We start from the raw sequence: 57,671 nt of genomic DNA, 5'->3' as shown, positions 1-57,671 counted from the left end.
GAACACTTTCTCAGCCAGGCCATCCAGGAAGTCGCGGTCGTGCGATACGAGGATCAGGGTACCGTCGAAAGCCTTAAGGGCATCTTTCAGGATGTCTTTGGTTTTCAGGTCGAGGTGGTTCGTAGGTTCGTCCAGGATGAGAAGATTCACAGGCTGCAGGAGCAGTTTTATCATGGCCAAGCGCGTTTTCTCGCCACCCGACAGCACCTTCACTTTCTTGTCGATTGTATCGCCGCTGAACATGAAAGCGCCCAGCAAATCTTTGATGCGCGTGCGCATATCGCCTACCGCTATTTCGTCGATGGTCTGGAAAACCGTCAGGTCTTCGTCGAGCAAGGAGGCCTGGTTTTGGGCGAAGTAACCGATGAGGCAGTTATGCCCTAACTGCAGTTTTCCTTCGTAATCAATCTCGCCCATAATCGCTTTCACCAGCGTCGATTTACCTTCGCCGTTCTTGCCCACAAAGGCTACTTTCTGGCCGCGCTCAATCGTAAGCGACGCATCTTTAAACACCACATGGTCGCCGTAGCGCTTGGTGAGTCCATCCACAATAACCGGGTAGTTACCTGAACGCGGGGCCGGCGGGAACTTCAGGTTCAGGGCCGATGTATCTACCTCGTCTACCTCCACCAGCTCCATTTTCTCCAACATCTTTACCCGCGACTGTACCTGCAGGGTTTTGGAGTAGGTGCCTTTAAAGCGATCGATAAAGCCTTGGATCTCGGCAATTTCCTTTTGCTGGTCGTCGTACTGTTTCTGTTGCTGCTCGCGGCGCTCTTTGCGCAGCTGCAGGTACTGGCTGTAGTTTACTTTGTAGTCGTAAATGCGCCCCATCGTTACCTCGATGGTGCGGTTGGTGATGTTGTCGACAAAGGCACGGTCGTGGGAAATCACGATTACGGCTTTGGCATTGTTCACCAAAAACTCCTCGAGCCACTGAATTGATTCGATGTCGAGGTGGTTGGTGGGCTCATCGAGCAGGATGAGGTCGGGCTGCTGCAGCAGGATTTTGGCCAGTTCGATGCGCATGCGCCAGCCCCCGCTGAACTCGTTTGTGGGGCGGGTAAAGTCTTCGCGGGAGAAGCCGAGGCCCTTCAGCGTTTTTTCCACCTCCGCATCGTAGTTAATTTCTTCGATTGAATAGTATTTCTCGCTCAGTTCCGATACCTGTTCGATGATGGCGTAATATTCTTCCGACTCGTAATCGGTGCGCGTTTCCAGCTGCGCGTTCAGCTCGTCCATCTGCTTTTTCATGTCGAGCACCTTGCCAAAGGCTTTGGAAGCTTCTTCGAACACGGTGCAGTCGTCGTCGGTGAGCAGGTGCTGCGGCAGGTAGGCAATTACGGCCTCTTTGGGAGCCGACACTTTACCGCGGGTGGGCTTGCTGACGCCTGCAATTATCTTGAGTAGCGTCGATTTGCCGGCACCGTTTTTCCCCATAAGGGCAATGCGGTCGTTCTCGTTAATGTTAAAGGAAATATTGCTAAAAAGGGCCGCGCCATTAAATTCGACCGTTACGCCGTCAACAGATATCATAGTCAAAAATTTAAAGCTGCAAAGATACGAATTTATCGCTGCACCTCCATAAAAAAACAGCCGCTTCATCACAAGGATAAAGCGGCTGTTTTTGGATAAGTGTCAGGATAAAATTATAGCACTCCATCCTTTAGACTGTCATCCCGCAGGCAGGGCCGTTTCATTCTACGATTCTAGCGCGAGCGTCCTCGCTCGTGTTTACTATTCCGCGGCCTCTGGCCGCAGTAAATAGCCTGTAGTGTGGTTCCCGGCGGCCAGAGGCCGCAGAATAAACGTCACGAGCGAGGACGCTCGCGCCAGGGTCATTATTTTTTTATAATAAAACGGCCCTGCCTGCGGGATTCCTATTCTCCTTTTTCAGTAGCAGCCGCCTGTTCTTTTGATTTGCTGATAAGGTCGAAGAACTGCTCGAACAGGTAAACCGAGTCGTTTGGCCCTGGTGATGCTTCCGGGTGGTATTGCACCGAAAACACCGGTTTGTTTTTAAGCCGGATGCCTGCCACCGTGTTATCGTTCAGGTGAACATGCGTTACCTCTACCTCCTTGTTCCTTTCGGCAGACTCTTTTGTAACTGCAAAACCGTGGTTCTGGCTTGTAACTTCACACTTCCCGGTTATCAGGTTTTTAACCGGGTGGTTAATGCCCCGGTGGCCGTTAAACATTTTAAATGTCTCCAGCCCCTGCGACAGGGATATCACCTGGTGGCCCAGGCAGATGCCGAAAGCAGGCACGTTTTGGTCTATCACCGCCTTAATCATCTCAGCCTGCTCTACAAGCGGTTCCGGGTCGCCGGGTCCGTTGGATACAAGCAGGCCATCCGGTTTCCATTCTGTTATTTTTTCCAGGCTTGTGTCGTGCGGGAATACCCCTACCAGTGCTCCTTTATTCAGCAGGTGGTTCAGGATGCTTTTCTTTACCCCCAGGTCCAGCACAGCCACCCGGACCTCGCTGTTTTTGTCGCCCAGTTCGTACATTTCCCGCGTCGATACTTTGGAAGCCAGTTCCATCCCCTTCATGGCAGGCGCTGCTTTCAGGATTGCCTGCAGCTCCTCCAGGGTTTTGTCTTCTGAGGTAATAACGGCATTCATCGCGCCCTGCTCCCGGATGTGGCGTACCAGTTTCCGGGTATCTATCCCTGATACAGCCAGGATGCCTTCCCGGTCGAAATAGGTTTTAAGCGATTCCGATTCCCGTTCGCGGGAGTGTATCTCGTTAAAATTTTTGCAGATGAAACCAGCAATTTTAACCGAACCCGACTGCGATTCGTCTTTGCTGATGCCGTAGTTGCCGATGTGCGTGTTGGTAGCTACCACAATCTGCTGGTAATACGACGGGTCCGTGAACACTTCCTGGTACCCGGTCATGCCTGTATTAAAGCATATCTCCCCAACGCGCGTCATTGCCGCTCCTTCTGATTTACCATAGAAGACAGGACCGTCTTCCAACATTACTATTGCTTTATTCATGATGCTGTTAATTCTTTTGTTGCTGATACGCGAGCTGCGCTGCCTTTTAAAACATGGTCTTAAGCCGAGGCCAGGGCTTTTCTTATTCAGAAAAGCCCTGTACCACTTAGCGGCTCAAATAGAGGTTTCGTTCGCTGTACACCTTGTGGAAGTACGGGTCTTTCAGGTTCTTGATGAAGTGAATCGCTTCCCCCGTCGACTTCATTTCAGGGCCCAGTTCCTTACTTACTTCCGGGAATTTGTTGAACGAGAAGACAGGTTCTTTTATCGCGTATCCGTTGCGCACCGGGTTGAAATCAAAATCCTTCACCTTCTTGTGCCCTAGCATCACCTTGGTAGCATAATTTACATAAGGCTCCTGGTAAGCTTTCGCGATGAAAGGCACAGTACGGGATGCACGCGGGTTTGCCTCTATCACATACACCACGTCATTTTTGATGGCAAACTGGATGTTTATCAACCCGACGGTATTCAGGGCCAGGGCAACCTTTTTGGTAATTTCCTCAATCTGGGTAATAATCAGGTCTCCGAGGTTAAAAGGAGGCAGCACGGCATTGGAGTCCCCGGAGTGAATACCGGCAGGCTCTATGTGCTCCATAATCCCGATGATGTACACATCCTCCCCGTCGCAGATAGCGTCTGATTCTGCTTCGATGGCGCCTGACAGGAAATGGTCAATCAGAATTTTGTTGTTGGGCATCTGGTGCAGGATGTTTAACACATGGTTTTCCAGTTCTTCCTCGTTGATTACGATTTTCATGCTCTGCCCTCCTAACACGTACGAAGGTCTTACCAGCAGCGGGAAACCCAGCTCCTTGCTCATCTCTACCGCTTTTTCCGCAGTGCTTACAGAACTGAATTTTGGATATGGAATCTCCAGTTCGCTTAGCAACTTCGAGAAACGGCCCCGGTCTTCTGCCAGGTCCAGTGCCTCATAAGAAGTACCCAGAATTCTGATGCCGTACTTATCCAGCTTTTCTGCCAGCTTAAGGGCCGTTTGTCCGCCTAACTGCACAATGACGCCCACCGGGTTTTCATGCAGGATAATATCGTAAATGTGCTCCCAGAACACCGGCTCAAAGTAGAGTTTATCGGCCGTCGTAAAATCGGTCGACACGGTTTCGGGATTGCAGTTTATCATGATGGCTTCGTACCCGCACTCTTTTGCAGCCAGCACACCGTGCACGCAGGAGTAGTCAAATTCAATCCCCTGCCCGATGCGGTTAGGTCCTGAACCCAGAATAATCACCTTTTCCTTCTCCGAAACAACCGATTCATTTTCGTCGTCGAAAGTGGAATAATAATAAGGCGTTTGTGCCTCGAATTCTGCGGCACAGGTATCTACCTGCTTAAATACTCTCCTGATGTCTAACGCAATCCGCTTGTTATATACTTCACTCTCCAGGCACTGCAGGATGTGCGCAAGCTGCCGGTCGGCATAGCCTTTGCGCTTGGCATCCACGAGCAGGTCTCTCGGAATGGTTTCGAGGGTGTATTGTGCTATTTCGCTTTCGAGCGTCACCAAATCCTGTATCTGGCGCAGGAACCAGGGGTCGATCAGCGTGGCTTTGTGGATGGTGTTGAACGACATCCCCAGCTTAAAAGCATCGTAGATGTGGAACACCCTGTCCCAGCTCGGGTTCTTCAGGCTTTCGAGAATTACATTCTGGTCCTGCTGCTCCCGGCCGTCAGCACCCAGGCCGTTTCTGCCAATCTCCAGCGACTGACACGCCTTTTGCAGCGCCTCCTGGAAAGAACGCCCGATGGCCATCACTTCCCCGACAGATTTCATCTGGAAGCCCAGGCGTTTGTGGGCGCCTTTAAATTTATCGAAGTTCCAGCGGGGTATTTTCACAATCACATAATCGAGCGAAGGCTCAAACATAGCGGAGGTGTTGCCGGTAACCGGGTTTGTCAGCTCGTCCAGCGTATAGCCAATGGCCAGTTTAGAGGCGATTTTGGCAATAGGATAACCGGTGGCTTTACTGGCCAGTGCCGAAGAACGTGACACGCGTGGGTTTATCTCGATGGCGATGATGTCTTCTTTCTCGTCGTTGCTTACCGAAAACTGCACATTACAACCGCCTGCAAAATTCCCGATAGAGCGAATCATCCGGATAGCCATGTCGCGCATCTTCTGGAAAGTGGTATCAGAGAGTGTCATGGCTGGTGCTACCGTAATGGAATCGCCGGTATGGATGCCCATCGGGTCGAAGTTTTCGATCGAGCAGATAATCACCACGTTGTCGTTATGATCCCGGAGCAGTTCCAGTTCGTACTCTTTCCAGCCTATCACCGCTTTATCAATCATCACCTCGTGTATAGGCGATGCTTCCAGGCCGCGCTGCAGGGCATGCTCAAAGTCTTCCTGCTTGTAGATAACAGAGCCACCTGTTCCGCCTAAGGTAAACGAAGGACGGATTACGAGCGGGAGCCCGAGCTCCTGTGCAATTTCGGTACCTGCCAGGAAAGAAGTGGCTGTTCTGGCAGGAGCCATCGGCACTCCTATCTCTTCCATTTTCTGGCGGAACAGCTCGCGGTCTTCGGTAATGGCAATGGCTTTGGTATCAACGCCAATCATCCGGACGCCATACTCCTCCCATATCCCCTGCTCTTCGCACTGGATAGCCAGGTTCAAAGCGGTTTGCCCGCCCATAGACGGTAGTACGGCATCAATTTTCTGTTCCTGTAAAATCTGAATTATCGAAGCCGGTTCGAGGGGAAGGAGGTAAATATGATCAGCCGTTACCTTATCGGTCATGATAGTAGCCGGGTTTGAGTTGATCAGGGAAACTTCTATTCCTTCTTCTTTTAACGAACGGGCTGCCTGTGAGCCGGAATAATCGAATTCGGCGGCCTGCCCGATAATGATAGGGCCGCTTCCAATAATTAATACAGATTTTATAGAATTATCTTTTGGCATTTAGGTGGTTTTTATTTGTTAAGCGATGGTTTCTGGTGTAAGCACAGGCTCCTTTTCGGATGTTGTCATCCGGAAAGTCTCCATGAATTTAGTTGTATAATTTCCTTTCCGGAATTCTTCGTTCTGCATCAGCTGCAGGTGAAAAGGAATGGTGGTTTTAATTCCCTGCACAAAAAACTCCTTCAGGGCCCGGTGCATGCGGGTAATGGCTTCTTCCCGTGTACGGCCGGTGGTAATGAGTTTGGCAATCATTGAATCGTAGTACGGCGGTATGGTATAGCCGGAATAGATATGTGAATCTACCCGAACACCGTAGCCACCCGGGCGGTGCAGCGCTGTAATTTTACCGGGCGAAGGCCGGAAGCCCTGCTCAGGGTCCTCGGCATTGATGCGGCATTCGATGGCATGCAACTCGGGATAATAATTTTTGCCGGAAATAGGTACTCCTGCTGCTACTTTTATTTGTTCCGCTATTAAATCGTAGTTCACCACCTGCTCTGTTACTGGGTGCTCCACCTGTATACGGGTATTCATTTCCATGAAATAGAAATCGCGGTTCTTGTCCACCAGGAACTCAACGGTACCCGCACCTTCATAGTTCACGGCTTTGGCAGCTTTTACGGCAGCCTCGCCCATCTTCTCCCGCAGTTCAGGCGTCATAAACGGCGAAGGCGATTCCTCCACCAGCTTCTGATGCCTTCGCTGAACAGAACAATCACGCTCCGACAGGTGGACAACATTCCCGTACTGGTCGCCCATTACCTGGATTTCGATATGGCGGGGCTCTTCGATGTATTTTTCCATGTACATTCCGTCGTTCCCGAAGGCGGCCTGGGCTTCCTGCATGGTTTTACGCAGCGTTGCTTCCAGTTTCTCCTCTTCCCATACAATCTGCATGCCCTTTCCACCACCACCGGCAGTTGCCTTCAGCATAACCGGATACCCGATACGCTTCGCGGTTTTCCTGGCATCGTCAAGCGACTGGAGTAATCCTTCGGAGCCCGGCACAGTGGGCACACCGGCTTTTATCATGGTAGCCTTGGCATTGGCCTTGTCTCCCATGGCGTTAATCTGCTCGGGCGTTGCGCCGATAAATTTGATGTTGTGGTCCCGGCAGGCGGCCGAAAAGCGGGCATTTTCCGATAAAAAGCCATACCCGGGATGAATGGCATCTGCATTGGTTATTTCGGCAGCGGCCATGATACTATGTATCTGCAGGTAGGAGTCTTTGCTCTGCGGACCGCCTATGCACACGGCTTCGTCGGCAAACCGCACATGCAGGCTGTCTTTATCGGCAGTTGAGTAAACAGCTACCGTTTTTATCCCCATCTCGTTGCAGGTGCGGATTACCCGCAGCGCGATTTCGCCTCTGTTGGCTATCAGAATCTTTTTAAACATGTTTTGTTATCGTAAACAGGGGTTGATCAAACTCGACAGACTCACCTTCTTTCACCAGGATCTCTTCCACGGTTCCTGCTAAATCGGAGGTAACGTCATGGAAAAGCTGCAGGGCTTTGATAGTACCTACGGTATCGCCGACCGCAATCTGTTTTCCAGGTTGAATAAAAGCCGGTTTACCCGGCGAGGCAGCGGCATAAAAAGTACCCACCATCGTGGACTTCACTACCGCAAGGTCCTGCTGCGGCGCTTCGGCCTTAACCTGTTCCGGCTGCCCCACTACGGCATCTGAGGCTGTGGTGGCAGGTGCAGTAAGTTTTTCAGGTTGGCTTTCAGCTGCCAATGCTCCTTCCACTTTCATTTTAAAACCTTTCAGGTTGATGTTGACGCGGTGGAGGTTGGCGCCAGCTATTAACTGTAAAGTTTCTTTAATTTCGTCGGCATTCATATGGGGTCAGTTAAATTTTGTAAACCAATTACTTATTACCAGTATCAGCTGCTTCAGTTCCTCTTCCTGGATGATATAAGGCGGCATGAGGTAGACATAGTTACCAAAAGGACGCAGCCATGCCCCGTGCTGTACGGCATAGTCCGTGAAGCCTTCCAGGTACTTTGCGTCCGTTACTTCCACCACCCCGATAGCGCCGAGTACACGTACTTCCCGGATGCTCCCGTGCCGGATGGTGCCCAGGTGCTCCTGCAGGGTAGCTTCTATGCGGCTTACTTTTTCGGGGTAATCTTCCTGCTCAAACAGTTCGATACTTTTGAGCGCTACGGCACAGGCCAGTGCGTTGCCCATGAAAGTGGGGCCATGCATAAACGCTTTGTCGTAGTCCGCGCCCAGGAAGCCTTCGAATACCCTGGTGGTGGTCAGGGTGGCGGCATGGCCCAGGTAGCCAGCTGTCAGGGCTTTGCCCAGGATCATGATATCAGGTGTAACCCCGGCATGGTCGGCAGCAAAACGTTTCCCGGTTCTCCCGAAACCGGTAGCTACCTCATCAAAAATAAGCAGGACATTGTATTTCGTGCACAACTCTTTTGCCGCCTGCAGGTACAGCGGGGAGTACATTCTGAAGCCGCCGGCGCATTGCACCAAGGGTTCAAGAATAAAGGCTGCGATGGTATGATGATTCGTTTGGAGCAGGTTCTCCAGCTTGTCGATGTCGGGTTGTAAGGCAGCGGCTGCGGCATGAAATCCGCCGGCGGGGGTCTCCAGGAAATATCCTTTCTGCAGCACATGCCCGAATGCCTGCTGGAAATCGGAATCGTCGCCTACTTCCATAGCCTTAAAGGTATCGCCGTGGTAGGCGTGGCGCAGGGAGAGGAAGTTGGTTTTAGCCAGGTTGCCCTGGTTGCGCCAGAACTGAATGGCCATTTTCAGGGCCACCTCCACTCCTACCGAACCGCTATCCGAAAAAAAGACATGATTTAAACCTGATGGTGTTATCTCTACGAGCTTTGTGGCTAATTCCTGCGCCGGTTGATGCTCCAGCCCCCCCAGCATGACGTGGGAAAAGTTTGCTGCCTGCTCCTGCAGGGCCTGGTTGAGGGCGGGATGGTTATACCCGTGAATGGCTGCCCACCAGGAGGAAACGCCATCAATCACTTTTTTATGTTCGCTCAGGTACAGGTAAACTCCTTCTGCTTTTACCACAGAAAAACGTGTGGTTTTGTTTGCCATCTGGGAGTAAGGAAACCATAGCTTCATAGGCCTGTTTATTGGGAGCAGTTCCGGTACAAAGGTAAATTAATTTTTCAGAAATAACAGTATTACTTTCAAATTTTAAATTACTACATTTACACCCGAATCGCTTACTTTTAAGCGTACGATTTGCAGTACCTTTTATTGCATTACAAAATATGAACTGGCAGCTTCAGATTAAATTAAACGATGAGCTTTTCCTCCGTGATCCCGAATCATCGGACCTTGGCAAACGCATTATCAAGCACGGGATAGAACTTATTCAGGAATTAGGATTTGAAGATTTTACGTTTAAAAAGCTGGCGCAGCGGATGAGTACAAACGAATCGAGCGTTTACCGTTATTTTGAGAACAAGCACCGGTTGCTGCTTTACCTGATCGACTGGTACTGGCGCTGGATTGAATATCAACTGTTCATCAGAACACAAAATATGACGGATCCTGTGCTCAAATTAGACCTCGTTATCAGGTTACTGCTTTTGCAGGTAAAAGATGAATTTACAACCTACGAACATATTGACAAAGCGCTGCTGCACCAGGTGGTGCTAAAGGAGGCTTCCAAAGTTTACCTTACCCATCATGTAACAGATGATAACAAGAAGATGCTGTTTAAGCCTTACAAAGACTTATGCGCCAGAATTGCCCAGATAATCCTGGAGTTTAACCCGACTTATAAATATCCGCGGTCACTATCCAGTACGCTGATCGAAATGGCCCATTACCAGCATTTTTTCATGCTTCACCTGCCGTCCCTGACTGATTTTGAGGAGAAAGACGAGCAGCAAGTTTTTGCTTACTTAAGACATATGGTGTATTCCTGTATCCAGAACAACTCAACGCTACCTCCTGCCAACGAAGCATAGCGATCTCTAGCGCTCCTGTTGTAGTATTACCTAGGAGTTAAAACTCAAAAAGCCGCTCCGGACGTAACCGGAGCGGCTTTTTGAGTTTTATTATGTTAAAGTTTTATACCCAGCTTTTCTTTTCGCTGAAGTGGTTGCAGCCAAACTGGGCGCCTGTTATCATTTCAAACTGACGGGGTTTCTCTTCCATTTTGCCTTCGTGCACCAGCGGCAGCACGTAAGACGGCTCCATGGCATGCTTTCCGGTAAGTTCGTCGCACACGCCAAAATCGTTGCTTTGCATGTGCATTTTGTTCTGATCCTGCTCCCAGTGGGTGCAGTGATTGCAGGTTGCTTCCATAACTTATTTGTATTTAATTCAACAATTAGATTCTACCTACTCTATACTGCCGGTTGCAGCTTCCGGGTTACGAATAACTGCTGATTAATAGCAATTTATAATCAGACTAATTTACCGGCTCAACCCTTTTCGAGGGCAGCAGCGGGTGTGGTGGCGGGTGCAGAACATAATTACAGGCGCTGCCGGCCTTTTTCGGCACATACCGCCATATTTCTGAAACCCATGTGCAAACAAAGGCGTGTTTAAAAGAAAAAAATTAAAATATTTATTTTTTATATTGTTAGTTTAATATAATTTCGGCTGTAATTGAAATTAATCCGGAACTCTTAGTGCTTCCTTAACAATATAGCGTATGCGTAATTCTATCTTTTTTTTCCTGCTCCTGCTGGGACTCTTTTCTGGTTGTGCGGCATCTGAACAGGTTCCGGCCCGGCAGGCAGAGGCGCCTGTCCGTGTACAGAGCGAGGCGGTACTACAGCAGGAAACAACTATCGGCTACAAGGGAATTGCTGAAACGGAATACGCAGAGGCAGGCTCGCTGGAAAGGAAAGTACTTTATTCGGCGGTGCTGCACATGCTGGTGAAGAGCCCCGATTCCACCAATTTGCTGATTGGCCGCATTGCCGAAACGTACAACGGCTACCTGCACGAAGCCGGCACTTACAAAACGGTTATCCGGGTAGAAAGCAAGTTCCTGAACAGCGCCATCGCCGACATTGCCGCTCTGGGGGAACTTGAGTCGAAGACCCTGCACGGGCAGGATGTAACAGATCAGTTTTTAGATTTCCAGCTCAGGCTGGAGAATGCCGAAAAAGCAAGGGAAACTTACCTGCTGCTGCTGGAGGAGGCTGAAACCGTAGCAGAAGCAGTGCTGGTGGAGAAGGAACTCGAACGGCTGAACGGCGTTATCGAAACGTTGAAAGGCAAAATGAACAGGATCAGCCACCTGTCGCAGTTTTCCACCATCACCATTCACCTGAAGGAAAAGAAAAAGCCCGGCATACTGGGGTATGCGGGCCTGGGCATTTACCACTCCGTAAAATGGCTTTTTGTCCGGAATTAAGGTTACTGCACCTGCCACCATTCCCGCTGCCGCACCTGCAGGCAGGCGCGGCAGCGGGAACGCGTGTTTCTATTTCTTTTTGCCACCTTTCTTTTTATGGCCGGAATCTTTCCCGTTCACAATAACAATGGTGGAGCCTTTTTTCTTTTGCTGTCCTGGCGCAAACGCTTTGGCAGACTGATGACCGTACAGTTTTTTAGCCTGCCCCGGCGGAAGTCCTTTTGCCGCTGCAGACGAAGAAGAGGTCGGCCGTGCGATAATCACTCTTTTCTGGCAGCTCGAAACGGCAAGCAGTAGCGCCATGCCCGCCAATAGGTTGATAAACAATCGATTTTGCATGTAGACGTCGTTTAAAATTAATTTCGGTAGAAGGTTCTGCTTATGAAGCACTAATACTTCTTCAACCGGTAACATTCCCCTTCTATCTTTCAACTCCCGAAAGCGGCAAATTATTTTATCCGGGTAAAAGTATTTTCCCGGAATGTTTCCCGGCCCAACAGGGCTACCTGCCGCACACACTATTGCCATAGTAATATCAAACAGGTAAAACCTGCGCAATTTACATCCGAAAATCCAAATTCAAAAAAAACTTTCTTCTGACAGGAAATATAACTCTTTGTGTGGCAAACCGGAGAGTGTTGTAATGACTTTCCGCCAGTAACTGCACCGGCTACCGCCACCAGGGAACAGACGGAATGGCCTGATGCAGCACAAAAGGAGCACCGATAACAGGTGTGGCAATGGGTACGCCTACGGCCCTGGCACTTGCCCTGGCGCGTTCGATGGGTTCTGTCCAGGGGTGGAGGGCCAGCCGGAAAGCGCCCCAGTGGATGGGCATCAGCAGCTTCCCGCGCAGGTCGAGGTGGGCCTGTACGGTTTGCTCGGGCATCATGTGTATGTCGGACCACATCTCGTTGTACTGCCCACACTCCACCATCGTCAGGTCAAAAGGACCGTACTTCTCCCCTATTTCTTTAAAGCCATCGAAATAACCGGTGTCGCCGCTGAAGAACAGCTTGTCGTTCCGGCCCCGGATCACCCACGAGGTCCAGAGCGTTTCCATGCGGTCGGTGAGGCCGCGACCGGAGAAATGCCGCGCCGGTGTGGAGACAAACGTCAGCCCCTGGTAGGATGCTTCCTGCCACCAGTCGAGTTCGGTAATGTTTTTTGCCGGCACGCCCCAGGCCTCCAGGTGCGCTCCCAGCCCGAGCGGTACAAAAAAGTGCGCCACCTTTTCTTTCAGCCCCATGATGGAGCCGTAATCCAGGTGGTCGTAATGGTCGTGCGAGAGCAGCACGGCATCTATCGCCGGCAAATCTTCAATAGAAATGGGCAATTTCTCATTAAACCGTTCCGGGCCGATAAAGGAAACAGGCGAAGCGACATTGCCCAGCATCGGGTCGAGCAGCAGGCGCTTCCCGTCCAGCTCGACAAGGAAAGCCGAATGGCCGAACCAGGTAATAACCGTGGCGGTATCCTGCCGCTGGCGGAAGCGTTGCGGGTTTATTTCCTGCACCGGTATCACCCAGTCCGGCTCCAGGTTTTCGCCTTTGTTCAGGTAGTTGCCGAACAGTTTAAAGTATTCTTTCACGCTCAGGTCCATGCTGGTTTCCACGGGGTTCTGAAAAACGCCGTCGCTGTAGTTCGGGGATTGCTGTACCCTTTCCAGCCGCTCGCCTTTTATTTTGCCGCCAAACTGCGGCGCCAGGTTCAGAAAGCCGCTGCCCGTCAGGGTAAGCAGGAGTAACGTTACGGAAACAATGTAAACGGCCATGCGGATAACTTTTGTTCTGGTTTCCAATATCGAATATAGGTTGTTGCGAAGGATGTAAGTTTTAACGAGGATGTCCAGACAATAAGCGAAGCAGCTATTACAACTCAATCATTTTTCTTACTGAAGTTCAGATTATGCTGCAGGCTGATTCTTCCCAGTAAAGCATCCAGTACGATAGTATCCTCATCACCCCAGGCATCATATTTGTTGTCGACTTTTGGTCCAAACAAAAAGATAGCCCCTCCTAACTGTCCATCCAGTTTAATACCTTTGTACTTAAAGCCTAAGCTAAAAACCGGTTCTGCTGTTACACCCCATAAGTTGTTGTAATTACCACTAATAATACCAGGAGAATAAGGATGGGGGCCATAAAAGCTAAAATCTGAATAGTGGGAATAGGCAATTCTGGTACCAATGGCAAAATCGATCCACTTCGCTTGGTTAATCCCCACATTCGCCTGCAAATATACCGTCTGATAACGGGCCTGGGTCACATCACGGTTGTCGGGATTTTCAAAGTATACATAATTGTTGATTTTACTGGTTCCGGCACCGGCGTAAATCTCTAACACAGGCAGGTGCTTCATGTCGATACTGGTAAAGTAGCCCAGGCCTCCCCGCACGACATAGTCATTCCTTTGTACATAATAATTGTCGCTCCAAAAAAGAGCAGGTTTTCTGTTCGTGAAATTATCGAAGGTGGCGGTAGTGAAAATTGCCAGCTTTTCGGTGAAGGCATAAGAGGCATTAACGTCATAGCCACCTCCTTTTCCTACCGATAGATGCAACTGGTTTTTCTGGTCGTGCAGCGGAATGATAAGGGACTTTGGCCTGTAAAAACTAATCTGTGCCTGGACAACACAAGGGGCCACAGCAAGAAGGGATACAACCAGCCACCACACGGGCAGCATCAGCAAAGGCTTTCTCTTTTGGTTCATTGGGTATTGCTTAAAGGTTGAACTAAACTTACTTCAATGGCCCTGTATTCTCTTTGCCAAAGCCTGTCCGGGTAAGCCAGCAGGCCAACCCCGATTTACTTAGCATGCCTTGTTGTACGGCAAATTAAGAAGATATTTCCCCGAGGCTTTACTATTACTCCAAGGAATCATAACTTGCTCTTTTAACGAAAGACGGTGGCGGCAATTTTTAATTAAAATAATCAAATTTTCATTCTCATGCAAGGTAACAGAAACAGATCGCTTTTTACCAGCTTTTCTTTTGGCATTCTTACCTTACTGGCAGCCTGCGTAAAGCAACCGGCCCAGCAGTCCGCTGAAACAGAAACGTTCACGCTCATCCCCAAGCCTGCCGAAAAGCGTGTCGATGTACTGGTGGACGGGGAGCTGTTTACTTCCTACATTTACCCCGATGAACTGAAGAAGCCGGTGCTGTACCCGGTGCTTTCGCCTGCAGGCAACCCCATTACCCGGGGCTGGCCCTTTGCGCCACGCGAGGCAGAACGCATCGACCATCCGCACCAGGTGGGCATGTGGCTGAACTACGGCAACGTGAACGGGCTCGACTTCTGGAACAACTCCGAGGCTATTCCGCAGGAGCGCAGGCAGCATTATGGCACCATCCGCCACCAGGCCGTCACGCTCCTGCAAAACGGCAACGACAAAGCTGAACTGCAGGTGCGTGCGCACTGGCTTAAACCCGACAGCAGCATACTGCTCCGCGAGGAGACAACCTTCATTTTCAGCGGCACCGCCAACAGCCGCACCATCGACCGCATCACCACCCTGACCGCTACAAACGAAGATGTGCTGTTCCAGGATAGCAAAGAGGGCATGTATGCCATCCGGGTAGCCCGCGAGCTGGAGCACCTGACCGCCAAACCGTCCAAATACATCGATGCGGCGGGCCAGGAACAGGACTTGTCGAAAGGCAGCCACCCCACCATCACCGGCAACTACCACAGCAGCGAAGGCATTTCGGGAGAGGAAGTGTGGGGCACGCGGGCAAAGTGGGTAGAGCTGATCGGCACCATCCGCGAAGAACCTGTATCGCTTATCCTCCTGGACCACCCTCAGAACATTGGCTATCCCACTTACTGGATGGCCCGCGGCTACGGCCTTTTCAGCGCCAACCCGCTGGGGCAAAAGGAAATGAGCGGCGGCAAAGAAGAACTTAATTTCAAACTGCCTGCCGGCAAGTCTGTTACCTTCCGGTACCGGTTTATCGTGCAGTCCGGCACCCGCCCCACGCAGGAGCAGCTACAAGCGGCTTTTGAACGGTTCTCAGCATCTGAATAAAAGCAGCAGCGGCTGTGGTGGCAGGAGCAGCTAAATAAAACAGGCCTAATTTTTCTGCTGCTCCTGTCACCACAGCCGCTGCTGCTTTTCCGCTGCCGCTCCACCTCGTGCCGGGCACTTGCCGGTAGCCGGATAAATATTTTTGAGCTGGTGTAAACTAAAAGTGCACTTTCCGTACTACCTCATAACTAAAGGTAACTTATGAAGAGTGTTTCTTTGTACCGTGTAAACGCCGTTATTCTGCTTGCAATACTTGCTGTTGTTGTCTTATACTACTTCCAGCCTTTTTTAATTCCGCTGTTTTTTTCCATTATCCTCTCCATGCTGCTGCTGCCTGTGGCAGACAAACTCGAAAGCTGGGGCATAGGCCGGGTGTGGTCTACCCTGGTCTGTATCCTGCTGTTCCTGCTGGTGGTGGCAGCCGTGATCTGGGTACTCGCCGCACAGGGGGCCAGCCTGTCGGAAGACCTGCCCCAGATCGAGGCAAAACTGATGGGGTATGTAAGCTCCATACAGCAATGGATCGAACAGAATTTCGGCGTGGCCCCGCAGCAGCAACTGGAGTTTGTACAGAAACAAATTTCCGGGCTCTCGCAGTCTGCCAACCAGTTTTTGACCTCCTTCCTGGGCGGTACCTTCGGACTGCTGGCTGATTTTGTGCTGGTCGTGCTTTACACGTTCTTCCTGATGTGGCGGCGTGAAAGGTATGTCAATTTCCTGCTGAAACTGGTATCGGACGAGAGCAGGCCCGAGGCAAAGGAAACGCTGCACCAGATCACCAAAGTATCGGCTCAATACCTGGCAGGCAGGTTTATCTCCATGGTTTTCCTGATTGTTTTCTACAGCATCGGCTTGTCTGTTCTTGGCCTGAAAAACGCCATCCTGGTGAGCATAATTGCCGTGCTGCCTACGCTTATTCCCTACATAGGAGCTTATATCGGGGCCATTTTTCCGTTGATGATGACCATAATCAGCGGCGACAGCGGCACGCTCCTCCCAACCATCATTATCCTGATTGCCGCACAGGTAATCGACAACAACCTGATAGAGCCTTTCGCCATGGGTACCAGCCTGAACCTGAACCCGCTGTTCACGATTGTGGCAATTGTACTGGGAGAATTGCTGTGGGGAATACCGGGCATGATCCTCTTCGAGCCCATGTTTGCGATTATGCGCATTGTATCGCAGCACATTCCTGCCCTGGACCCGTACGCGTACCTGCTGGAAGGCGGCGGAAAGGGCACGAAATGGGCTGGAAAAATTTCAAACACGCTCAAGCAGTTCTTCCGGAAAAACTAACCTGAACAGCAGAAACTCCGTTTGTTGGGAGGCAAAGAAATTATAAAAGTAGCAGCCCGCAGGCTTGATAATAAGAATTAGATCGGATGAGCAGACAAACTAAAAAATCGAAGGACCAGCAGTTGTGGTGGCAAAAAGGGATTGTATATGAAGTGTATATCCGCTCGTTCCAGGACAGCAACGGCGATGGCATCGGCGACCTGCGGGGCGTTATCAACCGCCTCGACTACCTGCAAGCGCTTGGCGTGAACATCATCTGGGTTACGCCGTTCTACAAGTCGCCGATGCTCGATTTTGGCTACGATATCTCCGACTTCAAAAGCGTCGATCCGATGTTTGGCACCATGTCAGACTTTGACGAGCTGCTCGAAGAAACCCACAAGCGGGGCATGAAACTCGTCCTGGACCAGGTGCCCAACCACACCTCCGACCAGCACGAATGGTTTCAGGAATCCAGATCTTCCAAAGATAACCCGAAGCGCGACTGGTTTTGCTGGGAAGATGCCGGCGAGAATGGCACACCGCCCAATAACTGGATGGCCATGTTTGGCGGCAGCGCCTGGGAGTGGGACGAAAAAACAAAGCAGTACTATTACCACGCCTTCCTGAAAGAACAGCCCGACCTGAACTGGCGCAACCCCGAAGTGCACCAGGCGGTGCTGAAAGAAATGCAGTTCTGGCTCGACAAAGGCGTGGACGGTTTCCGGGTAGATGTGATGTGGCACCTCATCAAAGACGAGTACCTGCGCGACAACCCCGAAAATGCCGACTACAAACCGGAACAGCCCACCTACAACCAGCTGCTGCCCGTTTACTCCACCGACCAGCCCGAAGTGCACGATATTGTAGCGCTGATGCGGGACATGCTCGATAAATACGAGGAACGGGTGCTGATCGGCGAAATTTACCTGCCCATCCACCAGCTGGTGAATTACTATGGCGACGACAACGAAGGCGCCCACCTGCCTTTCAACTTCATGCTGCTGACCATGCCCTGGGACCCGAAAAAAATTGCGACATCCATAGACGAGTACGAGGGCGCGCTGCCGAACAACAGCTGGCCCAACTGGGTGATCGGCAACCACGACCAGTCGCGCATGGCCACCAAAGTAGGCGAAGCACAGGCGCGCGTGGCGGCCATGCTGCTGCTCACCCTCCGGGGCACCCCCACCCTGTACTACGGCGACGAAATAGGCATGCAGGACGTGTCCATCCCCAAAGACGAAGTACAGGACCCGCAGGGGCTCCACATGCCCGATAAGGACCTCAGCCGCGACCCCTACCGCACCCCCATGCAGTGGGACGAGAGCGAACATGCCGGTTTTACAAGCGGCATGCCCTGGCTCCGGATGGCCGAAAATGCCAGGCAACATAACGTAAAAGCCCAGGAGGAGGATGAAAACAGCCTGTTGTCGCTTTATAAAAAACTCATCAGGCTGCGCCAGCAGGAACAGGCGCTGCATGCAGGACGCTACCGGCCGGTTTACTCCGACAAGCAACTGCTTTCCTACATCCGCGAAACCGACGAACAGCGCTACCTGGTGGTGCTGAACCTGAGCGACAAACCCTGCAGCTTCTCAAAGGAAAACTTTTCCTTTTCAGGCGAGATCAAACTGGCCACCACACCCGGCAGGGCGGGCACAACCGTCCGAAACAGCATCGAGGTTAAAAAAGATGAGGGACTTGTAATAAAACTGGAAGCATAGACAGAAGTGTGTTTCAGCTGAACACCTTCTAATCCGTCAACAACCGGGAGCTGCGCATCAAGACAGGAGGCGTATGGTAGCCATCTACTGCTTGCTCCCGCACGCCCGCTTCCGGAAAAATTTATCTGATGTATTTTTGAAATTGGAATTGCTCATCCGTAAGGCAAAGGCTGCCTGAGCAACTGAAGATTTACCTGACTACGATTTGTACACCACCAGATACGACATGGCCGAAAGAATCAGGGAATGTTCCTTCTCCATTTTATCCAGCAGGTATTCCATGATAAAGTAATCGCAAACGTCATTATCCATGTAATCATTTAACAGGGAATACTTTAACCGCAACAGGTTTATATAGGCTTTTTCGTCTTTCTCTACCAGGAATCTACAGATTTTATGGTATAGCTCCTGCGATTGCTCCTCGCTTAGTCTGATATGCAATATATCCCGAATAGCTTTTTTAGCGCTTCTACTCTCCATTTTACACGTAACTAAAATTAATAAATGTGCTCAACCAAAAAAGTGCTCAAACCAAACATACGGGAAAACCCGGATGATATTTTCTGAATCAGAAAAAAATACGTATTTACCGAAGATTCTGTAGAAGACAGACCAGTGCACAGCCTGCCTGTAAAAACCTAACTTACAAAACTTTGAGCAGAATGACTACTAGTTGCGTTATAAGTATTTTCCTGTTTGATTTTTTTCTTCAGCACCTGCCACCACAACCACTGCTCCCCGCAAACTGATGCGAGGTTGGTAACAAATCAGCTCCTGCCGCACACCCTAACAAACAGCCAATCAGCAGGTTTGTTTGCAAAGGCAGTTGCAGGCATCCGTTGAAGAAACGCAGCAGCAGATCAAACATTGTTTTTATTTCCGTTACAATGTCCGATATTGCGGCATTTTCCGAAATTCACATGTAGCCATCTCCTTCATTCACGCTGTTTCCGATTTTTTCGACAGGGCGTTTCCATCCCCTGTAGCTGGGGGGCAAAATGGCGCGGCTTCTGTACTGCTACACCGCCAGCTCATCATCATCACCTAAACTTTCAATCATACTTTTCCTGTTACCAACTTCATGCTTGCTTTTATTTCCCCGACTACTATTCCTTCCAGGAGAGCGCACAGGCTGGCTGTAGGAAGCTTTTTCTTTCTGCAGGGACTTTGTTTTGCCAGCTGGGGCTCCCGGATTCCTACCATACAGCAACAACTGGGGCTCACCGAAACCGAACTGGGCATGGTGCTGTTCGCGCTGCCCCTGGGGCAGATCCTGTCGCTTCCTTTTGCCGGCTGGCTGATTGCGCGGGCCGGCAGCCACCGGGTTGTTGTGCCGGCAGCGCTGGTATACCCCGTTTCGCTCCTGTTCATAAGCCTGGCCTGGAACGTACTCCAGTTGCTTGCGGCGCTGTTCATTTTCGGTATCGCCAGCAACCTGATCAACATAGCAGTTAATACACAGGCGGTGGGTGTCGAAAAGCTATACCGCAAACCCATTATGGCCTCGCTGCACGGCCTCTGGAGCCTGGCCGGGTTTGTGGGCGCCGCCATTGGTACCTTCATGATCGGCAAAGCCATTCTCCCGCAGTGGCACTTCCTCGTTATCATGGGGTTTGTTTTTGTAGGCGTAGCCTTATGCGCCCGCTACGTGCTCCACGAAGAGTCGAACGCTGCTACCCGGCAGCCGCTTTTTGCTAAACCCGACCGGTACCTGGTCAGCCTGGGCGTGCTGGCATTCTGCTGCCTGGTTTGTGAAGGCGCCATGTTCGACTGGAGCGGGGTTTATTTCAAGAAAGTGGTGAAGGCGGAGAAGGCCTGGATTGGCGCCGGCTACACCGCCTTTATGTGCACCATGGCTACCGGCAGGTTTGTGGCAGATTATGTAACGAGCCGCATCGGCATCCGGCGGATGCTGCAGTTGAATGGCATCCTGATGGCCTCCGGCTTAACCATTGCGGTCGTGTTTCCCAACCTGCTGACGGCCATTGCCGGTTTCCTGCTGGTGGGCGCAGGCGTGTCGGCTGTGGTGCCATTGGTATACAGTGCTGCCGGCAGGTCGAAGGTGATGGCGCCGGGCGTGGCCCTGGCTACTGTGTCTACCATTGGGTTTGTGGGCTTCCTGCTGGGCCCGCCCCTCATCGGGCTGGTAGCGGGCGCCAGCAGCCTGCGCATCTCGTTCGCAATCATTGCCGTGCTGGGACTTTGCGTGTCCCTGATTGCTTCCAGGATCAGGTCGTTTGGGTAGGCTTTTCAGAGAGCCGAAAATGCTGCTGCTCCTGCCACCACAGCCTCTGCTCCTAAAAGACTTGCTGAAAACGTGGTTGGCTGACCTGAGATGCTAACTTAAAAGCCCGTAAAACACTGCTGCTTTACGGGCTTTTACTTCAGAGCAATTTATCCAGCGTAATCGGCAGACTCCGGATGCGTTTGCCGGTGGCGTGGTACACGGCGTTTGAGATAGCCGCTGCCACGCCGACTACGCCTATTTCGCCCAGGCCTTTGGCACCAATCCGGTTCACGTGTTCGTCTTGTTCCTCCACAAAAATTACTTCAATGTCGTGAATGTCGGCATTTACCGGCACATGGTATTCCGCCAGGTCGTGGTTGATGAAGCGGCCCACGTTGGCGTCCATGAACGACTCCTCCTCCAGCGCCATCCCGATGCCCCAGACCACACCGCCCAGTATCTGGCTTCGGGCGGTTTTGGGATTGATGATGCGGCCTCCTGCCACAGCGCTTACCACACGCGTTACCTTAATGGTGCCCAGGTCTTCGTCTACTTTCACCTCCACAAAAACAGCGGAATGCGCGTAAGGCGAATATTCTTCCTGCCCCGAAACCGGTTTCGAGGTTACCTCCTCCTCTATAAACGGCAACTCCCGCTGCCGCATAATTTCTGTAATGGCAAAGGCTTTTGAAGGATCGCTTTTCAGCTTCAGTTGCCTGTCCTCGAACAATACTTCGTCCAGGCTGGCGGTGGCGAAGGGGGAGTTTTCCAGTTTCCGGGAATATTTCAGCAGCTTCTCCCCCACTGCTGCGCAGGCCATTTTAACCGCAGAACCCACCGACGATACCGTACTGGAGCCACCCTCCAGTGGCGCTTCCGGCAGAAAGGAATCACCTAATTTGAAGTTGACATCCGCCAGTGGCAGTCCCAGCGCTTCGGCAGCCAGTTGCGTCATCACGGTGTAGGTGCCGGTACCGATGTCGGCGGTGGCGCTGCTGACAGTTAGTTTGCCGTCCACGGAAAGCAGGGCTTTGGCGGAAACTTCTTTCTGCTTGGCTTCCCAGGCACCGGTTGCCATGCCCCAACCTACCAGGTCGTGCCCCTCGCGCATGGACCGTGGGGCAGGGTTCCGCTTTTCCCATCCGAACTTTGCAGCCCCCTGCCGGTAACATGCACGCAGCTCTTTGCTTGAAAAAGGCTTGTTGGTGTTCTGGTCCTTTTCGGTGTAGTTCTGCAGGCGCAGCGCCACCGGGTCGATACCGGCAGCTAGGGCCAGTTCGTCGAGGGCTGTTTCCAGGGCAAACATACCCGTGGCACCTCCGGGCGCCCGCATATCGAGGGGCGTGTACACGTCCAGGCCGATGAGTTTATAGGCGTAGGCAACGTTCGCGCACCTGTACAGCACGTTCTGCCATACGAGCACGTTTTCGGCATAGTCTTCGAAGCGAGACGTTTCGCCATACACCTCGTGCCGGAATGCCTCCAGGGTTCCGTCAGTGGAAGCTCCTACCTGCAGGTGCTGGATGGTGGCGGGGCGGTGGCCGAAGGAGAACATCTGTTGCCGCGTGAGCATCACTTTTACCGGCCGCTTCAGTTCGAGCGCCGCCATCACGGCCAGGAAGAGCTGGTACTGGGGCCGCAACCCCGAGCCAAAGGCGCCTCCTACAAACGGCGAAACCACCCGCACCTCCTGCTCCGACAGGCCGAATATCTGCGAAATGTACTTCCGGCTGTTCATCACGCCCTGGATCTTGTCATACACCGTCAGCGTTCCGTCTTCCTCCCAAATGGCCACCGAGGCGTGCATCTCCATGGGGTTGTGGTGCTCCGAGGGGTGAAAATATTCCTCATCTACCTTGGCTGCTGCACCGGCAAAAGCGGCCTCCACATTGCCCCGCTCCTCCGGCGGAGGCTGTGATTTGTATTTGTCGGGCACAAAGGCCTGCTCGCGGTTGGCGTGCAGGTCGGTGCTTTGGGGCGCTTCTTCGTATTCGGCTTTCACGAGCAAGGCGCCATACCGTGCTGCTTCAAACGTTTCGGCTACCACGAGCGCGATGGGCTGCTGGCTGAACTGGATTTCGTTGTCGTAGAGCGGGCGGAATGGCGAACCGGGTGGCGAGTCGTCGTCCTGGTAGCTTTTGTCGAACCAGGCGGTTTGCGGCCTGTTCTCGTGCGTAAATACCTGCACCACCCCTTCCAGCTGCATGGCCTCGCTGATATCTAGTTTCGTGACTTTGCCACGGGCTATTTCGGCGGATACCACCACCCCATGCAAAAGCCCGGGCGTTGTGAATTCAGCGGCGTATTTTGCTTCGCCGGTTACCTTGGCGCGCCCGTCAACGCGGTTCGTTTCTCTGCCTGTCCGTTCGGTTTTCATGCCGCTGCCTCCCTTTCTTTAGCTGTTTGCAAAGCGCGCACCACGGAGCGCTTCGCCAGTTCAATCTTAAATGTGTTGTGCCCGAAGCCTTTTGCACCTGCCACCACTGCCTCTGCTGCTTTCCGAAAGTTTTCGGTGGTGGCGGGCTGGTCTTTCAGCAGTGCCTCTGCCTCCGGCACTCGCCAGGGCTTGTGGGCTACGCCGCCCAGGGCGATGCGCGCCTCCTTGATGGTGTTTTCCTCCAGTTCCAGCCCCACCGCCACCGACACCAGCGCAAAGGCATAAGATGCCCGGTCACGCACTTTCAGGTAACTATAATGGGAGGAAAAGCCTTTGGCAGGCAGTTCGATGGCGGTAATCAGCTCCTCTTCTTTCAGGTTGGTATCCAGGTGCGGCGTGTCGCCCGGCAGCCGGTGGAAATCGGTAACCTTCATTGTTCTTTCCCCACCTGGACCGGTTACATGTACTGCGGCATCGAGGGCCGCCAGGGCAACAGCCATATCCGAAGGATGCGTGGCAATACACTGCTCGCTTGTGCCCAGGATGGCGTGGATGCGGTTGAAGCCGTTAATGGCAGCGCAGCCGGAACCGGGTTCGCGTTTGTTGCAGGGGGTGGCGAGGTCGTAAAAGTAATAGCAGCGGGTGCGTTGCAGCAGGTTTCCGCCGTCGGTGGCCTTGTTGCGGATTTGTGCTGATGCCCCGGCCAGGATGGCATGTGCCAGCAAGGGGTAACGCTGCTCTACTTCCGGGTGGTAGGCCGTGTCGGCGTTGGTGACGAGGGCGCCAAGTTTCAAGCCTCCTGAAGCCGTAGCCTCTACTGTATCCAGGCTGGTGCGGGTAATGTCCACGAGGTGCGCCGGGTGCATCACGTCGATCTTCATCAGGTCGAGCAGGTTCGTGCCGCCAGCTATGAACCGGGCTTCCTTGTGCAGCGCGATTTCGTTGACGGCATCGGCAGCGTCTTTGGCGCGGGCGTAGGTAAAGCTTCTCATTGGGCTTTGCTCCTTTCCAGCGCTTCCTGCACCACGTTTACAATGTTCACATAGGCCCCGCAGCGACAGATGTTCCCGCTCATCAAATCGCGGATATCGTCAGTTGTTTTCGCTTTGCCCTCGTTGATAAGCCCGATGGCAGAGCAGATTTGGCCGGGGGTGCAGTAGCCGCACTGAAAAGCGTCGTGCTCGATGAAAGCCTGCTGCACCGGGTGCAGTTCTCCTTTGCCTGCCAGGCCTTCGATGGTCGTGATCTCGGAACCGTCATGCATCACGGCCAGCGTAAGGCAGGAGTTGATGCGCTTGCCGTCGAGCAGCACCGTGCAGGCGCCGCACTGGCCGTGGTCGCAGCCTTTCTTGGTACCGGTCAGGTGCAGGTACTCGCGCAGCAGGTCGAGAATGGACGTCCACACCGCCACTTCGAGCTGCTGTTCCGTTCCATTGATGCTGAGGGTAATTTTTTCTTTTGGAGGTGGAGAGATGGGGTTGTTTGCCATAGTTCAGGTCGTTTGATTTTAAGCTGTGCTCCTGCAAAGCCATTTGCTGTAGGCAAGACATATCCCGAAGGTTACTGCCCTGCAGCGGCATCCTGAAATACGAAATGATTTTAACGGATGTTAGTCACTCCCACTGTTTAGAATCGTTCTTATTAAACACAAGCTGCAGGAGCTGCAGCTACCACCCGGCAGGCACTCGCATCGGCATTTATTTCCTTTTTGCCGGCCCGGAATGTCGAATGGAAAACCGGTTAAACAAACAAATCCAGCTTCAGACCAGGATTTACCTGAGCTTCACCGTTTTCGCCTTACCCGAGTACTGCACCACCTTGTCTGGTTTTGCCTCAAAATCCAGCTTCCTGGGCTTGTTCGAATCCACATAGATGATGTTAAACGTGCGGTTTTGCAGCATACCCTCGAAACTGCCTTCGCGCCTACCGATGGTTAACTGCTTTTTGGCGTCGTTGTAGGTGAAGGGGATGGTGGCAAACTTTCCTTTTTCGTAGTTGTAGTTCGTGTTCTCGTCCTCGTACAGCTCAAACCTGCCGTCCTGGCCGCTATACACGTAAAGTGTGATAATATCGGCAGGCTTCTCTCCTGTGTATTGCAGTTCCGGTCCGTAGGGAATGATGGCGCCTGCTTTCACATAAATAGGCATGGTTTCGTAAGGAGCTGCCGCCGTTAGCTGTTGCCCGCCTGGTGTGTAGCGGCCGTCGTAGAGGTTATACCAGCCGGTGCCGGCAGGCAGGTAGAGGCTGCGGGTGGTGGCGTTGGCTTCGTACACCGGGTTTATGAGCAGCGCTGGCCCGAACATGAATTGGTCGCTGATATTCCGCACGATTTTATCCTGTCCGAAATCCATGACGAGGGGCCGCATGATGGTGCCATCCTGGTGGTACACCTGCCCGGTAAGGGAGTAGATGTAGGGCATCAGGCGGTAGCGCAGCCTGTTGTAATACACAATAGACTGGTAAGCCTTGTGATCTTCGGGGGCTATATTAAACACCTCCCGAAACGGCTTCTGCCCGTGCGAGCGGTACAGCGGCGTAAAGGCGCCGTACTGGTACCAGCGGGTGTTCAGCTCCCGCCACTCCTCCAGCGCCTCGCCTTTTGGGGCCGGACGGTCGTACTTGTCTTCCACAAAAAAGCCGCCGATGTCGGTGGTCCAGTACGGGATGCCGGAGAGCGAAGCATTCAGGCCGGCCGGAATCTGGCGGCCCAGTTCCTCGAAGGTAGCTGCTATATCGCCGCTCCAGATGGCGGCGCCGTAGCGTTGCAGTCCGCCGAAAGCAGAACGGGTCAGGATGAAGACGCGCTTATCGGGAAAGTCGCGGCGCTGGCCTTCGTAAATGGCTTTGGCGTTCATGAGCGGATAGGCGTTGAAATATTTCTCAGCCGGCCCCAGGTAGGTCGGGTTCATGAGCTGCTTGCGGTGTTCGATGGTCGTGTTCGATAAAATGTCGGGTTCCGTCGCATCGAGCCACCAGGCGTCTATGCCCTTGGTCTGGAGGTTGATTTTGAGCAGGTCCCAGAACAGCTGCCGCCCTTCGGGGTTAAAGGCATCGTAAAACGTGGAGACATAACCTTTGCCAATCCAGTCGCGGATGCCTTCGTCGATGCTCTTTTTGTAAAGCAGGCCTTTGGCGTCAAAAAGCTTGTAGTTGTCGATGCCTTCGTAGAACTTGGGCCACACCGAAATCATCAGCTGCATATCCAGGTCGTGCACCTGCTTCACCATACCTTCCGGATCGGGAAAGCGGCTTTTATCGAACTGCTGGCTCCCCCACTGGTCCTCCTCCCAGTAAGACCAGTCGAGCACAATGTTGTCGATGGGAATCTGCCGCCTGCGGAACTCCTGTGCCACGCTTAGCAGCTCGTCCTGGGTTTTATAGCGTTCGCGGCTCTGCCAGAAGCCCATCGCCCACTTCGGCATCACCTGCGCCTTGCCCGTCAGCTCCCGGTAGCCACGTATAACTTCATCCAGGTTATTGCCATACACGAAGTAGTAATTTCGTTCATCTCCTGCTTCAGAAGCAAAAGAGACTGTGGAGGCTGCTGCAGCAGATTGTGGCGGCAGGTAACGCAGCGCGATATACGACTGCCCGCCATCGGGCTGCCACTCAATTTTAAGGGCATGCTTTTTCCCTTGTTGCAGCTCGTATTTAAAATTTGAAAAACCGGGGTTCCAGGCCTCCCGCCACCTGTCGAGCAGCAGCTGCCCATCCAGCCAGACTTTTACATAGCCGGAAGCCGGCATCAGGAAACGGTGCGTGCCGGTTTCGCCGGACTGAATAAAACCTTCCCAGGTCACGTTGCCTCCCTGCAGCGCGTAGCCTTCCGGAAAATCTTTCTGCTGCTCCAGGAATTCATAGTTCAGCTGCTTTTCAGGACGAACGACAGGCGCTTTTCCGGCTTTTTCAGCCGAGACATACGTAGCCGTAAGGGCTCCCGGATTGCCGTATTTATCGTAGAGCGCAAAGTCCGACAACTGGCGGTAAGGGCGCACGTCGCCAAACCTGGTGATGGAGTTATTGTCCCAGAGAATGCCGTAGTTCTTGCTCGACACCAGGAAAGGCACTGCCGCTACCGAGTTGTACTGCGTTAAATCTACCTGCCAGCCCCGGTAGTTCATCAGGCCCGCCTGGTGCTGGCCCAGCCCGTAAAAAGCTTCATCATCAGCAACCTGGAATGCCTGCTGCACCTGGTAGGTTTGTTCGCTGCCATAGGTTACCGGTGAAAAGCCCGGGTGGCTGCCCGAGGCTTCTTTTACAAGCTCACGTCCGTATTTATCGCGAAATATAACATCGCCTGTACTTGCAGCTATTTCCACCTGCAGCTCTTTTGTCAGCACCCTCAGTGTCTCTCCGTTCTTTTTCAGTTTCCAGGCCGGTAGTGGCTTGTCCGCCCCCACTACCATCAGGCTGTTTGTAGCTCCCGGCGTACTGTCGGGCAAAGCCAGCACCTGTATTATGTTGTCAGAAATAACCCGTATCCTGACAGAATACGGCTCTCCTTCCTGTGTTTTGGCAGGTCGCACCAAAACCTTGTCAGCCATTTTCTTAAAGTTGGCATCAGTTGGTTTCTGAAATGCGGAAAGTAACAGGATAAGAAGGAAGAGGAAGGTGTAGCGGATTTTCATGCTGCTTTCTTAAATCGCCTTGTACAAAGAAGGTGCAAATTTTTTTCAGGAGGTAATATAAGAAATTTATATATAAAAGCGCCTATAGTGAAATATGAGCATGTTTACATTCAAATTTACGGAAACCCCGGAAAAACAGCCGTTGGCCAAATGTTGTTATACACACACAAAATTTAATTAATTAAAGAGACCGTTTGCCGTTAAAAACGTATACCTTGTAATAGCAAATAACAATTTCTCTTTATGGTTTTGTATAATAACGGCCTCATAAAATTGCATTATGATGCCTCTAACGATATTTTGTGCGCTGAATGCCCGGATATACAGGATTTTACTTTAGTACAAATTCACGATACCTTTAAAAGGATATCTGCGACCATAGGCGGCTATGGCATAAAGAAGCTATTGTTTGATTGCAGCAAGGCCGTTATTGACGTAAGTGACGAAGAGTACATTACAGTGATAGACGAGTTTGACCGTGACCTGCAGGACACATGCCTGAAGCGGATGGCCCGCATTATCTCGCCCGATTTGGAACGGGAAATAAGAGTGGCGAGCTACTTTGAAGCGTTAAAAAAAAGAAACAAAAAGTCCGCTATTGCTTTCCAGAACTTCTCCAGCATGACGGCAGCCATGAAGTGGCTGAAGTCTTAACGGCCTGCAGTTGGGGCTATTTCAGCCGGTCCGGCTTGCAGGCCGGGTTTCTGCCAGCCGGCAGCCTGCACTTACAGAAAAAAACGGTCTGCACCTGCCACCATTGCCACAGCACCTCTCCAAAAGATCAAGCATTATTTAACACTGCCTGTGTAACCAATGTCACTGAACAGGGCCGGCATTTCCTGTTCCTTTGCATCAGGAAAAAGCATAATTCACCAAAACCCTATAGCCAACAGGCAATAATGCCGGCTTTTTAACAAAATGGAAAAAAAATTAAACGTAATGGTGCCGGTAGATTTTACACCGGTAGCCTTCAGAGCAATCGAGTTTTTAACCTTCCTGATGGAGACGACTCCCATTAATACGCACCTGGTGCATGTAATTGAAGTAAATGCAGCTGAATGGGGAGGCTCTGTCGACACCTCGGATACGATTGACAAAAGCGCCTTCCGGGCACAGGAGCAAAAGGTCCAACAACTATTTACAGAGCTGAAACAGCACGTGGACTTCAAATTTACCAGTGAAGTCCTGTACGGGGGCCTTACCACCACCCTTGCCCGCTATACGGCACACCACCAGATAGACCTGGTACTGATGGGCACAGAAGGCGCTGACGGGTGGCTGGAAAAAATATCGGGCTCAGAGGCACAGCATGTGGTACGGTATACCGAGGTTCCGGTAATCACGGTGCATGCGAACGCCTCCGTCACGCCTATTCATAACCTGCTGTGGGTAGCAGATTTTAAAGCAGAAAAGCAACCGGAAAAAAGTATCGCCAAAATCAAACTTTTCCAACAGCTGTTTAACGCCAGGCTCCACCTGCTGCAAATCACAGACAAGGAAGATGAACAGCAAAGCCTGCAACTAAAGCAGGAGATGCAGGCCTTTGCCGAGCACCTGGGGCTGCAGAACTTCGAACTGCACCTGCACCACAACAACAAGGTACCGGCAGGTGTCCGCAACTTTAACCAGGCAACGGAGATGGACCTTGTGCTCATTGGCACCCATGCCCGCAAAGGCATCAGCCACCTGTTTTATGGCAGCATTGCCGAAACACTGGTCAACCATTGTATTCGTCCGCTCATGACCTATCATTTAAACTAAAACCACGGTAAACACGATGCAGCAACTACAGGTACTGGCGGCTGTTCTCCTGCTTTTCCTGGCACGGGGAACTGCCGCCGGACAGGAACACCAGGTAGCAGAACCAGCTGATACCGCAGAAATACACAGTGTAAAGGAGTTATTTACAAGGGGCAAAGTAGGTGGCCATGTACGCAATTACTTTATGGCCACCCGCAACTACCGCTCCCTGCCCGATAACTATGCCAACGCTGTAGGTGCTGAAATCAGCTACCAAACAGCACCCTACCATGGTTTCAGGTTAGGTATTGCCGGCTTGTTCACCTACAACCTGTTTTCGTCTGATTTAACGCAGCCTGACCCCGTCTCCGGAAAATTACCCAAACTGGAGCTGGAGCTGTTCGATATAAAGAACCCGGAAAACAAGGCTGACCTGGACCGACTGGACGAACTGTACCTCGAGTACAACACGAAGTGGCTTCAGGCAAAAGCAGGCAGGTTTAGTTTTACTTCGCCACTCCTGAACCCGCAGGACGGCCGCATGAAGCCCTATTCTTTCCAGGGGGTGGAGGTTCGGATTCCGCTTCAGGAGAAAGCGTTAATTTCGCTTGCCTGGTTCGATCATTTCTCGCCCCGCAGTACCGTGGAGTGGCTTCCTGCCGATGAAGTAATCGGTCTGTATTCTACGGGAGTGGATGCAGACGGCAACCCATCCGGATACGCACATCACACCCGCACGAGCGGTGTTGGCGTTGCCGGTTTACAGTATCACCCTGGTAGCCGCTTCAGCGCTGAAGCCTGGAATTACCTGATTGAGAATGTGTCGAACAACAGCTACGGCCGGGCAGTGGTGCACCTGAGGCCACAGGTAAAGGTGGGCGTTGAAGGCCTTTACCAGTTCCGGGCAGGCAATGGCGGCAACCCGGAATATACGCAGGCTTATTTCCCGGACCAGCAGCAGTGGCTGCTGGGCGGCATGCTGGCGTACGAACCGGCAGACTGGCACCTGTCGCTCAACTACCTGCACACCGGTAAAAACGCTCGCTTCCTTTTCCCGAAGGAATTGGGGCGCGAGCAGTTCTTTGCCACCCTGCCACGGGGCAGAATGGAAGGTACAGGCAACTCCGATCTGCTGGTGGGGAAAATACGGAAGCAATGGTCAGAAAGCTTCTCTTCTGAGGCAGCACTGGCCAAATCCTGGATTCCGTCACCTGCCGATTACCAGCACAACAAGTACGGCGCAGCAGCCTACTGGGGATGGGTAGCCGACCTGCACTACAAACCGGCAAAACCCGTGCTCGACGGGCTCAGCTTCAGGTTTCTCTATGTAGGCAGGGCTACACCCGCCACCGACATTGCGCTAAACCGCATGTACTATAACACCAACTTTCATCATTTCAATTTTGTGACGCAGCTTACATTTTAAGTGCTGGCACCCGTAGCTTACCTGGAACAGTACCTGCAGCAGACATACTCCTGTGTGACATACATCACTGAACGGGGCTGACGTATACTATACCTTTGTATAGAAATTCAGATGTAAGCAAAAGAATTTACCTAAAACAGAAAGACCAATGAAAATACAACAGTTTGAAGATAAAGGCTTAGCGCAATATGGCTATGCGATCCTGAGTGAAGAAACCAGGGAAGTGGTGTTAATCGATCCTGCACGCGACCCGCAACCATATTATGATTTCGCGGGCAGCAACAACGCTAAAATTGTGGGCGTGATAGAAACGCACCCGCACGCCGACTTTGTGAGCGCGCACCAGGAAATACACCAACAGACAGGTGCTACCCTTTACGTGCACAGCCTGCTGGGAGCAGATTATCCGCACCAGGCGTTTGACGAGGGGGCGGAGCTGCAGCTGGGCGAAATTAAGTTAAAATCGCTGCACACCCCCGGTCACTCCCCCGACAGCATCAGCATTGTGCTGGAACACGAAGGGAAAGACGTAGCCGTTTTTACAGGCGATACGCTGTTTATCGGGGACGTAGGCCGCCCGGACCTCCGCGAGCGTGCAGGCAACATTACAGCCAAACGGGAGGAACTGGCCCGCCAGATGTACCACAGCACCCGCGAAAAACTCATGAAGCTGGATGACGATGTGCTGGTATACCCGGCGCACGGCGCAGGTACCCTGTGCGGCAAAGGCCTGAGCGAAGCCAACAGCAGTACCATTGGTGCAGAGAAAGCTACTAATTATGCCCTGCAGCAGATGAGCGAAGACGAATTTGTGAAAGTACTGACGGCAGACCAGCCTTTCATACCGAAATACTTTGGTTACGATGTGGCCCTGAACAAAAAGGGAGCACCTGCCTGGCAGGAGTCGCTGAAGGGCGTAACAAGGCTGGATAAAAATACGGCACCTGAAAAGGATGTTCTTGTAGTGGACGGACGCCCGGAAGGTATTTTCAAAAAAGGCCACTTAAAAGGCGCTATCAACATCCAGAATGGCAACAAGTTTGAAACCTGGCTGGGTAGCATCGTGGGCCCGGATGAGCGTTTTTACCTGGTAGCAGAAACCGGTGAGCAACTGGAGGAGTTGATTGCCAAAGCTGCCAAAATTGGTTATGAGTTGTTAATAGCAGGCGCTTTTGTGTATGACAGGCAGGAAGGCGCCGAAACGAGCAAAAGCTTTAACAAAGAAACGTTTAAAGCCAATGAGCAGGCTTACACGGTTGTCGACATCCGGAATGACAGCGAAACAAAAGCTGGGAAGTTTTTTGAAAATTCCATCAACATTCCGCTGCCGGAACTGCGGGAGCGGGCAAACGAAATCCCGACAGATAAACCCGTTGTAGTGCACTGCGCCGGTGGCTACCGTTCAGCGGCAGGCAGCAGTGTGCTGGAAAGCCTGCTACCGGTCGAAGTGCTGGATATGAGCGAAGCTGTAACGGAGCTTAAGAACAAGTAAGCCGCTGCGGAGAAATACATACAGGCTAGCCGGTACGTTCATTTTGTACCGGCTAGCTTTTTTTCAGGCGGTACCCTACCCTACTTTCGCTCCAAAGAGAAGATTTTCCTGGCGCAAAGGTACCTTGCCCGCGCCCGGAATAAAAGCACGAAACAGTCCTGCCGATTACAGGCTTACTCTGTGATAAATGTCACTGTCAGCCTGCGAATATAATTGTACTTTTGTATAAATAATTTATTAGCCTACTGCAACCAGGCGCTTTACATATATTAAAAAATAAAGAATGGAACAACTGATTGATTGGATGAGCCAGCCATGGCCATGGTACGTAGCCGGCCCTTTAATTTCTTTAACCATGATCCTGCTGCTGTTTGTCGGCAAGAGCTTTGGCGTGTCCGATACGTTAAGAACAACCTGTGCCATTGGCGGCGGAAGCAGGGTAAGCGACTTTTTTGATTTTGACTGGAAGAAACAGGTCTGGAACCTCGTGTTCGTACTGGGAGCCGTACTGGGTGGTTTTATTGCATCTACCTGGCTTCAGCAGCCCGACCCTATCCCACTGGCCCAGGATACCGTGGTGAAGTTACAGGAACTGGGTATCCGTAATGCCGGGGAAAACTACCTGCCCACCGAAATTTTCAGCTGGGAAAGCCTGCTCACCCTGCGTGGTTTTGTAGTGCTGGTACTGGGCGGATTTTTGATTGGTTTCGGAGCGCGCTATGCCGGCGGATGTACGTCGGGCCATGCCATCAGTGGCCTGAGCAACCTGCAGCTTCCGTCCCTGATTGCCGTTATCGGCTTTTTTATCGGAGGCCTGCTGATGACGTACCTGTTGCTTCCGGTTATTTTAACCCTTTAATTCTTAAAAGAAATGAAATATTTAAGTTACCTGTCTATCGGTACCCTGTTTGGGATTATCATGACAAAATCCCAGGCCATCTCCTGGTTCAGGATTTATGAAATGTTCCGGTTCGATGCTTTTCACATGTACGGCATTATCGGTTCGGCTGTAACGCTGGGCGCGATCAGCGTTTACCTTATCAAGAAGTTCAAGCTGCGCACTACAGCAGGCGACCCGATAACTTTTACACCCAAAAACAGGAGCATCCCGCGCTACCTCTTTGGCGGTATCATTTTCGGACTGGGCTGGTCCCTGACAGGCGCCTGCCCGGGACCGATGTACACCCTGATCGGAGGCGGGTTCAGTGTTATCCTGGTCGTGTTGTTCAGTGCCATCCTGGGCACCCTCGCCTACGGCATGTTACGGAAAAGGCTTCCCCACTAGGGAAGCTTTTTTAGCTCGTTCCTGCCTTGCAGCCGGAGCAGTGGCTGTGGTGGCTGGTGCAGCAGAATGAAAAAAGCGCTGCTTCGCCGGACCCCTTACGTGACAAAAGTCACTGAACACGCAGCAGCTGCGTGCTACCTTTGTAAAACAACCTGGTTTCCGGAAGCCATTTTACCTGGTGCTGTGGCTATTAAACCAGTATTTTTGTACTTTTACATGAACTAACCTGAAACCAGGTTTGTCTGGATTACTTATGATGCGTTACCTGCTTTTGTTTATCAGCACACTGCTCCTGCTTTTCACCCTGCCGCAACCCGGCAGGAGCGTGAACAGCTTAACGGGTGTGGAGAAGCCGAAGCTGACGAAAACCTGTAACATCAAGCGCAACCTAAAACATACCTGCGCTAAAAAATGCCTGAAGCACCAGACACAGCAGGAGCAACAACGCGGCTCCGGCACAACCACCGACTGCAGCCCGCAGCTTTTTGCAGTTCTGAACACGCAACAGGCAGAAACATACCTTCATTTTTCTGCTGCACCTGCCACCATTGCCTCTCCTGCCCGAACTCACCTCTCGCCCGACCTGGAGACAGAGCCCGATCCTCCCCGGTTTTCTTAATGTACTGACATTACGCCTATCCTTTCAATAGCAGGGAAAGTCCCCCCTGCAGCGCAGGACTGTTTCATTCTGGTAAAATGGCGCGAGCGTCCTCGCTCGTGATGAATATTCTGCGGCCTCTGGCCGCCGGGAACCACTCTACAGGCTATTCACTCCGGCCAAAGGCCGCGATTAGCAGACACGAACGAAGACGTTCGCGCCAGGTTTATAAAAATGAAACGGCCCTACCCTTTATCGGACAAGCGTGCCCGCATGCATTTGCAGCGGCTGAAGCTTTAAGTACCGCCGCTGCAGCACTGTGCCTGTTGTTCTGTACCGGAACGGCACAGCCATTTTCTATTCACTTCTATTCACTTCATTTAGAGAAAAACCGAAAACATGGAAACCACATTCTTTCAAAAAATATCATTCCTGGTGCTGCGCATCATGAGCAGCCTTATTTTTATTATAGCAGGTATCAACCACCTTTTCCAGACTGCCGGCGCTACCGCCCGACTCGAAAAAGCGCCCCTGGGACATCTGGCTACCTGGATAGCACCCGCAGAAACGCTGATAATCCTTTCCGGTATCGGTCTGCTTACCGGCGGCATCCTGCTGCTGCTGGGCTTCCGGACAAAGCTGGCAGCCCTGTTGCTGCTCTTCATCCTCATCCCCATTACCCTGACGGTGCAGGTAGCGAATGCCGCCGGTAGTGGCCCGCTGTTCAAGAACATCGCGCTGCTGGGCATGCTGCTTTTCTTTATCGTGAACGGTGCCCGGTATTACGGCCTCGACCAATTACTGCAGCGCAGCAGCAAGCCTGGTAAAACCAGCAAAGGAGTTCGCGCTGGCAGCTATGCGGCAGTACTTACAGGGGGCCTGCTGTTCCTGCTGGGCTCCTGCACAACAGCTGCAACAGGCACACAGGCAACCGCAGCAACAGCCGCGAAGGCTGGCAAAACAAATTACGCGGTGCTCATCAGCCAGCCAAACCACCTGAAAGCCGCTGTACATACGGCAGAGAGCATAACCGCAGAGAGCCACTTTCATCGCGGTGAATTTGTGGTGATGGCATGCGGCAAGTCGGTGGAAGCGTTTGTGAAAGGCAGCGACATGGCGCAGGAATTTGCGAAGGGTCAGGCAGCAGGTATCAATTATAAAGTCTGCGGCATGTCCCTGAAAAAGTTCAACATCGACCCGGCCACCCTCGTGGAGGGCGTAGAGGTTGTCCCGAACGGCTTAACTTTTATGTTCGAACTGCAGCAACAGGGCTTCCGGACGGTGGAGCTGTAATACTGCCTGTTAAATTAACCACCACTAAAAACATCAGAAAGGACATGCAGGAGGTGTGTGCCTTTTTGAATAGTATGATTAAAAATAAATATCGAAGAGTATGACATATAAAGCAGATTTTAGCCTTTTCACCATCCTTTTTCTCTTTGCCATGAGCCTACTCGTCTCCTGCCAGAGCTCGCATCCCGACGAAACTCAGGCAAATGCAGATGGCACCGAAACCATTACGATCCTGCAGACTGCCGACATACATGGCCAGCTGCTGCCCCACCAGGAGATGTTTATCGAGGACGGTGAATTTGTTTTCAGGGAGCGCGGCGGCATGGCCCATCTGCAGACAATTTTCAAACAGGTAAAAGCCGAAAACCCCGGTGGCACCGTCATCCTGGACGGTGGCGACCTGATACAGGGCAGTGCCGTGGCAGCTTTGTCGGAAGGGGAAGTTTTTGGCCCGGTGATCAACGCCATGGACTACGATTTCCTGATACCGGGCAACTGGGAAGTAATATTCGGTAGCCGGAAAATGCGCGAGGTGCTGCAGGCCTACGGCAAACCCGTTATCAGCGCCAACATGTACGACGAAGCCAGTGCTGCCACAGTTTACCCGCCCTACCTGGTAAAGGAAGTGAAAGGCGTTAAGCTGGGGTTCATCTCTTATAACGACCCGGAGGTGCCTGTGCGTCAGAACCCTTCCTTCAGCAAAGGCCTTGTTTTTAAACAAGTGGAAGACAACCTGGAGGCTCTGATCAAAGAACTAAAGGAAGAGCAGCAGGTAGATGTCCTGTTTCTGGTAACGCACATCGGTATTTCCAAACAGCTCCACCTGGCTGACCAGGAGTACGTGCAGGGCGTAGACTTTATCCTGGGCAACGATACCCACGAACGTATTCGCCAGCCCCTGAAGCGCAAGTATGCCCAGGTGCTGGAACCGGGCGCGTTTGCCTCCTTTGTGGGCCGCCTCGACCTGGATGTAAAAAATGGCAAAATTGTAGGGCAGCGGTATGAGCTGATAGAAGTAGACCCTGCCCGTTACCCCGCAGACGCAGCCGTGCAGCAGGTAGTAACGGAGCAGATGGCACCTTATAAGGAAAAGATGGACCGTGTGCTGGGCTATACCACCACACCGCTCTACCGCTACCTGGTAGTAGAAAATGCCATGGACAATATGATTACCGACGCCCTGCGCTGGAAAACCGGCGCCGACATCGCCATCTCTAACGGCTTCCGTTTCAGCACCCCCATCGTTCCGGATGCAACCGGCAAAGCAGCCATTACTTACAGCGATGTCTGGAACATGCTGCCCGTTAACGAAAACGTGAAAACAGGCAAGGCCACCGGGCAGCAGCTGCACGACTGGATGGAGCAGGAACTGCACAATGTATTTGCCCACAAGCCGCTCGAGCGCTTCGGCGGGTGGGTTATCCGCTTCTCCGGCATGGAGATGACGTTTAACGCCAATGCCCCGAAAGGGCAGCGGGTGCAGTCTATCACGGTAGGCGGCAAACCCCTGGACCTGCAGCGGGAGTACACCCTGGCTGCCTGCCGCAGAAGCGGTGAGCCCGACCACATGCTTTGCCGTATGCCCCACGCCCGGGAGCCCCAGGTAATGAACTACACCGTACACGATGTGCTGGAGGACTACCTGAAAAACCATGGCACCGTTGCACCAGCAACAGACGGAAGAGCCAAAGCACTCGACCTGGACACCCCGGTGCTGTCGCAGCTGCCAAAAGTGGATTATAAATTCCGGTAGTTAGCCTTCCTATGGGAGGAACAGCAATTAGGTTCTAACGCAAGCCTTCTATCATAAAAAACAACCGGATTGCCTGTCGCGGTTTTTGACAGCAATCCGGTTGTTTTTATTTGGGCTGGGGCATAAAATAGCTCCAGACAGGAGCCATCAAACAAGCGTCCTTTTATAAATTGGTTTCTTTTGCTAAGAATAAGACGCTTAGGCTACTGTTTAGAAGAAAAGCATCTTCAGGTCAATAAATACAACAAGTACAAAAAGGCCCAGAGCAGTCAGCAGAGCAGCTCTGGTTATACGCTTCATTGGAAGTAAGAACTTGTTACTTAACTGCAGTTGCTGTGCCTGATCTTCTATTCTGCGGATGCGCCCCATTACCAGTTCTTTATTCAAATAGAGGAAATTGACAGCCGCATATAGCAACATCCCGAGAATTAAATAATTCATAAAACCCAGATGTATCGTTCTGACGGGCTCTACTTGCTGGACATGCTGCACCTGGTACTTTGCAAAGCTGCTATACACGACAAACAAAAAGTACAGAACCAGGAAGGCTACCGGAAGCAGCGCATTCAGGGTAAGGTACCTGCGTTTTGGAACTGTGGCTTTCTCAAACGCCACCACAAAGTAAGCATTTACACTTACTACTAACGCCAAATTAAAGACTAACAGGATGTTGAAAACAGGAGAAATGCGCAGCTGACTCTCCTTTCCCGGAATAGCACTTTCGAAAAGCAGCACCCCTATCACGCCTGGCAAGAAAAGCAAATAAGCCCTCCAGCCTCTCAAATATTTACCCATTGTTTCTAACGCTTTCTGCTGACGGTTAAATTATGCAAATAATCAGAAAATAAATACCCTTTCATGCCTCACCACCAATATTTTCATCATCCTTCACTGTATCATTCAGTACCGCCTTCAGCTCTTCCTTGCTCGGCAGAAAAGTTTGATATTTACTCGCAAAAATCTGGTTGTTTTCTTTGGGCAAGGTAATTTCTACCAGGGCTTTATTTTTCTCTTTGCAGAGGATGATGCCGATGGTTGGGTTTTCGTCGTCGGTTTTTACAAAGCGGTCGTAGTAGTTGACATACATCTGCATCTGGCCCAGGTCCTGGTGGCTTACTTCGCCAATCTTCAGGTCGAGCAACACGAAACAGCGCAGGAAGCGGTTGTAAAACACCAGGTCTATCCGGAAGTGCTTTTCATCGAAGGTAAACCGCACCTGCCGCCCCACAAAGGCAAAGCCCTTTCCCAGCTCCAGCAAAAAGTGCTGCAGTTCGTCAATAATACGATTTTCCAGCTTCGATTCCGAGAAAGCGGCCTCCTCCTTCAGCCCCAGGAACTCCAGCACGTACGGGTCTTTGATGATATCCTGCGGCTGTTGTACCTGCTGCCCTTTTTCAGCCAATTGCTTTACCTGCGCTTTGTCTCGGCTCAAGGCCAGGCGCTCGTACAGGGCGCTGTCGAACTGCCGCTGCAGTTCGCGCAGGCTCCAGTTGTTTTCGATGCTCTCTATTTCGTAAAACCGACGCTCATCCGGGTTTTCAATCCGCATCAGTTTTATATAGTGCGACCACGACAATTGGAAATTCCGAGACAGTGTTGCGGAATTTGCTTCTGGAGCTTTGTCACTCAAATTCGTCAACAGTGTTGACGAATTCTGGTTGGCGTATACCTTGTAGAAAAAACGCATCCTGTCCAGGTTCTCCACGGAAAACCCTTTTCCAAATTTATCAGAAAGTTTAATAGACAATTGTTTTAACGTTCCTTTCCCATAAGCAGCCCGTTCTTCCCCCTGCTGCTCGTGCTCTACAATGAGTCTGCCTATTTCGAAATAAGTCGTTACCATCGTGGTATTCACGCTGGCTATCACTTTCAGGCGGGCTAGTTCGATCAGATGCGAAACACTGCTGTACAGCTGCTCTTCGAGTGGCTTTTTCTCAGGCTTATCAGGCATACCGGATATTTTTAGCTGTTCTTGTTCCTCTTGTTATACTTTATGTTGCTGGTTACGCCGCCCTGAGCATCCGCTTCAGCGTATCCAGCATCGCTACCTTAAAGGCATCGTCCTTGGAAATAAGCCGGTAGAGGTCCAGTTCGTTTTTACGCTGCTTGGCCATCACCTCGTCGAATATCTTGTTGAAGGCAATTTCTCGGTTCAGCGTGTCCGGGTTCTGTGCATACTTTTCTTTAAAGTCCGGATGGGTCCTCATACTTTGGGCGAGGTTCACAAACTTTACTTTCTGCTCTTCCGGGGTTACCTCCCATCCCTGAAACCAGCGCTCGTTAAACGCCTGTATAATCAGGTCCAGCGGATTCTCTTCTTTATCTCCCCCATGCGCTCCTCTCGGGTTGGCGTTCTGAGGCTCCAGCTCTGACTCGGTTGCATCCAGCCCCAGATTGGCGCTCAGCTTCACTCTTTCCAGTCCGTAAGTAGAAAGGTCAACGGAGTTTAACAGCTCATCCAGGGCATCGTCTGCCGGATTGAGGATGATGAGCTTCGGGATTAAGAACTTCAGGAACCAGAACAGCTTTTCCCACTTCACCATCTCAAACGGCATAATGGAGGCCATTTGCCCGTAAATCTTGACGAACTGCTTTGCCTTGATTTTGAAATCTGCTTTCTGCTTGTCGTCGAGCTCCAGGTCGGAATTGAAACGTTCTTCTGCTACCTGGATAATGGGACTCAGGAACTTGTCGGCATCCAGTTCCTGGAAATACTTTTCGGTGAAGTCCTCCACTTCCGACCACTCATACACACCGGCATCGTCGAGACTGCTCTTGAGTTCGTGCAGTACGTTTACATCGGTGGCTTTGCTGAGGGTGGTAGCGGTGTAGAAGGGGTCGAAGGCTGCTTTAATATCTTCTGTTGAATTAAAGAAGTCCAGCACAAACAGGTCTTCGGTTTTCTTACCCAGTGATGAGGCCGAGCGGTTTAAGCGGGACAGGGCCTGTACGGCCAGCACGCCCTGCAGCTTCTTGTCCACATACATGGCAGTGAGCTTGGGCTGATCGAAGCCGGTGAGGTATTTATTGGCCACCACCAGCATACGGTAATCGTCCATGTTGAAATACCGGGCAATTTTGTCGCTGATGTAGCCGGGATCTGTCGGCTTAGCGGTATCCAGGTGTGGCGGAAAGTTGTTGATGTCGTCTTCGGTGTATTCGATGCCGTCTACTTTTTTCTTACCGGAGAAGGCGATGGCGATGCGGAAGGGATTTCCTTTACTATCCAGTATTTTCTCCAGCGCCCGGAAGTAGCGGATAGCGGATTCGATGCTCTGCGTAGCTACCATGGCTTTGGCTTTGCCTTTCAGCTTTTTGGTGTTTACCACTTTGGTAATGAAGTGGTCGAGCATGATTTCGGCTTTGGTGGCGATGGTTTCCGGGTTGCGCTCTACAAAAGCTTTTAGTTTCTTCTGCGCTTTTACGGTATCGAAGAGCGGGTTGTCTTCGATGGATTTTTCTATTTCGTAGTAGCTCCTGTAGGTGGTGTAGTTGGCCAGCACATCCAGGATAAAACCTTCCTCGATGGCCTGCTTCATGGAGTACAGGTGGAAGGGCTTGTATTTTCCGTCTTCCTGCTTTACCCCGAATTTTTCGAGCGTGTTGTTTTTGGGTGTGGCCGTGAAGGCCAGGTAAGAAGCGTTGCCCCGCATTTTCCGGGAGCGCATGGCGGCCAGTATCTTGTCCTGCGAGTCCGGGTCCTCGTCCTCATCCTCATCGTTGCTGTTGCCCATGGCCCTGTTCATGTTATCGGCGGCGGAACCGCTCTGGCTGCTGTGGGCTTCGTCTATGATGACGGCAAAACGTTTGTCGCTTAGATCGGCTATACCGCCTACTATAAAAGGGAACTTCTGAATAGTGGTGATGATGATGCGCTTGCCGCTTTCCAGGCTTTCTTTCAGCTCCTGAGCGGAATAAGCTGGCGCTACAATGTTCTTCACCTCCGAAAACTCTTTTATATTTTCCCGGAGCTGCTTGTCCAGTAGCCTTCTGTCCGTTACCACGACTACCGAGTCGAACAAGGGGTTCTGTACGCCTTTGCTGCCCGGGGTACTGTCGCTTTCCGGGTAGGTTTCTATGAGCTGATAGGCTGCCCAGGTAATGGAGTTGGACTTGCCCGAACCGGCGGAGTGCTGGATCAGGTAGGTCTGCCCTGCGCCTTTTTTGCTCGCATCGGCGATGAGTTTGCGTACAACATCCAGCTGGTGGTAGCGCGGGAAGTACAGCGTTTTTCGGTTAAGCGGATCGCTGTCTTTGCCGTCGAAGCGGACGAAATGCTGGATGATGTTAGAGACGCTCTGGCGGGTGAGCACCTCGTCCCAGAGGTAAGCGGTTTTGTGCCCGAACGGGATGGGCGGATTGCCCTTACCGTGGTTGTTGCCAAGGTTGAAGGGCAGAAAGAAAGTACCGCCCCCGTTGAGCTTGGTGGTCATGTACACTTCGTCGGTGTCTGCGGCAAAATGCACGATGCAGCGACCGAAGTTCAGCAGCGGCTGCGTGGTATCGCGTTTCCGGTACTGGTCCTGCCCGTGTACCCTGGCGTTCTGCCCCGTCCAGTGGTTTTTAAGCTCGGCGGTGGCAAAGGGTAAACCGTTTACGAAAAGCACCAGGTCTATTTCTTCCAGCGGGTTGCTCAGCGAGTAGCGCACCTGCCGGGTAACGCTGAATTCGTTGCTTTCGAAGTTCTTCCGGACGGTCTCGCCACTGCTGGCCAGTGGCAGCACGTAGAGCATCGTGAAATGCGCATCGTCTACCTCCAGCCCTTTCCGCAGGATACGCAGGATGCCATATTTTTTAATCAAACGGTCCAGGCGCTGCAGAATCTTTAGTTTCCAGTCACTCTGCTTCTTCAGCTTCGCCAGCTCGTCGGCCTGCGTTGTTTCCAGGAAGTGCCAGAAACGGTGTTCGTCTATGGCAAACGCTGCATTGAAATCGCTGGGTAAACCAATGTAATAGCCATTGCCGCCACGATACATTTCCTGCCGTTCTGCTACTGTAGAAAGCAGACTATCCTGCTCCTTCAGTTCTTCCAGGCAGGTGCCGGTCAGGCGCTTTTCGATGGCGGCTTCTAAGGCTTGTTCGTTGGTTAGGCTAGGCATGGTTATTTTTTTTATCTGAACTTTGATTTGTTTGATTTTGTGATTTCATGATTTTTTCATTTCATCATTGAATCTGTAAATCATAGTTGGACCTTTATTTTACCTGTTACCGCACTGTTGATTATGGTCGCTTTATACTCCTTCAGCTTCTCGATTTCTTTTTGTTTGCAAGAGATGGCCGTCACTAATTTTGACGAAGATTCATCAACGTAAGCTGATATTTCTTGCTGCTCAGATATAGGCGGTACGATTAGTGGGAAGTTACCAAGCTTCGTACTGTTGGTTGAAGCAAGATTAGTAGTTTTGTTTGCAGTATTTGTAAAGTATTTTCTGCCATAGTCAGACTCCATCAACATTGAAGCATATTCAGGAGAAACAACTTCTTTGTTTATTCGAACTGCAAAGACGTGGTTTTGGTGTAAACAATTATCAATTTCGCCTTTCCATACCGTACCTCTACCGAGCTTATCCAAATCTCCGCCTTCGGTAACAAGTATGTCGTCTACTCTGACAAAGTACTTTTCAGCTATATGCTTTGGTAGTTTTATCTCAGCCAAATCATCTAGATTAAAGTAACCAGCCTGTACATTTGCAACTCGCAAATAGGGGTAAGTAGGTAAATTTTGGCCTGTATAAGATTTGCCGAGCGTTACACCACTCTGAACAGTTGAAATATATTTCAGTCTAACAACCTCCCAATGCGCCGGTATCTCCCCAATCCATTCTACACCGCTATCTTTCATTTGTTTTGAACTATGATTTTTTTGATTTTTTGATGAGCTATGATTTTCCCTTATAGTATTCATGCCATCAGATAAATCATAGTTCAACCCTTTTGTAACGGCATTGTGGATGAGTACTTGCCTGCGCTCTTTGAGAAGCGCTATCTATTTTTCTTTTATGCCAATGGCTTTGTCTATCTGAGCCGTTTTGCGGTCAAGGAATTGGGCAATTGTGGTTTGTTCTTCTTTTTGGGGAAGCAAAGTTAGCACTTGACCAAAGTCATCAGTATACATTCTCCATCTTGAAGGAACGACACCTCTTGATCTTCTTGCAAATTCATCAAGATAAGTGTCTGTACGATATAGGTAATGAAGAAACTTAGGATCAGCTTTCGAAAGCAATTGGTAAACCCCATATGCAGGACTTACTACACCATTGAGCGGTGATACACCTAACCCTCCTAACCAAGCTAGCATTATGTTTATAACTAAGTCATTTTCCGCTACCTTTTTATATCCTTTGAGCGACTCACTTCGAGAATCAGCTTCACGATTATTCACGCCTAAATATTGAGAAACAGACAGTAAAGATTCTTCTTCTGTTTGAGATAGCTCAATCTTCTCCTTCCACAAGTACTTTGCTTTAATACAATCCCAATGCGCCGGAATCTCCCCCAGCCACGCCACACCTGAATCCTTATAGGCAGGATATTTCGCTACTTGCACTCCTTCTGCTATTGCTTCCATTTCTGAACTATGATTTTATTGATTTTTTGATAAACTATGATTTTCAAATTTTGGGGATCGATAAATTAATGGCTTATTGAATTCCGTTGTCTTCTCATAGTCTTCATGCAATCAATAAAATCATAGTTCAAGAACAGTAATCCTTTTCTCATAATCCTCATACAATCAAAAAAATCATAGTTCAAAACTTTTTTCCTCATAGTCTTCATACAATCAACCAAATCATAGTTCAACCCTTTTTATTAGGCTTCATCACCCTTTTAAACTGCAGCGAAGGACTACCGAAATTAATGAGCAGCCCTATCGGCATTTTGTATGCTTCGAGGTAGTTGATGGCTTGTGCCAGGTGCACGTCTTCCAGTTGGATAACAGCTTTTAGCTCCACCATCACTTTGTCCATCACAAAAAAATCTACCCGGCGCGTACCCACTTCATAACCTTTGTATTGCAGCGGCATTTCTTTTTCCCGTACATGCTCCAGCCCCTGCAGCGTCATTTCAATGGAAAGCGCCCGCTGGTACACTACTTCCTGAAAGCCATTTCCCAGGTGCCGGTGCACTTCCATCGCGCAGCCGATAATTTTCCCCGTCAGTTCACTATCCGGATATTCCTGCTTAATCATAGTATTCCCAAAATCAAAAAAATCATGGTTCAAACCAAGGTTAAAATCTCCCTTATCAGGCCATCGCTTTCGGCTTCCAGCGCCAGAATATCGCTACTTACTTCTTCGATGCTACGCAACGGCTTGTGGCGGTAGAAGTATTTGTTAAAGCTGATTTCGTAGCCTATTTTGGTGGCGTCTAGATTAATCCAGGCTTCCGGCACGTGCGGCTTCACCTCGTCCAGGAAGTAATCGTAGATGTTTTCATTCAGCGGCACGTTCTCCGTATCGCGCAGGTCGCTTTCGGTTTCGTACTCCAGGTACTCGCCTGACTTGCCGGTGGCAAAGTAGCCGTAGTCGGCCAGCTGTTGCTCGGTGCAGCCCTGGTGGTCGAGCAGCCTGACCATTTTCTCGCCCGAAAGTTTTGCTACACCCTTCACCACTCTCTCTGCTGCGGCATCGTACCAGCTTACGGCGTTCAGGATGGCGTTTTTCTCGGAGGCAGACAGTTTCAGTTTCCTGGCTTTCAGGGCGGCCTCTACCTGCTCCCGGAAAAGGTTAAAGTCGCTGTACTCCTCAGAGCCAATGGCCTGCATGAGTTCGGTAGCCGTGTTTAGCAGGTCCAGCTGCTTCTGCCAAGTGGCTTTGTTTACCAGGGCTTTGGCTTGTTTGGCATTCAGGTTAAGTTCCTGCTTTTCGGTCCAGTCCAGGATAGCCTTCTCGTGCCGGGCAAGGTTGGTATAAACTTCCTCACCAAATTCCGCATACGTCCAGGCCATCGGCTCCCGCAGCGATTTATCGAAACGCAGCTCAGCTATGCGCTCGGCGGTGAACTGTGCCTTCAGGCGCTTCGGTCGCTCTATGGTTACTTTGTAGTAGCCGAAGTCGCTGTTGTCGAAAACTTTGGCAGCAATGCCTTCGTCGCCTTCGCGCTCCACGGCCTGCATCTCCTCATATACCTGTACAATCTCCCGGATGTGCTCCGGCGCGAATTCGCAGTTCTTGTTGCCCAGGTTCTTGCGCAGCTTGCGGTAGAGCTGTCCGGCATCGATGAGCTGCACTTTGCCCTGACGGTGCGATGCTTTGCTGTTGCTCAGTATCCAGATGTAGGTGGTAATGCCAGTGTTGTAGAACAGGTTGTTGGGCAGCTGCACAATGGCTTCGAGCCAGTCGTTCTCGATGATGTAGCGGCGGATGTTGCTTTCGCCTCCGCCTGCATCGCCTGTAAACAAGCTGGAGCCGTTGTGTACCGAGGCGATGCGGGAACCCTGCTGGCTCTGGTGGAGCGGCTTCATCTTGTTCACCATCTCCATCAGGAAGAGCAACTGCCCGTCCGAAGAGCGGGGCGTGGCATCGGCATCTTCCTCATTGCCCCAGTAGTCCTTCAGCTTTACCAGGAAGCGCGGGTCGATAATGGACTTGCCGTCTTTGATGTACTTCTGTTCGCTGCTCCACGACTTGCCGTAAGGCGGGTTCGACAGCATGAAGTTAAAGTGCATCCCGGCAAACTCGTCGGTGCTGAGGGTGGAGCCAACCCGTATGTTCTCCGGGTTATTGCCCTTAATCATCATATCCGACTTACAGATGGCATAAGTCTCGTCGTTTATCTCCTTGCCAAACAAATGCACATCGGCAGTAGCGCGTATTTCCCCGTCCTCGTCCTTGATAAAGTTCTGCGACTCGGTGAGCATACCGCCTGAACCGCAGGCCGGGTCGTAAATGGTAATGACCGGCGGCAGGCTGTCCTTTACCGGCTCAAAGATGATGTGGGTCATCAGATCGATTACTTCCCTTGGAGTGAAGTGCTCCCCGGCTTCCTCGTTGTTCTCTTCGTTAAACTTCCGGATCAGCTCCTCAAACACATAGCCCATGCCCAGGTTGCTCAGGGCTGGCAGCTTGCGTCCGTCCGGGTCTGTCTTATCAAAAGGCGTCAGGTTGATGTTGGGCGAGGTGAATTTCTCCAGCACGTTCAGCAGCACATCCTTAGAGGCCATGTGGCGTATCTGGCTCCGGAGCTTAAACTTCTCGATAATTTCCTTCACATTGGTGCTGAATCCATTGAGGTAATCCTCGAAGTTCGCCAGCAGCATCTGCTGGCTGTTGGTAGCCGTATCGTGCAGCCGCTGCAGGGTCCATTCGCTGGTGTTGTAAAAAACATAACCCGATGCTTCCCGGAGTCCGTTCTCGTCCCACTCGGTAAACCCGGCCTCGTCCCGCTGAAAGGCCAGTTCTTCCAGCACGGCTTCTTTGGTAGACTCCAGCAACGCATCCAGTCGGCGCAGCACCACCATCGGCAGGATGACATCGCGGTATTTGCCACGCACATACACGTCGCGCAGGCAATCGTCGGCTATGGACCAGATAAAGGAAACAAGTTTATTATGTACGGTGGTGTTCATGTAAGATATTGATTATTAGTAGGGATAAGTTGATAAACAGGAAACCAGGCGTTATAGCTGTTCCATGTTTGAACTTCATGTATCCAATTACCACTATTCTTGAATATATTACAAGTTTGATTGTAATATAATTATCGGGAGTTAGTTAAATAGTGGTTTGCTTTAGTTTACACGAATGGAATTATCAAAAACACCTATGAAGCAGCAACGACCTCGCAGCGTCTTCAAGACCTGCGAGCGTCTCTCTGCAGTAATATATTAAACTCATATGCCAGGCGCTACCCTTTTTGAATGGAAGCAGGTGTTCAGAGTTTTGGATACTACTATAACAAGACACTCGCAGGTCTTGAAGACGCTGCGAGGTCGTAGCTGATCGCAGATCTACATGACGCTCTAAAAAAGCATCGTTTTGAATTAGTAGCTACCAAATCCGGTAGGACAAGTATTTAATAGTTAGTGGCAACAGCTGAAAGGAAATAGAAACAGCAGGTAAGTTTTTTAGCGACTGAAAAAATTGGCTTCCTGAATTTACAAGCTTCAAACAGGTAGTATGCGGGCAAATGCTACATAAAAAAAGCACTTACTTCGAAAGACGATGTAAGTGCTTGATGTTCAAGTGGGCCCACCTGGAATCGAACCAGGCACCTACTGATTATGAGTCATTTCAAGCGCCTTTTTCTATTTTTAGTTAAAATTATTATTAATGCTTTAAATAGCTAAAATCAGCATTTTTAAGCAATTTTTATTCTGATTGGTTTGTTTTAGTTTCAACATTTACGTTCATTTGTTTCTCAAATTGTTTCTCAAATTAACAAAGAAATGAACGCTACAGCCACCATAGTTTTAGACTCCCGTAGAGCGAAAATTGACAACAGATTTCCCGCCAAATTAAGAATAACCTATAATCGACGTTCTAAATATTATGCAACTATTGTAGACGATGAAGCTGTTGCGCTCACTACTGAAGAATGGAATAAAGTTTTTAGTTCTAAACCACGCTCACCATTCAAGGAGATTGCACAAGGGTTAAAATCTATTGAAAAGAAAGCGGAAAATTTGATTAAAGACTTGCCTATTTTTTCCTTTGCTGAATTCGAGAAGCGTTTTAAGTCAAACCGAAATAAACACGATGTATACAGTGCATTTGAAGCTTATATCAAATCTTTGGAAGAAGAAGGCCGTGTAACTACAGCTCTTAGCTATGGAAATGCCTTAAGCTCCTTATCAAAGTTTAAAAAAGTGCTTCTTTTTGATGAAGTCACTCCTGAGTTTCTACAAAAGTACGAGAACTGGATGTTGAGTAAAGACAAATCATTAACGACAATAGGCTTCTATTTACGAAGTTTAAGAACTATTGTAAATGAAGCTAAAGAAGCAGGTATTATTTCAGCAGAACAGTATCCATTTGGTACCAGGCGTTACACTATTCCAAAAGGAAGGAATGTAAAAAAAGCGCTAAATCTTACTCAAATTGAAAAAATATATAATTACCCTGTTAAAGAGGGTACAACCGAAGAGAAAGCCCGTGACCTTTGGTTCTTTAGCTATTTGTGTAATGGAATGAATATAAAAGATATTTGTCTCTTAAAAGGTAAGAACATCACAAAGGGCAAAGTCTCCTTCTATAGAGCCAAAACCAAAAGAACTACAAGAATAGACCCTAAGCCTATTGAATTCATAATACCGGAAGAAGCACAGAAAATAATTAGGAAGTGGGGTAACAGATTAATTAGACCTGATGATTTTATATTTCCCTTTTTAAACGGATGTAAGGACCCAGTACAGGAGCGGAAAATTATCAATCAGCTTACCAAAAATATCAATACATATATGAAGCGTATGGCAGATGATTTAAAACTAGATATCAATCTTACTACATATGTTGCCCGCCATTCCTTCAGTACTGTTCTTAAGCGAAGCGGCGCTTCAAAAGAATATATTCAGGAGTCTCTCGGCCATCAGGACTCTAAAACAACTGAACACTACCTCGACTCCTTTGAAGATGAAATCAAAAAGCAATTCTCAGATAGCTTGTTAGCATTTAAGAAAAAGTAGATGGACAAAAACACCAAATGGACTCAGGATGATGAGAAATTGTTTGATGAACTTTATAAAGCAGTCATCAAAAAAAAGAATGAGTTTTTTAGACTTCAAAAGAAGAGAATAGAGCTAACGCTAAAGCATACAGTAGGCACCCTTGGAGCTGATGAAGAAATAAAGTATCTGGAAGAAGAGTTAACCAAGGTAAAAGATAGGGTTTTTAAAGGTCCCCAAGCAACGCATGTAATTGAAAAATTAACTAAGGCAAAGTTCAGGGAAATTATCAAGAATTCTAAACTCACAATGCTTGAGCTATACCATGATGTTAATTGGTTAGAAAGGCATATTGAAAGCCTCGCTGGACAATACCTTTCTCCTCATATGTTTGAATACCTAATTAGCAGAATTACCGAAATAAAAAACAGTAGTTCTTCACAAAAAAAACCTCAAAAAAACAATGCTTTAGATATAACTTCAATGGTATGGAGCCAAAGCCAGGCAAAGCTTAAAGTACTGTACAAGTCCCTAATTAAAGAACAAATTATCGCTGAAATTGAGTATTCTACTTTCGCTAAGCATTTTGAAGGTTACCCTACCGAACCGCCAATTAATTTTTTACTTAAAAAAGGCTACGTATTTTATCTACTCGACAAATTAACAAAGTACATCCACTCTGGCTTCTACACAGGCGATAATGACACATCATCTGCAACTACAGTTGGCAAGCACTTTGTTTTTCACGGAAAACGCACTAAGAATTTACATTCCGTTAAATGCAAGGGTATAAACCCGAAAAACAATATAATAAAAAAACGTATAGACAATATAATCAATAGCTTAAGCCATTAAAAAGCAAGGGTAAAAGAAAGGTCTTTCCCGTACCTTTCTTTTACCCCTCCTATCATTGTGGTATAATTAAACTAAAAAATAATCACAATGAACAAAATTATCGTAGCCACCGATGGCCAGCTAAGCGAATTAATCGACTTAGCCTTCAGCAACAATTTACCCCGTATTCTGGAGTTTATACAGAATGCGAAGCCAGACCAGGCAAACCTTCCTGAAATCCTTAATGTGCAGCAAGCGGCCGAAGTGTTAGATTTGGCTCCTTCCACCATCTATGGACTTGTAAACAAGTCAAGGCTTCCGTACTTTAAAAAGGGGCACAAACTTCGATTCAAACGATCCCAACTTTTAGAATGGATAAACTCTGGTGAAAAGAAAACACAGAGTCAGATAGAGCAAAGTGTGAAAATCTCCACGAAAAGACCTTCCAAACTTTAATCATCTGTTTTATGAAGCTAAATTATTTAGAGCAGCAAGTGCAAGAATTGCACGAGAATGGTTATTCCATTCGCGCAATAGCCAATGAAATTGGCATTGACAAAACTAAGGTACAGCGCATTCTAAAAAAGTTGCAGGAAATTAGTGTTACAGATAATAGTGCAGAGCTGGTTACGCAGATTGATAAGGTGTATGATACATGTGATACATTCCCTGGTAAGCTCCCCTATTCATCTGGTGATACAGGCGATACAGATGAAGATATATGGAGTGATACACCTTTTGATATAGGCGAAAGAATCGAAAAAGACCTTCATAGCGCAAATATGACACCTATATCAGTAGCAAAAACCTATACCCTTGCCGAAATAAAGAACATAACTGCACAAGCGTGGCTGTTTATGCTTGAGTACAGCGAATATGTCAACAACATGTCCTCCATTCACATGGGGCAATCCTATGTAAAGGTAAGCGACTATCGGGGCTATTACAAGAAAGCTCAGCGGTTGATACAGTCGGCTAAGTTTATTTCCGACCAGGTTGAAGAGAATCATGAGTATTTACTTGTAACTCAAGTGCTGCAATCGATAAAGTTAACCATTGAGAGAGTCATCTCGGGCAAAGATCATGTTAAAACTTCTTGTGGCCAATATTACCTTGATGACAAGAAGGTGCGGGCATTACAGTTCTGGGATGATGCATTGGAAGCAGATTTCTTTCACCCTTTAATTTGACAGATATGCAAACTGAAATACTAGATAAAAATGCACCTGAAATTGGCAGCGGAAAGAAGAACTATATACCTATTAATGACAAAGAGGGTGATAGTCATCTTATTACCACCGTACACATAAACCCTGGCACTGATTTAAACAATCCTGTTCCGTTCCAGAAATGGAACGGGCAGGAAAAAGAGACCGGCAAGAGGTTTCCGGATGAAGTCTTTCAGAACCTACCTGAACTCTACAGACTATTGTGTAAACAAATAGAGGACCCTAATGAGCGTGACGTGGTTCTGGTAGGGCTACTTGGCGTGGTCAGCGGAGTATTGCCAAACTATTACGGTTACTACGGCGGGAAGAAACTAGGTGCGAACCTTTACACCTACATCCTTGGTCCGTACGGTGAGGGCAAAAGTGGACTGATGCTGGCCCGCAAAATTGCGGGCGCCATCCATCAGGAGAAGGTGGATAGATCAAAGGAGCGAGCTCGGGAGTACAAGCATGAGCTGGCACGCTATAAAAAAGAAGCAAAGATGTTTGAAAGCGGGAAGCTGGAGAATATACCGGAAGAGCCCACGCCGCCACCGCTTGAAAAACACTTTATTCCTGCGAATATCGGGAAATCTGGCATGCTGCAGATCATCAATGGAAGCAACGGACGGGGCACTCTTTTTGAAACAGAGGCAGACACCTTGGTGGAAGCCATCAAACAAGACCATGGTGGCTTTTCGGATGTACTGCGTCAGGCCTTCGGACACGAACCCATCAGCCTTTTCAGGCGCACCAATAATGAAGATTTGGAAATTACTGTTCCTGCCTTGTCAGTGGTACTCTCAAGCACCACTGATCAGCTTCTAAGGCTTATTCCTAGTGCTGAGAATGGCTTATTTAGCCGCTTCATCTTTTACCAGTTTTACGCTACCCCATCCTTCAACAATGTTTTTGACAAGAGAAAGAACGGAAACAGCAAGTATTTCAGCGATATGGGGCTCCACTTCAAGGAGCTGCATGACAGGCTGGATACCCTCACAGACCCGATACTTTTCGAGCTGCAACCACATCAGGAGGCTAAATTCCTAAAATACTTTAAAGAGCAGAAAAACGATTTTTGGGAGTTTGTAAGTATCAATCTGGGCGGTACTGTGAACAGAATGGGTATGATTTGCTTTCGCATTGCTATGCAGTTGAGTATAAGCAGGGCCTATGAGAAGGGGTATCTGCCGCTCGAAGTAATCTGCACGGACCAAGATTTTGAGAACGCGTTGCGGATTATTAAAACGCTGTTCATACATACCATCGATGTGTATGAACAACTTCCAAGCTCTAAAACCCCCATCTTTGATGAAAGCGAAGACAAGGATGTAGTCAGGCTTTCGCAAAAGCGGGAATGTTTTGACCTGTACAACAAAGGGGTTACTAACTTTAGAGAGATTGCCAAGATCGTGTTTGGGTCCCCCACATACTCTTCAACTGTGTACCGATGGATAAAGCAATAGGCAACAGTATCTGTTCCGTTCCAGAAATGGAACGGAACAGAAATAAAAAATCAATACTGGATGTAGATGTAAGTTGCTTTCAGAACTACAATACGCCTTCCAACCCAGTAACGGTAAATCTACTTACCTGGCTCACCTCAAACCAGTACAGGAAAGACGTCGAACAGATTAGGTTGACTGAAAATAAGTCGGATCGAGATAAACTAAAAAGTAGGCTTCCCGCAGTAACTCCAAGTGGAGTGTTCTCTTATAGGGATCAAAAAAGTCTTATCCAACATAGCGGCTTGATCCAGTTTGACATTGACTTGAAAGAAAACAACCATATCAGGAATTTTTTTGAATTAAAACAACAAATTAGTAACATCCCCAATGTTGCCTACTGTGGTCTCTCGGTGTCCGGGCAAGGTTTCTGGGGCCTTATTCCGATTGCCTACACAGATAGACATAGCCAGCACTTCGAATCTATAAGAAAAAGCTTTCTACAGTTTGGAATAGCAATAGATGTAAAACCGAAGAATGTATGTAGTTTAAGGGGCTATAGTTTTGATCCTGAGCCTTACATAAATCATCAAGCTTCTGTGTGTGTCCGTTATGAGTTTCACCGGCAGCCAAAACCTTTCCCTCCCTATAAATTTAAAGCTCATATCCACAGCACTGCATCTGTTAGGACCAAGGTCGAAGCCTGTATTACCGAAATAGAACGCTCAAAAACCGATATAACCTCCTCGTATGCTGCTTGGTTTGAGATTGGATGCAGTTTTGTTGCTGAATTTGGAGAAGACGGACGAAAATACTTTCACCAAGTGAGTCAATTTCACCCGCATTACTCCTACACTAAAACAAATATGCAGTTTAACAACTGCATAAATGGAAGCTACAGCTTTTCAATTGGCACATTTTTCCGCCACTGTAAAACGCATTTCTCTTAAAGTTCTAGCTCAAATCATAAATTGGCACAGGTAAGTTATGGTTTTGGAGAAAGCCACAAAACATGCTTCGTTGAACACTTTAATTGGTTTAAAGTGGCTCTCTAATAAATGTGATATAAAACTGTAAAAAAATAAGCATTTTATTTTGCTAATATCTGTTAGTAACCGTACATTGTTGAACTAATTAAAAGCATATTAAAACTATGGAGAATAACAAAAAAGGCAAAAGACTAGGCTTAGTTGCAAAAACTGCAGCTATATTTGGTGCTGCACTCGCAGCTATAACTGGGATGAGCGCTGAAGCGCCTACAGTTAGTGAATTTGAAAACACGAATTCCAACACAATTTCATTACGGACAACTGGAAAAACTAAACCAATGCCTGTCTTGAAATTAAATTTGGCTACCGGAGATAATCATTTTGTAGCTTCACATAGCTCCCATAGATCTCACAGCTCACACAGTTCTCATAGCTCTCATAGATCACATTACTCATCGTCAAGATTTAGCTAAACTGTATTTCTTTTATGGCTACCAAAAATTTTATCAAAGATGGTGTAATAACTGTCTTTGCAGATACTTCTTTGTATTCTAAGGATGGCATCTTTAAATGTCTCTATTGGTACGGTGATAAATTTCATACATCTGTGGCATTTGCTGACAGTGAAACTTACCGAATTACACTGGAGCCCATTTCCACTATAAATATTAGTAGTGAAGAAGCTGAACTCTATCTTTTGAAGTTAGAACGGGATCTGATTGATTTCAATTTAAGGGATATCGTTACAAAGGAAACAAAAAATATCAGAGACCTTTTAGTGGCTAAAGCATTCTCTAACGGTGAATTTGATGAGGAGCCGGTTGGAACGCTATCAGATCCTGTCGGATTTGATGTAAACGAAATAGAAGTGGCATAAAATGGAAAAAGAAAAGTCAACAAGAAAATTTAAAGGGTTAGAACTTTATGATAGGCAGGTTGAGAAAGATTATTTCTTGTTGCCTTTTCGTTTTCATAGATTAACTCCCGAAAAAGAGATAATTGTTAATGAAGTTGGCGATTATTTAATTCTTCCTAATGGGACCTTTGAAAAAATTGTGAAAAGACAAATTTTCAAGGATTCAGATGAAGAGCTGTATGGTGATCTTCTCTCTAATTTCTTTATATCGGAAGAAAAAGTATCTCCTCTGATAGATGTGTTAGCTACCAGGTATAGGACAAAGAAATCCTTTCTTGACGACTTTACCTCATTGCATATTTTCGTCGTCTCTCTGAGATGTGAGCATACTTGTCATTATTGCCAAGTATCACGAGTAACTCAGGATAAGGGAAAATATGATATGTCTATTGAGCATATCAATAAGGGTATAGATCTTATGATGCGATCCCCTAATTCTCATGTTACAATGGAGTTTCAGGGAGGAGAAGCGCTTCTTGCATTCGAAAATATTGTATATGCAGTTGAAAGGACTAAAGAACTTGCTAAAGTCTTCAACAAAAAAGTAACTTATGTGATTTGCACTAATCTTGCGGTTATTACAGAAGAGATCCTTTTATACTGCAAAGAGAATGATATCTTAATTTCCAGTTCATTAGACGGCCCAGCATTTATTCATAATGAGAATAGAAAGCGGCCTGGTCGTAATAGCTATGAATTAGCGATAAAAGGGATTGAACTGTCAAGAAGCATACTTGGGAAGAGCAGGGTTTCTGCCTTAATGACAACAACAAATCTGTCTCTTGAACATCCTAAAGAAATTGTTGATGAGTATTATCGCTTAGGTTTTAAAAGTATCTTCCTTAGACCTATATCGCCCTATGGTTTTGCAGTAAAAAATGAAAGGAAAAACAAGTACGAAACTGAAAAGTTTATAGCCTTTTATAAGACAGCACTACATCACATTATTGATTATAATCTAAAGGGAGAATTCTTTTCTGAAGATTACGCATCAATAATTTTGAAGAAGATACTTACACCTTTCCCTGTAGGGTATGTAGATCTGAATTCACCAGCTGGCGCTATAAACAATGTAATTGTTTTCAATTATGAAGGTAGTGTTTATGCAACAGATGAAAGCCGCATGCTTGCCGAAATGAATGACTTCTCCTTCAAATTAGGTCATTTAGACACCCATTCCTATGAAGATATTTTCTATGGAGAAAGAGCTGCCTGGATTGCTGAAGCGTCAACAAATGAAAATTTACCAGGCTGTTCTGAATGCGCTTTTCAATCTTACTGTGGTGCCGATCCTGTTCACAATTTGTCAACTCAAGGTGATATCTCTGGTTACAGGCCAACAAGCTCTTTTTGTCAAAAGAACATGGAGATTATCAGGTATCTGATTGAATTGATGGAAAGCGATAAGAGAATTAGAACCGTGTTCGAAAGCTGGATTCAGTAATTTTCTAAAACACATTTTGCATTTCAATTTGAAGTGTCCTATTGAGCGATATCTCATCATTAAGAATCAAAAACTATGCTTTTAAAAACCAAAGGAGTATCTATCAATATTGAGGAAACCTTAGTAGGTAAGGTAACAAGATTACCGGAAAACTTAACTTCTGATTCTTTTTTACTTGTTGATGATGAGATTCAGGCTTACCCAGATAAAGCCCATCTAGGAATACTCAGCAAACAGAATGATATCTATGACCTTGACAATGGTAGTGTTGTTCTTAAGATTCCTACGCTTGAACATTTAACTGAAGGAGATATTGTTTCTGTTGGCGCTGATGGCAATATTCATACCCTTTATAGAGTTGATTCCTATCATAATACTTTATTGGCAACTGAACGGTGCAATAGTAATTGCCTAATGTGTTCGCAGCCACCCAGAGATAAAAATGATGTATCTTTTCTATATGGTATACATAAGAAGCTAATACCTCTAATTCCGAAAGACTGTGTCGAACTCGGGATTTCTGGTGGAGAGCCTACTCTTATGGGAGAGTTATTCTTTGACATGCTCGAAAAAATAAAGCATGAGTTGCCAGATACTGAAATCCATGTATTAACTAATGGAAGGTCCTTTGCCTGGGATCATATGGCGTATAGGCTTAGCCAGGTTGATAACAATAGGCTCATGTTAGGCATACCTGTTTATTCAGACTATTATCAAGTACATGATTATATTGTTCAGGCGAAGGATGCTTTCTACCAAACAATAGCCGGTCTGCACAATCTTGCAAGATATAACCAAAGAATCGAAATCAGGGTTGTATTACATAAATTATCGATTCCTCGTTTAGTTAAATTAGCTAAATACATTTACAAAAATTTACCTTTTGTAGAGCATGTCGCTTTTATGGGATTGGAATATGTTGGATATACTCCCCATAATATAGACAAGCTTTGGATAGATCCTATGGATTATAATAAAGAATTAGGGGAAGCTGTGGAATTCCTGGCTAATAAAGGGCTACATGTTTCAATTTATAATTCTCAGTTGTGTGTGCTTCCAGAGAACCTCTGGCAGTATGCTAGAAAATCCATTTCTGACTGGAAGAACAGCTATATGCCAGAATGCCAAAGCTGTAGTAAATTAGAAGACTGTGGTGGCTTATTCACTTGGAATTTGAAAAAGCATAGTGAACATATTAAGCCTTTTACTACTAATGTATTAGAATTAAGTTCTGGTATTGAGTAGCCTCACAAGCTTTGATAAAAAATTGTTAGTACATTCCATATTATTTACATTTTATTGCTTCACTAGCCCAAAACATTTTACTGTTGCAGCATTACCTGAATAACTTGGTGGTAACAGAGTCAAAACCTACTAACAAGAGTTACTCGATAAAGAGTGTCTTGTGGTGACCATGCTGCCTGTGGTAAGTTCCTGATTATATATCCATGGGACATTCATTAATGAGTTGGGACAACACGAGAATCTAAAGTACTCAAATCCTTCAGCAAATAATGGAATTGGCTGAAAGGAAGGTCAAACATCACATTAACAACTTATAATTGATAAGATCTAATACTAGCTATCTTCACATTGCTTACACGAAACAGTCAATCAAAATTATATAAGTAGTTATATATTTTGGTTGAATCAATTTATTCCCATAATATTATTTATATCAAGAGCTTTCAGAAGGTCTCTGTACATTTTTCCCCTTGAAGTTTTAAGAATATCCTTTCTTTTTTTAGGAACACCTTTTAAAGAAAAAAAAGACTCTATAAAAGTACCTTCATATTCAGTTCCAATATACTTCTTAAAATTGTCATTAAAGTACCTTACAAAAGCCTCTACCTCATCTAATGAGGTAGAATATCTTTCAATGAGCTTAATATCATTTAAAGAAATATCCAGTGGCTTACCTATCTTGATGATATTAATTTTATCAACAGGCTCACCCAATTGAGCTACTGATGATATTTCAAATTTATAAAAATCATCAAATGCTTCATGATAAGGATTTATATGGGTTTCAATTTCGAATGGCTTAAATCCTTTATCAAAGGAGTTACAATCGTGACAGGTAGGTATT

At 48.8% G+C, this 57,671-nt stretch carries 48 protein-coding genes (1 of these 48 running past the window's edge); 25 read left to right on the top strand and 23 right to left on the bottom strand.

Annotation, left to right across the window (positions count from 1 at the left end):
* From DCW36_RS07740 to bioA, 6 genes are all read right to left on the bottom strand, one after another.
* Nucleotides 1-1,536: the 5' portion of an ABC-F family ATP-binding cassette domain-containing protein gene (locus DCW36_RS07740; RefSeq protein ID WP_114783320.1), read on the bottom strand. It extends 108 nt beyond the left edge of the window; only the first 1,536 of its 1,644 coding nucleotides appear in the window; it begins with the start codon at nt 1,534-1,536; the stop codon falls past the left edge of the window.
* A gap of 344 nt (nt 1,537-1,880) precedes the next feature.
* Nucleotides 1,881-3,002, bottom strand: coding sequence for a glutamine-hydrolyzing carbamoyl-phosphate synthase small subunit (gene carA / locus DCW36_RS07735; protein WP_114783319.1), 1,122 nt, complete (start codon nt 3,000-3,002; stop codon nt 1,881-1,883).
* A gap of 106 nt (nt 3,003-3,108) precedes the next feature.
* A complete protein-coding gene (carB, locus tag DCW36_RS07730) occupies nt 3,109-5,925 on the bottom strand; it encodes a carbamoyl-phosphate synthase large subunit (RefSeq protein WP_114783318.1) in 2,817 nt (938 codons plus the stop codon).
* An 18-nt stretch (nt 5,926-5,943) separates the two neighbouring features.
* On the bottom strand, nt 5,944-7,323 hold the full coding sequence (accC, locus tag DCW36_RS07725) for an acetyl-CoA carboxylase biotin carboxylase subunit (RefSeq protein ID WP_114783317.1): 1,380 nt from the start codon (nt 7,321-7,323) through the stop codon (nt 5,944-5,946).
* Nucleotides 7,316-7,771: an acetyl-CoA carboxylase biotin carboxyl carrier protein gene (locus DCW36_RS07720; protein ID WP_114783316.1), complete on the bottom strand. Its 456-nt coding sequence runs from the start codon at nt 7,769-7,771 to the stop codon at nt 7,316-7,318. Before DCW36_RS07720 ends, accC begins: the two co-directional genes overlap by 8 nt.
* A gap of 6 nt (nt 7,772-7,777) precedes the next feature.
* Complete coding sequence (gene bioA, locus DCW36_RS07715; RefSeq protein WP_114783315.1) at nt 7,778-9,031, bottom strand: adenosylmethionine--8-amino-7-oxononanoate transaminase; 1,254 nt, start codon at nt 9,029-9,031, stop codon at nt 7,778-7,780.
* 152 nt (nt 9,032-9,183) lie between these two features.
* Here bioA and DCW36_RS07710 point away from each other — a divergent pair, with 152 nt between their 5' ends.
* Nucleotides 9,184-9,888, top strand: a complete 705-nt coding sequence (locus DCW36_RS07710; protein WP_114783314.1) for a TetR/AcrR family transcriptional regulator — start codon at nt 9,184-9,186, stop codon at nt 9,886-9,888.
* Between the two features lie 103 nt (nt 9,889-9,991).
* On the opposite strand, the gene DCW36_RS07705 is transcribed toward DCW36_RS07710, so the two are convergent.
* Entirely contained in the window at nt 9,992-10,228 is a 237-nt protein-coding gene (locus DCW36_RS07705) for a hypothetical protein (RefSeq protein WP_114783313.1), read from the bottom strand.
* Nucleotides 10,229-10,580: 352 nt separating this feature from the next.
* Between DCW36_RS07705 and DCW36_RS07700 the strand changes: the two genes are divergently transcribed.
* The gene (locus tag DCW36_RS07700) at nt 10,581-11,291 is read left to right on the top strand and encodes a DUF4349 domain-containing protein (RefSeq protein WP_114783312.1); all 711 of its coding nucleotides are present in this window, start codon (nt 10,581-10,583) and stop codon (nt 11,289-11,291) included.
* 69 nt (nt 11,292-11,360) lie between these two features.
* On the opposite strand, the gene DCW36_RS22710 is transcribed toward DCW36_RS07700, so the two are convergent.
* The 3 genes from DCW36_RS22710 to DCW36_RS07685 all read right to left on the bottom strand — a co-directional run bounded on the left by DCW36_RS22710 (nt 11,361) and on the right by DCW36_RS07685 (nt 14,003).
* The gene (locus DCW36_RS22710) at nt 11,361-11,819 is read right to left on the bottom strand and encodes a hypothetical protein (RefSeq protein ID WP_205702889.1); all 459 of its coding nucleotides are present in this window, start codon (nt 11,817-11,819) and stop codon (nt 11,361-11,363) included.
* A gap of 142 nt (nt 11,820-11,961) precedes the next feature.
* The gene (locus tag DCW36_RS07690) at nt 11,962-13,092 is read right to left on the bottom strand and encodes an MBL fold metallo-hydrolase (protein WP_240676090.1); all 1,131 of its coding nucleotides are present in this window, start codon (nt 13,090-13,092) and stop codon (nt 11,962-11,964) included.
* A gap of 77 nt (nt 13,093-13,169) precedes the next feature.
* The gene (locus DCW36_RS07685; protein WP_114783310.1) at nt 13,170-14,003 is read right to left on the bottom strand and encodes a hypothetical protein; all 834 of its coding nucleotides are present in this window, start codon (nt 14,001-14,003) and stop codon (nt 13,170-13,172) included.
* A gap of 237 nt (nt 14,004-14,240) precedes the next feature.
* Here DCW36_RS07685 and DCW36_RS07680 point away from each other — a divergent pair, with 237 nt between their 5' ends.
* The 3 genes from DCW36_RS07680 (at nt 14,241) to DCW36_RS07670 (ending at nt 18,325) form a co-directional block, all read left to right on the top strand.
* Nucleotides 14,241-15,320, top strand: coding sequence for a DUF6807 domain-containing protein (locus DCW36_RS07680; protein ID WP_114783309.1), 1,080 nt, complete (start codon nt 14,241-14,243; stop codon nt 15,318-15,320).
* Nucleotides 15,321-15,521: 201 nt separating this feature from the next.
* A complete protein-coding gene (locus tag DCW36_RS07675) occupies nt 15,522-16,619 on the top strand; it encodes an AI-2E family transporter (RefSeq protein ID WP_114783308.1) in 1,098 nt (365 codons plus the stop codon).
* 86 nt (nt 16,620-16,705) lie between these two features.
* Nucleotides 16,706-18,325: an alpha-amylase family glycosyl hydrolase gene (locus DCW36_RS07670; protein ID WP_114783307.1), complete on the top strand. Its 1,620-nt coding sequence runs from the start codon at nt 16,706-16,708 to the stop codon at nt 18,323-18,325.
* 198 nt (nt 18,326-18,523) lie between these two features.
* Here DCW36_RS07670 and DCW36_RS07665 read toward each other — a convergent pair whose 3' ends face one another.
* Entirely contained in the window at nt 18,524-18,766 is a 243-nt protein-coding gene (locus DCW36_RS07665) for a hypothetical protein (protein ID WP_164891061.1), read from the bottom strand.
* 640 nt (nt 18,767-19,406) lie between these two features.
* Between DCW36_RS07665 and DCW36_RS07660 the strand changes: the two genes are divergently transcribed.
* The gene (locus DCW36_RS07660) at nt 19,407-20,570 is read left to right on the top strand and encodes an MFS transporter (RefSeq protein ID WP_114783305.1); all 1,164 of its coding nucleotides are present in this window, start codon (nt 19,407-19,409) and stop codon (nt 20,568-20,570) included.
* A 139-nt stretch (nt 20,571-20,709) separates the two neighbouring features.
* Here DCW36_RS07660 and DCW36_RS07655 read toward each other — a convergent pair whose 3' ends face one another.
* The 4 genes from DCW36_RS07655 to DCW36_RS07640 all read right to left on the bottom strand — a co-directional run bounded on the left by DCW36_RS07655 (nt 20,710) and on the right by DCW36_RS07640 (nt 27,557).
* Nucleotides 20,710-22,929: a xanthine dehydrogenase family protein molybdopterin-binding subunit gene (locus tag DCW36_RS07655; protein WP_114783304.1), complete on the bottom strand. Its 2,220-nt coding sequence runs from the start codon at nt 22,927-22,929 to the stop codon at nt 20,710-20,712.
* Complete coding sequence (locus DCW36_RS07650; protein WP_114783303.1) at nt 22,926-23,921, bottom strand: FAD binding domain-containing protein; 996 nt, start codon at nt 23,919-23,921, stop codon at nt 22,926-22,928. The genes DCW36_RS07655 and DCW36_RS07650 overlap by 4 nt, the downstream gene beginning before the upstream one ends.
* Nucleotides 23,918-24,418 carry a (2Fe-2S)-binding protein gene (locus DCW36_RS07645; protein WP_114783302.1) on the bottom strand — a complete coding sequence of 167 codons (501 nt, stop codon included), beginning with the start codon at nt 24,416-24,418 and terminating at the stop codon, nt 23,918-23,920. Before DCW36_RS07645 ends, DCW36_RS07650 begins: the two co-directional genes overlap by 4 nt.
* A 283-nt stretch (nt 24,419-24,701) precedes the next feature.
* Nucleotides 24,702-27,557, bottom strand: a complete 2,856-nt coding sequence (locus DCW36_RS07640; protein WP_114783301.1) for a glycoside hydrolase family 31 protein — start codon at nt 27,555-27,557, stop codon at nt 24,702-24,704.
* 243 nt (nt 27,558-27,800) lie between these two features.
* On the opposite strand from DCW36_RS07640, the gene DCW36_RS07635 reads away from it, so the two are divergent.
* The 9 genes from DCW36_RS07635 (at nt 27,801) to DCW36_RS07595 (ending at nt 37,144) form a co-directional block, all read left to right on the top strand.
* Nucleotides 27,801-28,211 (top strand): hypothetical protein, encoded by a 411-nt coding sequence (locus DCW36_RS07635; RefSeq protein ID WP_114783300.1) that lies wholly within the window; start codon nt 27,801-27,803, stop codon nt 28,209-28,211.
* Nucleotides 28,212-28,475: 264 nt separating this feature from the next.
* The gene (locus tag DCW36_RS07630) at nt 28,476-29,318 is read left to right on the top strand and encodes a universal stress protein (RefSeq protein WP_114783299.1); all 843 of its coding nucleotides are present in this window, start codon (nt 28,476-28,478) and stop codon (nt 29,316-29,318) included.
* A 16-nt stretch (nt 29,319-29,334) separates the two neighbouring features.
* Nucleotides 29,335-30,723: a porin gene (locus DCW36_RS07625; protein WP_114783298.1), complete on the top strand. Its 1,389-nt coding sequence runs from the start codon at nt 29,335-29,337 to the stop codon at nt 30,721-30,723.
* A gap of 148 nt (nt 30,724-30,871) precedes the next feature.
* Nucleotides 30,872-32,215, top strand: a complete 1,344-nt coding sequence (locus DCW36_RS07620; RefSeq protein ID WP_114783297.1) for an MBL fold metallo-hydrolase — start codon at nt 30,872-30,874, stop codon at nt 32,213-32,215.
* A gap of 283 nt (nt 32,216-32,498) precedes the next feature.
* Nucleotides 32,499-33,074: a YeeE/YedE family protein gene (locus DCW36_RS07615; RefSeq protein WP_170312506.1), complete on the top strand. Its 576-nt coding sequence runs from the start codon at nt 32,499-32,501 to the stop codon at nt 33,072-33,074.
* A gap of 12 nt (nt 33,075-33,086) precedes the next feature.
* Nucleotides 33,087-33,500: a DUF6691 family protein gene (locus tag DCW36_RS07610; protein ID WP_114783296.1), complete on the top strand. Its 414-nt coding sequence runs from the start codon at nt 33,087-33,089 to the stop codon at nt 33,498-33,500.
* A 238-nt stretch (nt 33,501-33,738) separates the two neighbouring features.
* Entirely contained in the window at nt 33,739-34,119 is a 381-nt protein-coding gene (locus DCW36_RS07605) for a hypothetical protein (protein WP_125185472.1), read from the top strand.
* Between the two features lie 378 nt (nt 34,120-34,497).
* Nucleotides 34,498-35,391: a DsrE family protein gene (locus DCW36_RS07600; RefSeq protein WP_114783294.1), complete on the top strand. Its 894-nt coding sequence runs from the start codon at nt 34,498-34,500 to the stop codon at nt 35,389-35,391.
* 100 nt (nt 35,392-35,491) lie between these two features.
* A complete protein-coding gene (locus tag DCW36_RS07595; RefSeq protein WP_114783293.1) occupies nt 35,492-37,144 on the top strand; it encodes a bifunctional metallophosphatase/5'-nucleotidase in 1,653 nt (550 codons plus the stop codon).
* 210 nt (nt 37,145-37,354) lie between these two features.
* Here DCW36_RS07595 and DCW36_RS07590 read toward each other — a convergent pair whose 3' ends face one another.
* From DCW36_RS07590 to DCW36_RS07560, 7 genes are all read right to left on the bottom strand, one after another.
* Nucleotides 37,355-37,939 carry a hypothetical protein gene (locus tag DCW36_RS07590; RefSeq protein ID WP_114783292.1) on the bottom strand — a complete coding sequence of 195 codons (585 nt, stop codon included), beginning with the start codon at nt 37,937-37,939 and terminating at the stop codon, nt 37,355-37,357.
* Nucleotides 37,940-38,000: 61 nt separating this feature from the next.
* Nucleotides 38,001-39,095, bottom strand: coding sequence for a PDDEXK nuclease domain-containing protein (locus tag DCW36_RS07585; protein ID WP_114783291.1), 1,095 nt, complete (start codon nt 39,093-39,095; stop codon nt 38,001-38,003).
* Nucleotides 39,096-39,147: 52 nt separating this feature from the next.
* Nucleotides 39,148-42,243, bottom strand: coding sequence for a type I restriction endonuclease subunit R (locus DCW36_RS07580; RefSeq protein WP_114783290.1), 3,096 nt, complete (start codon nt 42,241-42,243; stop codon nt 39,148-39,150).
* A gap of 80 nt (nt 42,244-42,323) precedes the next feature.
* Nucleotides 42,324-43,073, bottom strand: coding sequence for a restriction endonuclease subunit S (locus DCW36_RS07575; protein ID WP_125185471.1), 750 nt, complete (start codon nt 43,071-43,073; stop codon nt 42,324-42,326).
* 57 nt (nt 43,074-43,130) lie between these two features.
* Nucleotides 43,131-43,712 (bottom strand): restriction endonuclease subunit S domain-containing protein, encoded by a 582-nt coding sequence (locus tag DCW36_RS07570; RefSeq protein ID WP_125185470.1) that lies wholly within the window; start codon nt 43,710-43,712, stop codon nt 43,131-43,133.
* Nucleotides 43,713-43,941: 229 nt separating this feature from the next.
* Nucleotides 43,942-44,334 carry a GxxExxY protein gene (locus tag DCW36_RS07565; RefSeq protein WP_114783325.1) on the bottom strand — a complete coding sequence of 131 codons (393 nt, stop codon included), beginning with the start codon at nt 44,332-44,334 and terminating at the stop codon, nt 43,942-43,944.
* A 29-nt stretch (nt 44,335-44,363) separates the two neighbouring features.
* Complete coding sequence (locus DCW36_RS07560; protein WP_114783288.1) at nt 44,364-46,712, bottom strand: type I restriction-modification system subunit M; 2,349 nt, start codon at nt 46,710-46,712, stop codon at nt 44,364-44,366.
* Nucleotides 46,713-47,531: 819 nt separating this feature from the next.
* Here DCW36_RS07560 and DCW36_RS07555 point away from each other — a divergent pair.
* The 10 genes from DCW36_RS07555 (at nt 47,532) to hxsC (ending at nt 56,827) form a co-directional block, all read left to right on the top strand.
* Nucleotides 47,532-48,767: a tyrosine-type recombinase/integrase gene (locus DCW36_RS07555; RefSeq protein WP_114783287.1), complete on the top strand. Its 1,236-nt coding sequence runs from the start codon at nt 47,532-47,534 to the stop codon at nt 48,765-48,767.
* Complete coding sequence (locus tag DCW36_RS07550; RefSeq protein WP_114783286.1) at nt 48,768-49,601, top strand: hypothetical protein; 834 nt, start codon at nt 48,768-48,770, stop codon at nt 49,599-49,601.
* Between the two features lie 87 nt (nt 49,602-49,688).
* Nucleotides 49,689-50,036 (top strand): helix-turn-helix domain-containing protein, encoded by a 348-nt coding sequence (locus DCW36_RS07545; protein ID WP_114783285.1) that lies wholly within the window; start codon nt 49,689-49,691, stop codon nt 50,034-50,036.
* Nucleotides 50,037-50,047: 11 nt separating this feature from the next.
* Nucleotides 50,048-50,770 (top strand): hypothetical protein, encoded by a 723-nt coding sequence (locus DCW36_RS07540; RefSeq protein ID WP_114783284.1) that lies wholly within the window; start codon nt 50,048-50,050, stop codon nt 50,768-50,770.
* 5 nt (nt 50,771-50,775) lie between these two features.
* Entirely contained in the window at nt 50,776-52,254 is a 1,479-nt protein-coding gene (locus DCW36_RS07535; RefSeq protein WP_114783283.1) for a DUF3987 domain-containing protein, read from the top strand.
* Nucleotides 52,239-53,183: a BT4734/BF3469 family protein gene (locus tag DCW36_RS07530; RefSeq protein ID WP_114783282.1), complete on the top strand. Its 945-nt coding sequence runs from the start codon at nt 52,239-52,241 to the stop codon at nt 53,181-53,183. Before DCW36_RS07535 ends, DCW36_RS07530 begins: the two co-directional genes overlap by 16 nt.
* A 203-nt stretch (nt 53,184-53,386) precedes the next feature.
* Complete coding sequence (locus DCW36_RS07525; RefSeq protein WP_125185469.1) at nt 53,387-53,695, top strand: hypothetical protein; 309 nt, start codon at nt 53,387-53,389, stop codon at nt 53,693-53,695.
* Between the two features lie 14 nt (nt 53,696-53,709).
* The gene (gene hxsD / locus DCW36_RS07520) at nt 53,710-54,099 is read left to right on the top strand and encodes a His-Xaa-Ser system protein HxsD (protein WP_114783281.1); all 390 of its coding nucleotides are present in this window, start codon (nt 53,710-53,712) and stop codon (nt 54,097-54,099) included.
* A 1-nt stretch (nt 54,100) separates the two neighbouring features.
* Entirely contained in the window at nt 54,101-55,582 is a 1,482-nt protein-coding gene (gene hxsB, locus DCW36_RS07515) for a His-Xaa-Ser system radical SAM maturase HxsB (protein WP_114783280.1), read from the top strand.
* Between the two features lie 75 nt (nt 55,583-55,657).
* Nucleotides 55,658-56,827, top strand: a complete 1,170-nt coding sequence (hxsC, locus tag DCW36_RS07510; protein WP_114783279.1) for a His-Xaa-Ser system radical SAM maturase HxsC — start codon at nt 55,658-55,660, stop codon at nt 56,825-56,827.
* Nucleotides 56,828-57,232: 405 nt separating this feature from the next.
* Here the strand turns inward: hxsC and DCW36_RS22525 are convergent.
* Nucleotides 57,233-57,671, bottom strand: a 439-nt coding sequence (locus DCW36_RS22525) for a hypothetical protein (RefSeq protein WP_164891060.1), incomplete at its 5' end; no start/stop codon positions are given.

The organism is Botryobacter ruber (assembly GCF_003347595.2).
In the GTDB taxonomy this organism is placed as follows: domain Bacteria; phylum Bacteroidota; class Bacteroidia; order Cytophagales; family Hymenobacteraceae; genus Pontibacter; species Pontibacter ruber_A.
The sequence above is the reverse complement of the archived record's forward strand: the minus strand, read 5'-3'. Positions and strand labels throughout refer to the sequence as shown.

What these genes read in the sequence shown, in the direction of transcription:
- DCW36_RS22710 (WP_205702889.1), bottom strand. Translation starts at nt 11,819, where the DNA reads ATGGCAATAGTGTGTGCGGCAGGTAGCCCTGTTGGGCCGGGAAACATT.
- DCW36_RS07570 (WP_125185470.1), bottom strand. Translation starts at nt 43,712, where the DNA reads ATGGAAGCAATAGCAGAAGGAGTGCAAGTAGCGAAATATCCTGCCTAT.
- DCW36_RS07530 (WP_114783282.1), top strand. Translation starts at nt 52,239, where the DNA reads ATGGATAAAGCAATAGGCAACAGTATCTGTTCCGTTCCAGAAATGGAA.
- DCW36_RS07545 (WP_114783285.1), top strand. Translation starts at nt 49,689, where the DNA reads ATGAACAAAATTATCGTAGCCACCGATGGCCAGCTAAGCGAATTAATC.
- DCW36_RS07700 (WP_114783312.1), top strand. Translation starts at nt 10,581, where the DNA reads ATGCGTAATTCTATCTTTTTTTTCCTGCTCCTGCTGGGACTCTTTTCT.
- DCW36_RS07710 (WP_114783314.1), top strand. Translation starts at nt 9,184, where the DNA reads ATGAACTGGCAGCTTCAGATTAAATTAAACGATGAGCTTTTCCTCCGT.
- DCW36_RS07540 (WP_114783284.1), top strand. Translation starts at nt 50,048, where the DNA reads ATGAAGCTAAATTATTTAGAGCAGCAAGTGCAAGAATTGCACGAGAAT.
- DCW36_RS07585 (WP_114783291.1), bottom strand. Translation starts at nt 39,095, where the DNA reads ATGCCTGATAAGCCTGAGAAAAAGCCACTCGAAGAGCAGCTGTACAGC.
- accC (WP_114783317.1), bottom strand. Translation starts at nt 7,323, where the DNA reads ATGTTTAAAAAGATTCTGATAGCCAACAGAGGCGAAATCGCGCTGCGG.
- DCW36_RS07655 (WP_114783304.1), bottom strand. Translation starts at nt 22,929, where the DNA reads ATGAAAACCGAACGGACAGGCAGAGAAACGAACCGCGTTGACGGGCGC.
- hxsD (WP_114783281.1), top strand. Translation starts at nt 53,710, where the DNA reads ATGGCTACCAAAAATTTTATCAAAGATGGTGTAATAACTGTCTTTGCA.
- DCW36_RS07600 (WP_114783294.1), top strand. Translation starts at nt 34,498, where the DNA reads ATGGAAACCACATTCTTTCAAAAAATATCATTCCTGGTGCTGCGCATC.
- DCW36_RS07620 (WP_114783297.1), top strand. Translation starts at nt 30,872, where the DNA reads ATGAAAATACAACAGTTTGAAGATAAAGGCTTAGCGCAATATGGCTAT.
- DCW36_RS07670 (WP_114783307.1), top strand. Translation starts at nt 16,706, where the DNA reads ATGAGCAGACAAACTAAAAAATCGAAGGACCAGCAGTTGTGGTGGCAA.
- DCW36_RS07705 (WP_114783313.1), bottom strand. Translation starts at nt 10,228, where the DNA reads ATGGAAGCAACCTGCAATCACTGCACCCACTGGGAGCAGGATCAGAAC.
- carB (WP_114783318.1), bottom strand. Translation starts at nt 5,925, where the DNA reads ATGCCAAAAGATAATTCTATAAAATCTGTATTAATTATTGGAAGCGGC.
- DCW36_RS07660 (WP_114783305.1), top strand. Translation starts at nt 19,407, where the DNA reads ATGCTTGCTTTTATTTCCCCGACTACTATTCCTTCCAGGAGAGCGCAC.
- DCW36_RS07580 (WP_114783290.1), bottom strand. Translation starts at nt 42,243, where the DNA reads ATGCCTAGCCTAACCAACGAACAAGCCTTAGAAGCCGCCATCGAAAAG.
- DCW36_RS07610 (WP_114783296.1), top strand. Translation starts at nt 33,087, where the DNA reads ATGAAATATTTAAGTTACCTGTCTATCGGTACCCTGTTTGGGATTATC.
- DCW36_RS07645 (WP_114783302.1), bottom strand. Translation starts at nt 24,418, where the DNA reads ATGGCAAACAACCCCATCTCTCCACCTCCAAAAGAAAAAATTACCCTC.
- DCW36_RS07675 (WP_114783308.1), top strand. Translation starts at nt 15,522, where the DNA reads ATGAAGAGTGTTTCTTTGTACCGTGTAAACGCCGTTATTCTGCTTGCA.
- DCW36_RS07560 (WP_114783288.1), bottom strand. Translation starts at nt 46,712, where the DNA reads ATGAACACCACCGTACATAATAAACTTGTTTCCTTTATCTGGTCCATA.
- DCW36_RS07720 (WP_114783316.1), bottom strand. Translation starts at nt 7,771, where the DNA reads ATGAATGCCGACGAAATTAAAGAAACTTTACAGTTAATAGCTGGCGCC.
- DCW36_RS07640 (WP_114783301.1), bottom strand. Translation starts at nt 27,557, where the DNA reads ATGAAAATCCGCTACACCTTCCTCTTCCTTCTTATCCTGTTACTTTCC.
- DCW36_RS07590 (WP_114783292.1), bottom strand. Translation starts at nt 37,939, where the DNA reads ATGGGTAAATATTTGAGAGGCTGGAGGGCTTATTTGCTTTTCTTGCCA.
- bioA (WP_114783315.1), bottom strand. Translation starts at nt 9,031, where the DNA reads ATGAAGCTATGGTTTCCTTACTCCCAGATGGCAAACAAAACCACACGT.
- DCW36_RS07615 (WP_170312506.1), top strand. Translation starts at nt 32,499, where the DNA reads ATGGAACAACTGATTGATTGGATGAGCCAGCCATGGCCATGGTACGTA.
- DCW36_RS07685 (WP_114783310.1), bottom strand. Translation starts at nt 14,003, where the DNA reads ATGAACCAAAAGAGAAAGCCTTTGCTGATGCTGCCCGTGTGGTGGCTG.
- DCW36_RS07555 (WP_114783287.1), top strand. Translation starts at nt 47,532, where the DNA reads ATGAACGCTACAGCCACCATAGTTTTAGACTCCCGTAGAGCGAAAATT.
- DCW36_RS07680 (WP_114783309.1), top strand. Translation starts at nt 14,241, where the DNA reads ATGCAAGGTAACAGAAACAGATCGCTTTTTACCAGCTTTTCTTTTGGC.
- DCW36_RS07630 (WP_114783299.1), top strand. Translation starts at nt 28,476, where the DNA reads ATGGAAAAAAAATTAAACGTAATGGTGCCGGTAGATTTTACACCGGTA.
- DCW36_RS07650 (WP_114783303.1), bottom strand. Translation starts at nt 23,921, where the DNA reads ATGAGAAGCTTTACCTACGCCCGCGCCAAAGACGCTGCCGATGCCGTC.
- DCW36_RS07550 (WP_114783286.1), top strand. Translation starts at nt 48,768, where the DNA reads ATGGACAAAAACACCAAATGGACTCAGGATGATGAGAAATTGTTTGAT.
- DCW36_RS07625 (WP_114783298.1), top strand. Translation starts at nt 29,335, where the DNA reads ATGCAGCAACTACAGGTACTGGCGGCTGTTCTCCTGCTTTTCCTGGCA.
- DCW36_RS07565 (WP_114783325.1), bottom strand. Translation starts at nt 44,334, where the DNA reads ATGATTAAGCAGGAATATCCGGATAGTGAACTGACGGGGAAAATTATC.
- DCW36_RS07635 (WP_114783300.1), top strand. Translation starts at nt 27,801, where the DNA reads ATGGTTTTGTATAATAACGGCCTCATAAAATTGCATTATGATGCCTCT.
- DCW36_RS07595 (WP_114783293.1), top strand. Translation starts at nt 35,492, where the DNA reads ATGACATATAAAGCAGATTTTAGCCTTTTCACCATCCTTTTTCTCTTT.
- carA (WP_114783319.1), bottom strand. Translation starts at nt 3,002, where the DNA reads ATGAATAAAGCAATAGTAATGTTGGAAGACGGTCCTGTCTTCTATGGT.
- hxsC (WP_114783279.1), top strand. Translation starts at nt 55,658, where the DNA reads ATGCTTTTAAAAACCAAAGGAGTATCTATCAATATTGAGGAAACCTTA.
- hxsB (WP_114783280.1), top strand. Translation starts at nt 54,101, where the DNA reads ATGGAAAAAGAAAAGTCAACAAGAAAATTTAAAGGGTTAGAACTTTAT.
- DCW36_RS07535 (WP_114783283.1), top strand. Translation starts at nt 50,776, where the DNA reads ATGCAAACTGAAATACTAGATAAAAATGCACCTGAAATTGGCAGCGGA.
- DCW36_RS07525 (WP_125185469.1), top strand. Translation starts at nt 53,387, where the DNA reads ATGGAGAATAACAAAAAAGGCAAAAGACTAGGCTTAGTTGCAAAAACT.